The sequence below is a fragment of the Thalassobacillus hwangdonensis genome (genome assembly GCF_042675915.1).
GTDB classification, from domain to species: domain Bacteria; phylum Bacillota; class Bacilli; order Bacillales; family Halobacillaceae; genus Thalassobacillus_A; species Thalassobacillus_A hwangdonensis.
On the sequence record NZ_JBHTKL010000005.1, the window covers coordinates 737,124 to 794,794 of the forward strand.

The window sequence follows — 57,671 nt, forward strand, 5'->3', positions numbered from 1 at the left end:
GATCTCCAACTTGGCGAATATCCATTATATCCGTCAAAAAGAACCGAACGGACTTGGCCATGCCATTAGTGTTGCGGAGAGCTTCATCGGGAACGAGCCGTTCGCGGTCCTGTTAGGGGACGACATCGTCGAAGCGGATGAACCATGCCTGAAGCAGCTGATGGATGTGTATGACGAATACGGCCATTCTGTTGTAGGTGTACAGGATGTTCCTTGGGAGAATGTTTCGAAGTATGGCATCATCAATCCATCAGAGAAGAATGGGTACCGTGATTCCGTCCAGGAAATCCAATCCTTAGTAGAGAAGCCTGCCCTGGAAAACGCTCCTTCGAACTTGGCGATTATGGGCCGTTACGTGCTTTCTCCTGAAATCTTCAGTATCCTGAAGGATCAGAATCCTGGGAAAGATGGAGAAATCCAACTGACGGATGCGATTGAAACGCTTAATGACAGGGAAAAGGTATTGGCATATAACTTCACCGGAAAACGATACGATATCGGTGGGAAGCTTGGATTTGTCCAAGCGACGATCGATTTTGCATTGAACCGGGAAGATTTACATGAAGAAATCAAAGCGTACATGGAAAAGAAACTGGACAACCTAAGAAACAACTAGGAGTGAAATTCTTATGAACATAGCAGTAATCGGGACAGGATATGTGGGTCTCGTAACAGGTGTGTGCCTGTCAGATCTTGGCCACAATGTTACATGCATCGATATCGATGAAAAGAAAGTAGAAAAGCTGAATAATGGAAAGAGTCCGATTTATGAAGAAGGACTGGAAGAACTCCTCGAAAAGAACCTTCGACAGGAACGATTGACGTTTACGACAGATTACACAAGAGGGTTGGCACAAAAGCAGCTTGTCTACATCGCTGTCGGCACCCCGCAAGGAGATGATGGCTCCGCAGACTTGACGTATGTGAATGCAGCGTGTCGTGATATCGCTTCCCATCTTGAAAATGATGCAGTAATCGTAACGAAAAGTACCGTTCCAGTTGGTACGAACGAACATATAAAGGAAACGATTGAAGCCAACCTTGTTAACGACGTCTCTATTTCGGTCGCTTCCAACCCGGAGTTTCTCCGTCAGGGTTCAGCCGTACATGATACATTCCGCGGTGACAGGATTGTCATCGGTTCGAATGATGAAGAAGCGCTTGAACTCCTGGAGAAGGTCAATGCGGGCTTCCGATTGCCGATCGTCAAAACAGACTTGCGCAGTGCAGAGATGATCAAGTATGCATCCAACGCGTTCCTCGCGACGAAAATCAGCTTCATCAATGAGATGGCGAACCTCTCAGAGAAAATCGGCGCCAATATCGATCACGTAGCTAAAGGGATGGGTATGGATAAGCGGATCGGGGAAAGCTTTCTCAACGCTGGGATCGGCTTCGGTGGATCCTGTTTCCCGAAAGATACACGAGCGATCATCTCGATCGGCAGGAACGTTGAAAATGATATGCCGATTTTGGAAAATGTCGTTGACGTCAATGAGCGCCAGCGAAGCATCATCGTTGATAAGCTGCATAAACGGGTAACGGATCTGAGTAACAAGAAGGTAGCTGTCCTCGGTTTATCTTTCAAACCGAACACAGATGACATGCGCGAAGCACCGTCCATCGATGTCACGGAAAAGCTACTCGATAAAAACGCAGAAGTCGTTGCATACGACCCGGTCGCAACAGAGAATGCGAAGGAAGTCCTTTCGAATAAGGTCCACTACGCGACAAGTATCGAGAAAGCGGTACAGGATGCAGATGTTGCGATCATCCTGACAGAATGGAAAGAGATTAAGAACTTCCCGCTTCACGAATACAAAGCACGAATGAAAGAAGCGTTGGTCTTTGATGGAAGGAACTGCTTCACACTTGACCAGGTGAAGAATAGCGGAGTTGAATACCATTCAATCGGCCGTCCGGTCATTTATGGATAATAGAAAGAGTCTGGTGTTGTTGACACCGGACTTTTTTAATGGATTAATTATGACAAATTTCATCCTTATTGTAATCGTTCAGACAATTTATTTATAGAGTTTGCTATGGTATAATTCGTGAAGTATATTTGTGCTTTTTCGCGCAAGGAAGGCTGACATACAATGAAAAAGAAAAAAGTGCTTTTTTTCATTTATCAACTAGGTGCGGGCGGTGCAGCGCGCACAATTTTGAATATCGTCAACAACATGGATCGGGAAAAATTCACCCCGATTCTTGTCACATTGGATTATAATGGGAGTTATGAATCCTATTTGAATGAAGATGTGACCTTTTTCAAATTAAAAACAAAACGGCTCCGTTCTGCGATTCTTCCTTTGGCGAAAGTGATTCGCAGGCAGCGTCCGGATATAGTGTTCAGCACTATACCTAACTACAATACGATCGCGATCCTTGCGACGGTTCTTTCAGGAACAAGAGCGAAAAATGTCGTCCGCGAGGCAGCATACTTAGGTGGAACATTCACTTCCGATTTGAAGCTTCGTCTTTACGGGCTTCTTTATCGACGTGCCACAAGGGTTATCGCCCTTTCCCATGGGGTAAAGGATAATATCGTCAACCGTTATAAAGTGAAACGAGATAAAATCACGGTCATCTATAACCCTGTCGATCTCGACACGATCGAGGAGATGATCGATCGCGCACCACTTCCAGATGAGCATGAGCATATTTTCAATACAGAAGAAAAAGTGCTCATCACAGCAGGCCGGATGGTGAACGATAAAGACCACCATACATTATTAAGAGCATTCGCAAGAGTCAATGAAAAGATCAATGCTCGCCTCGTCATCCTTGGAGAAGGAGCACTCGAACAGGAGCTGAAGCAGCTTGCTGATCAACTCGGAATTGCAGATAAAGTATTTTTCCTAGGTTTCCAAACGAATCCTTATCTGTACTTCCATCATGCTGACGCCTTTGTCCTATCATCAAAACGAGAAGGGTTCGGTCATGTCCTTGCTGAAGCGCTAGCATCCGGTACTCCGGTCATTTCAACCAACTGTCGTCCCGGTGCTGTAGAAGTGCTAGATGATGGGGAATACGGTGAAATGTGTGAAGTTGGGAACGATAAGGATATGGCAGAAAAAATAACCAGTATCCTTACTCTACAAGAGGAAGATCGTGCTGCCATTGTCAGAAAAGGATACAAGCGAGCGAATGACTTTCATGCAGGCAAAATTGCCGGTGAATATGAAGCAATGTTCACAGAAACGATTGAACAGAAATAATAGAGGATGAGTATGTATGTCGATTCCAAAGCAGGTAGTGCACCTTACTACTGTCCATCACCCATTTGATCCAAGAATTTTCCATAAAGAATGCAAGTCTCTTCAACAGGCAGGCTATGATGTAACGCTGCTGGCACAACGGGACGAGAATGGCGGGGTGGCTGACAAGCCGATCCGTCATCTCCCTTTGAAAAAATACAAAAGCAAATGGAAGCGGATGATCTTCGGTACTTGGCAGGCATATCGCCAGGCCAAGCTGATCGATGCAGACGTGTACCACTTCCATGACCCGGAACTATTACCGGTAGGCTGGCTACTTAAAAAGAAAACAGACGCAGTCGTCATCTATGACGTGCACGAAGATTATTATACAAGTATTCTGCAGAAGGACTATATGAAACCAAACGTCAAGAAGGCGGTAGCCGCAGGCTATCGTTTGCTCGAAAAGCTTCTCTCGAAGAACATGGGAATTTGTCTGGCTGAGAAATACTATAAAGACACCCACCCGACTGGGACATGCGTCCTGAATTATCCTACTGTCAATGAGAAGTTTATCGAGCATACTCGCACAGGTGAAGCAGAAGATGCAGTCATCTATACCGGAAACGTGACAGAGGTGCGTGGAGCGCTCCTTCATGCCAAGCTTCCTGTCATCGATCCGTCATTATCGGTCCACTTTGTCGGCAAATGTCCAAGCCAACTCGCTGAAAAAATGTACGAGGTTGCCGGTCAGGAGAAAGACAGGCTGGATATCGAGGGGATCAATCGTTTCATCGAGAAAGAAGTGATCGAAGAGCGTTACCTCGGCAGGAATTGGCTGGCAGGAATTGCTTTGTTTCCGCCAACCGACCATTATATGAGAAAAGAATTGACCAAGTTCTTCGAATACATGAATGCCGGTCTTCCGGTCATTTGCTCAGACTTCCCGGTTTGGAAAGACTTTATCGAAAAGCACCAGTGCGGAATCGCGGTCGATCCATACGATGATCAGGCCGTCCGCGAAGCGATCGATTATCTGCGCACCCATCCGGAAGAAGCGAAGGTCATGGGCGAAAACGGCAAAAAGGCCGTCATGGAAGAATTGAATTGGAATACCCAGGAACAGATACTGCTTCGCTGGTATGAGTCATTGCTTGATGAAAAGCCGGCGGGGATGGAAGGTTAGGATAGGATGGTAGAAACTCAGGATCCACTTGTTTCTGTGATCACCCCAGCGTATAACGCAGAACGTTTCATCAAAGAAACGATGCAATCGGTCATCGATCAGACGTTCACCAATTGGGAGATGGTCATCGTCGACGATCGATCACAGGATCGGACAGTGGAATATGTAAAAGAATATCAGCAGCAAGATGAGCGCATCCGCCTGATCGTGCTGGAAGAGAATTCTGGCTCTGCGGTCGCACGTAACACGGCCATCCGTGAAGCACGAGGACGCTACTTGGCTTTTCTGGATAGCGACGACCTCTGGTTGCCGCAAAAATTGGAGCACCAACTGGCATTCATGCAGGAAAAGGACATCGCTTTTTCCTTCACGAAATACCGAAGAATGGAAGAAGACGGAACGGATACGAATGCCGTTACGAACGCTCCTTCGACAGTAGATTACAATTCCCTGATGAAACGTTGTGTCATTGGCTGCCTTACCGTCATGCTCGACACAGAAAAGACGGGGAACGTAGAGATGGTCAACATCCGCACGCGCCAGGATTATGCGCTGTGGCTCGACCTGACAAGACGTGGCTTCCTGGCGCATGGGCTTCCGGAAGTGCTCTCGAGATATCGTGTCGTCGGTGGATCGATTTCCAGTAACAAATGGAAAGCTGCCAAACAGAACTGGCGAGTATTCCGTCATGTCGAGAAGCAGAGCTTGCTCAAAAGCATCTGGTATTTTGCCCATTACGCGATACTTTCAATCAGAGATGTCATCAAATATAGATTTTCACAATAACTTGGTTGGATCCCTCAGATTCAATCGTATGAAATTGGACGGTGTCATGTTTAGTTATGAAAACATATTTGCAGGAAATGCTTAAACGTAAGGACTTATTGATTTATCTTGTCAAATCCGGACTGAAGGCGGAGCACCGGAACAGCTACCTCGGTTATTTCTGGTGGCTGCTGGACCCGCTTTTGAATGTTCTGGTCTACTACTTCCTTGTAGTAGTAATTCTTCAAAGAGGTGACGAAAACTATCCGCTGTTCCTCGTAATCGGTCTGGTTGCATGGCGTTGTATCAGTTCTACGATCAACTCATCTGCGAAGTCGATTACAAGGTACAGTTCCATCATTAATCAAGTTTACTTACCGAAGTCTTTATTTCCGTTGTCATTTACACTGACTCAGTTATTCAACTTCGCATTCGGTTTAGTAGTAGTTGCGATCTTCCTTGCTATATATGGAGTAATGCCTGATTGGCATGTCTTTTACCTTCCAGGGATAGTTATCGTACAGACTGCTTTCTTATTAGGCTTAGGTATGATATTAGGATATATAACGGTATTTGTAAGAGATATCGACAACCTGTTATCGTATGTCATCAGGATTTTCTTCTATGCATCACCAATCATTTGGCAAGGTGGCATGGCTCCAGAGGGATATGGTTGGGTAGTAGCCATCAATCCAATCGCAATCATCGTCGAATCATACCGGGATGTATTGATGCATGGTGCTAATCCTGATTTCATAGGATTGGGAATCATTTTCGTATTGTCACTGTTCGCGATCGTATTCATGCTTCGCTATTACAGCAATCATGAACATAAGATCATCAAGGCACTGTAAGCTATTTTGATTTACTGAAGCAATCATCAATAAAAAGAGGGTTTTTGAATTGCCTAACCAAAATGAACGAACATCATCGGATAAAGTAATCAGAGCGAAGAATGTCGGTGTATCTTTTTACACTGGCCATAAAGACGATATCAAATCCAGGGTATTCCGCATGTTCAAAGAGCGGGGTGTGAGCAAGAAGAAGAAATTCTGGCCACTGGAGGATATCGATTTCGACGGTATCCAAGGGGAAATCCTTGGCATCATCGGTTCGAATGGTGCAGGGAAAACGACGCTCAGCAAAATCATCGCAGGCATTCTCGAGGCAGACCGCGGGGATATCAAGGTGGACGGGAAAGTGACCGCCTTGTTTTCCTTTGGGATGGGGTTCAATAAGGAACTGACTGGTGAAGAGAACGTCTACCTGAACGGAATGATGCTCGGAATCGATAAGAAGTTGATCGATACGTATATCAAGGACATCCATGAATTTTCGGATATTGGAGAATTCTTCTATCAACCGATGAAATACTATTCTTCGGGTATGAAGGCACGTCTAGGCTTCAGTGTTGCTGCTCACTTGCAGCCGGAAATCCTGATCCTGGATGAAGCACTCAATACCGGAGATGCGAAGTTCAGTAAGAAAGCAGCCGAGAAGATGAAGGAACTTGTCGAGCAGGCGAAAATGGTCATCATCGTTACGCACAGTTTAAGATACGCTCAGCGCAACTGTGATCGGCTGATGTGGATTGACGGTGGAAAGGTCCGTGAAATCGGAGACCCTAAGCAGGTTGTCGAGAATTATAAAGCAACCGTACCAAAACGACCGCCACGTAAATTCCGTAACCTTCAACTTGAGAAGACTGAAACTGAAGTGAAAGATGAGGCCATCATCAAAGCGGATAACGTCGGTGTTTCTTTCAAACTGAAAGATAAAGATTTCTGGGCATTGAAAAATGTCAGTTTTGAAATCAAAGAAGGAGAAGTCGTCGGTATCATCGGTCATAACGGTGCCGGTAAAAGTACTTTATGTAAAGTACTAACAAAAATCCTCGCACCTGATGAAGGCGCCATCGAACTGAACGGTGAAACATCTGCCCTGCTCGGTTATGGGACAGGATTCAATGCACACCTTAGCGGAGAGGATAACATCTACCTCAATGCGATGCTGCTTGGAATTCCGAAGAAGAGAGTAGATGAAAAATATGATGAAATCGTTGAATTTTCCGGCTTAGGAGAAAAAATCAAAAAGCCGGTCAAAGATTTATCCAGTGGTATGAAAGCTCGACTTGGCTTTAGCATTGCAGCTATCCTGAAACCGGATATTTTCATTATTGATGAAGCTCTTTCCACAGGTGACATGGCTTTCAAACAGAAAGCAAGTGAACGGATCCAGGATATGATGGAGCGGGCGAAAGCGGTCATCATCGTATCGCACAGCCTCTCGTTCATCGAACAGATTTGTACGCGTGGCATCTGGATGGAAAAGGGTCAGGTGAAATTCGATGGCAGTGCAGAAGAAGCGGTTGCCAAATACCGTGAATCTCAAGGTGTAACAAACAAAAATCCTAAGGGTGCTATAAAGAAAAAGAATAACGCTAAAGGCACCGCTACTAAAAATCCTGGACAAGCAAAAGGTACGACCAATAGAGCAAAGGCTGCAAGCAAGCCCGCTCAGCCTGAGAAAGCGGCGAATAAGAATGAATAGGTTACTGGTGGTGAAGAAATGTTGCGAATCCTGAAAAAAGTGCTATCCGGTCCAATGGACTGGGTGCTCTACACTGTATTAAACGAAAAACAACGAAAAAAGCTTGGAGACCTTCTTTCTGATCGTCAAAAACAGCGACTGAAAGAAATTCTTCATGGAAAAAAAGCGTTGCAGCGAAAGCATTTGCGACAGTTGAAGCACCACCTGTATAACTTAGGCTTTACAGAACGCGCACTTGCAGAATTGGAGGCATTCCATCAGGAAACGGATGATGCTGATATCAAGCGCTTGGCTGCCTGGGAACTCGTCTTATGGCATGCCAATAAGTATTCAGATGAAGGAGCAGAGACAGCCCTAGTCTATTTAAAAGAAGCTGAAAAGAATGAAAGTGGTGCGGATCAACTGAGGCGCATCGCTATTCTTAAAGCAGAGTGTTACGACCAATTGAACCAAGAGAATCAAGGAAAGCAAGTACTCCAGGAAATGCTTGAGAAACAGCAGCACCCGGATCTATATTTAGCTATGGCAAACTTGGAAGCGAACATTGAAGACCGCTTGGATTGGATCAACAAGGCGATGGAAGCCTATGAGCTGCAGCCTATTTCGTTTGCAGCCAAACAGGACCCTGTCTATGACGATTTGATGACCATCCCTTCAGGAGAAAAAGTAGCGGATGGCCCCTTAGTAACAGTTATTTTACCTGCATTCAAAGCAGAAGATGGAATCAAGACAGCAATCGATTCGATTCTTTCTCAGACGTGGCAGAACCTGGAGTTGATTGTCGTAGACGACTGCAGTCCGGACGAAACAAGACAAGTGGCAGAAGCCTATACAGCGAAGGACAAACGAGTAAAACTTCTCGCTACTCCTCAGAATAGCGGTCCTTATGTCGCTCGTAACATTGCATTGCAGGCTGCAAAAGGGGAGTTCATCACGATCAATGACTCAGACGACTGGTCCCATGAGCAGAAGATTGAAAAACAGGCGCGTCACTTGATGGACAATCCATCGATCATTGCAAATACTTCAGAGCATGCAAGATTGACCGAAGACCTGAAGCTGTACCGCAGAGGCACACCAGGTAAATATATTTTCCCGAACATGTCGTCAATCATGTTCAGGAGAGAACCGGTCCTTGAAAAGGTTGGCTATTGGGACAGTGTACGTTTCGCGGCAGATGGTGAATTCAAGCGTCGCTTACTGAGAACGTTCGGGAAAGATAAATACGTCGATTTGAAAACAGGTCCGTTATCACTTCCACGCCAGTCTGTCACTTCCCTGACAGGAAGCTCTGCGTTCGGATACAACGGATTTTTCAAAGGTGTCAGAAAAGAGTACGTCGAAAGTCTGGAGCATCATCATAAACAGGCAGAAAGTCTCTTTTACCCTTACCCACAAGGGAATCGTCCATTCCCAGTACCTGAGCCGATGTGGCCAGAGCGGGAAGAGAAGCAAGATGGGAAACGTCTATTTGAACGAGTAATCGCAGCCGACTTCCGTATGCTGAATGAAGCAGACCTGCAGCAGGTAACAGAATTGATCAAGCATACGAGAGGGCGAGTAGGTCTTATTCAGATGTATGGCTATGACATAAGTATTACGAAACCGATTATGGAAGAAGTAAGAAGGCAGATGGATGGCAAGCAGGTTCAAATGCTTGTGTACGGGGAAAAGGTGCAAGCGAATGAACTCATCGTTCTTGATGCTACTGTGCTGGAGGACAAGCAGCAGTATATTCCTGAATTGACCGTCGATAGCATCCGCGTGCTTGCTCCTAATTCGAGCGAGAGGAAATTGAAAGAGTCTGCTCTTCATCTTCACCAGTATTTTGGTAGTAAAGGTACATGGTACGTAGATAATAATACTGAACTATCTAGTGACACACGTGAACTGCTAGGAGAAGTGATCCAACTGCAATCCTGGATGAAACAAGGGTTGAATCAACATGACTGAAGCCAGACAGCGCGATTATTCAGAGGAATACCGTCGACTTCAGGAAGACCTGCAAAAGGTGGAAGAAGATCGGATAGCAAGTGAGAAGAAACTGGAAGCCCGTAAACGGGAATGGAAGTCAGTGCAAACCAGTAACCTGTTCAAGCTTGTAACAGCAGCGAAGCAGTTGAAGCATTCCCTGCTATCACCTAAGGAAGAGCGCAATTATGAACAATCGGATCAGGAGTGCGAGCGAGCAATACTGACCCCGGAAGTAGTCCTTGCATCGGATTTCAGTCTTCAACCCGATCAGCTAGCGTCCGTCATCGAAGAAATCAACGTGAACCAGCAAATAGGGTTACGTACGGCTTTATTACATTTTTCAACCAGAGCCATCGATCCGACCATCGCTTCACTCCTTGATGAATATGAAGGCGTTGTAATCCTTCGCCCAAGAGATGAAGTGACTTGTCAGTTGTTACTTATCCATCATCCGAATGTGTTGGAGAAACCTATTGCAAAACTCCCTCATATCAAACCAGAGATTGTCAAAGTAGTGATGGAGACCGCTCCGAACGATCAAGCGGGGGGCTATTCCTTAAGGAAAGTCTCAAGAAACCTCCTGGATGTAGCAGATAAACGTGCCAGATGGTACCCATATGATGAGACAGTGAAAGCTGCCATCCATAATTGGGACCACCGCGATTTGAGATATATCAAGCTTTCTTACAATACCTGGGTAAATAACCAAGGAAAATCCAATTACAGCATGTATCTGGATGAATCCCTGATCACCAAAACGGAAGGAGCCGAGGGCATTGACTGAAAAAGAAAAAGAGCAGACGGACGCACAATCCCCTCTCTCCCATGAGACTCAGGAAATCATCGAAGACATGATGGAGACAGAAGCGAAGATTGCTAAGAAACAAGAGCAGATTAAGCAGAACAAGAAAGAAATGAAGCAGATCGAAAAAAGTAATCTATGGAAGAAGAGCACCCTCTTTCGAAAGTTGAAGCGGCTGTTCACCAATCAGACAAAACATGACCGAACGATGAAACTGGAGTTACTTAAGGAAGAATACGATACCCTTCGTAAGGAACTGGAAGAGACCAAAGAGAAGCTGCAGCAAACGCTTCTTGATGACCGAATACTTAAAACTACTGACTTACAAAAAGCAGTCAGGCATCAAAAGAAGGAAGGGAATCTCCCTGCATACGTCAGATCGATTACACAACAGAAGCGTCAGCACGACAGAAACTACAAGGACGCTCTCCAATTCGCAGCGAGAACATTCATGAACGAAAAGGAAGCATACCGGAACCTTGTTTACGCAGATGTGCTGGAATCTTTAAGAATCGAAGAGATTCCTGAGTTCATTGTTCGCGCAGGGCTGACAGACGATCCACTGCCGCTAACATCTGCAGCAACCTTTAGGGGGAGCCTGACGATGCGAATGCGAAAGCAGCAGCTAACTGGTCCCTTGCCCGAAATGCTGCTAGACCATAAACAGACGGCATATCGTTTTATGGAGCAATTGAACGTCCGAGCACCTTGGTCATCATCAGAGATCTACTCGATCGACAATCTGCCGATCCGGGAAGGAATTGTCATCAAACCGGAAGACGGTGCAGGGTCAAGAGGGGTTTATCTTGTATATGACTTAGATGATATAATAGATATCAAACACTCGAAGATGCTCGAAAACTGGCAGGCACTTATTGAAAGTATGCAGGCAGACCTGGAGTCTGGACGTGTAGAGAACGATCGTTGGTACATGGAAGAATTGATTTTAGAGAACATAGAAACCCGAGCACCAGCACGTGATGTGAAATTCTACTGCTTTTATGGAAAAGTTGGTCTTATTTTAGAAATTATCCGTTTTCCTGAAACGAGGTACAGCTGGTGGACAGCAGATGGAGATAGAATCCGCACAGGTAAATATGACGATGATCTGTTCATCGGAACAGGTGTCACACAAGCAGAAGTGGGAATGGCCGCTTCAATCAGCACCCACATCCCTGCTCCGTTCATGCGAATCGATTTTCTTAGAGAAGCGGAAGGGCTCGTGTTCGGCGAATTCACTCCAAAACCGGGGAACTATGATGAATTCGACGAAAAGACAGATCGGTGGATGGGAGAACTGTTTCTTGAAGCAGAAGAACGCCTGATGAAGGACCTTCTTGAAGGTAAGAAGTTTATGGAATATGACAAATTAAAGGGACATCTACTTCCATAAAGGAAGTGTGCTTAGAGTTTTAGGAGGAAAAACTGATGGACGAGAATAACACAGAATGGCTGCCGCACTTATCCAATGAAATCGTTTCGGCAGCGCACGGCAATCTGCTTGATGCGTATGCAGTTTCATTAGAAGGCTGGCGACGTGGCCTTAAGTTGAGATGGCATGTAAAGGACTCTGAGAAATTCAGTGAGATGCGGACATGGTTTGTCGATCGACCAGGTCAACTATTCTCTTTGAGTTCAGAAGAGAAGACCCATTACTTCTTCAGGACCAGAGGCGACTTGGTGGCCAATGACGCAGTCGATATTGGTAAAGATAAAGAACGTACGAAGGCTGTATTGAAAGACGCTGGGGTTTCAGTCCCGGAAGGAAAACAGTTCCAAGAACACGTTCAGGATGAAGAAATCATCCAGTACGCCAACAAGCTTGGTTACCCAGTTGTGCTTAAGCCTACAGATGGAAGCTTCGGACGAGGTGTAATTTCCAATGTCACGAGTGAAGGAGAACTTCGTTACTCATTGGAGTATGTCCGGAAAGAGCTCGATTTTCCAGATGTAATCGTTGAACGTTATATACCAGGACCTGAGTATCGGTTGTATGTAGTCGGTGATGAAGTTGTCGGAGCTATGAACCGTGTACCGGCGAATGTAGTCGGTGATGGTGTGAATTCCGTTCAGGCATTGATTGAAATGAAGAATGAAGAACGTGCCTTGAACCCCAGACTTGTCAGCTGTCCCATCGAAATGACTCAGGACGTTGTAGATTACATGGGAAGAAAAGGGTACACCCTTGATATGGTCCCTGATAAAGGCCAGCAAATCTTCCTGAGTGATAAAAGTAATATTTCTTTAGGCGGCGATCCAGTGGATGTACTAGAGGAACTCCCTGCTAACATCAAACAATTGGCAGTAGATGCCATCAAAGCTGTACCTGGACTGGTTCATGGAGCTGTCGATCTTATTACTCATGAAGAAGAGAAGAAAGGCTACATCATCGAGTTGAACCCTACTGCACAAATCGGTGGGCTTCTGTACCCGATAAAAGGGACACCGAGAGACATACCTGCTGCCATCATCGATTACTACTTCCCTGAGACGAAAGGGAAAGATCGGAATGATACGTTCTTCGATTTTCATGATGTGCTCGATCCTTTGCAATCAAGAGATGCTATTTCAACGACAGTTACTCCTTCCCCACAAGGCAAAGTTTTTGCCAAAAAATATATTGTTAGTGGCAATGTCGGAGATATCGGTTATCATCGAGGACTTCGGAAACAAGCCTTTGAGCGTGAACTTCACGGATTCGTAATGTCGATGGAGAATGGTGATATCGAGGTTGTCGTTGCAGGTACGGATCCTGCCATGGTGGATGATTTCAAGAACGGCCTTTTTGAAGATGAAGAAAGAGCACAGGTCATCGAGTTGCAGGAAGAAGATTATCCTGAGCCGATAAAGGTAGGCTTTGAAATAAAAGCAGATTTGAAGACTCAGATTGAAGAACTGAAGATCCTTCGCAATGAACTAGAGGTTACGGAACGGGAAATGATGAAAGCCGAAGTGCAACGTAGGAAGTTTTATGAAAGCATGTCCTGGAAAGCTACCAAGCCGATACGAGTGGCTGGAGCAATCTTCAAGAAAGTCAGGTCATGACACGCACACAGGAATGGAACGGTGTAGGAGGAATAGATAATGAGTGAGCAGCAGGGAATCAGTCTTCCCCAACTTACGAATGATATTGTAAAGAATGCGAGAAAGACAAGGTTGGATGCGTTTGCCGTAGCTTTGGAAGGGTGGCGCAGAGGCCTGAAGCTTAAATGGTACACGAAGGATTCAGAGTATTATAAGGATATGATCATCTTCGGGGTCAACCCACCGGGAAGACTCTTTTCTCTAAGCTCAGATCAACAGACGCACTTTTTCTTCCGTACTCGTGGAGATATCGTTGCAAATGAAGCGGTGGAAGTAGCGTCAGAAAAAGATGATACAAAGGTAGTTCTGGAGAACGCAGGTGTGCCTGTTCCGAAAGGAAAAGGATTTGAGCCAGATGCGACAGACGAAGAAATCATCGCATTCAGTAAGACATTGGACTACCCTTTGGTTTTGAAACCGACGAATGCCAGTCTTGGTAACGGTGTAGTGACCAATATCCGAAGTGACGAACAATTTCTGAAAGCGATAAATTATGTCAGACATGAACTCAATTATGACGAAGTGATCGTCGAACAACATGTAGATGGCAAAGAGTACCGTGTCTATGTGGTAGATGATAATGTAATCGCTGCATACAACCGTGTTCCTGCCAACATCATCGGTGATGGCGAGCACACAATTGAAGAACTTATCGCTCTGAATAACCAGCAGAGGAAGAAAAACGCACGTCTTAACAGCTGTCTCATCCATATCGACACGGAAATCCTTGAGTTCATACAATCGGCAGGCTATACATTGGAAAGTGTCCCTGAGAAAGGGGAGCAGATTTTCCTTAGAGAGAAGACGAACGTATCTTCCGGTGGTGACCCGATTGATGTGACTGATACCATCGATCCCGAACTGAAGCAAATTGCCATCGACGCAATCAAGGCAGTACCAGGTTTACATCACGGTGGTGTAGATATCATCGTCAATGAAAATCGTTCCATGGAAGCAGCTGGTGTGGTCATCGAGCTCAATCCTACTGCACAAATCGGTGGTGCACTATTCCCCATTAAAGGGAAAGCACGTGATATTCCGGCTGCCATCATCGATTATTACTTCCCTGAAACGAAGGGAATGGATACGAGCAAATCAAAGATATACTTTGATCTGATCAACATCCTTGAACCATTGGAGAACAGGGCAGCATTGGAAGTCGAAGTATCACCTGCACCAATGGGGAAATTGTACGCTAAGAAATTCACCGTGCATGGAACGGTTCAACGTAATAGCTATCATCGCTGGCTGAAGCAGAAAGCGATCGAAAGAAACCTGCACGGATACGTAAAGAACAATGTATTTGATGAAATAGAAATTGTCGTTGCCGGAACTGATCGAAGCACGATTTCTGAATTCAAATCATTGATTTCTCAATATCCTCAGAACTCGAAAGTAAGAAAGATTGAGGAAGAGAATTATGATGAACCGGTGACGATCGGGTTCGAAATCGCTGAGCAATATAATACTACCAATATCAAATCTGTCCAATATGCGTTAAGAAAGATGGATAAAGATTTGAAACACCTGACGAAAATGAAGAACAGGATCCAGAAAGATAACCAGCATATCCTGAACAGTACATCATGGAAATTCACCAAACCACTTCGCAGTGCTGGAGCAGTATTGAAAAACAGAAAATGAGTTTTCATAAGTAAGAAATAAATGCAAAGTGGGGATTGATTTGTCTCAAATAAGTTTGGCAGCTACTGGCGATGTATTACTACATTCCAGAGTGTACCGGTTATGTAAAACAAAAAAAGGGTATGAGTTCAAAGGTAAAATGAGTGCTGCGAAAGAATTGCTGAGTTCTGCTGATCTTTCGATTGTTAATCTGGAAGCAATTGTGGCAGGGGAAGAGATAGGATTAAGCTCTTTCCCGACTTTCAACAACCCGGTCGAACTGGCACAGACGTTGAAGGACTTCGGTACGGATATTGTCACGAATTCGAATAATCACGCATTGGACTTTGGGGAAGAGGGAGCACTTCGTTCCATTCAGAACCTTGAAGCGATCGGACTGGATTATGTCGGCTCACATAAGTCTAAAAAAGACCGCAGTACCTTTAGGGTCATCGAGCGCAAGGGTATCAAATGTGCTCTGTTATCCTTCAGTGCTGTCAGTTTAGGGAACCAGCCACCAAAAGGCAAAGAGTTTCTGTTGAACAGAATTAAGAGTTCGACGAAAAGTTTGCGTCTGGAAATCGAAAAGCTGAAAAAAGAGCACAAGCCAGATGTCATTATCGTTTCCCTGCATTTTGGGAAAGAGTATGCACTTTATCCAGGTGGTGCACAACAAGAGTTGGCCTCTTCCGTCTCGGATTGTGGTGCAGATATCATCATTGGCCACCATCCTCATGTACTTCAGCCAGCAGAGTGGATTACCAATTCCAGAGGTAAAAGAACATTTGTCATCTACTCACTTGGAAACTTCTACTCTGGCCAAAAGGGGTTGTACCGTCAAATTGGAGGCTCTCTTCATCTGGATATCAAAAAGCATTCGAAAAATCCCGGTGACATAAGCATTGAAAAGCCAAGGCTGCATCTTACGTATGTAGATGCAAGTAAAGAGAGTGGCTTCCAAATGCATTCTTTTCTCGAATATATCAAACGAAATCCTTATATAAAGACAGATCATGACGTATTCGACTCGATCGAGGTTTATAGTGAACTTTCCAATCGTTTTAAAAAGTGGATGCCTGAAATAGAGTTGAAATAATCAAATGGAAAAGCCGTCTTCCTTATGAAGACGGCTTTATTTGTATTCATGATTTTCTTTTTATCGATCCAGCAAGCTTCCGAAGTGGTTTTGTAAGTACCCAGGAAGAGCTCTCTTCCATCGATTTCAATTGCTTCTTTAAATGTTTGTTTTGTTTTGCGGTTAATTCTCTGATGCTTTCTTTGCTCTCATAGTCGGCTAGCTTTTTAACGAGCTCTTGGTAATCATTTTTCAGCTCACTGAACTTATTCAGTAAATGTTCATTTGTTTTATTGGCTGGTGCTTTCATAGATTTGTAATCGACTATATGGAAACCTTGTGCAATGGGGGTTTGTCTGGACTTTGCCTTTATAGTTGCCCCTGGATACTGATCCATGACTACCTCTTTCATTTTTGTTGAGAAATTAGCAATAGTTGCCTCATTCCCTCCAACCACGATTGCGGTATCACCACTTTTCAACGCCTTGATATAGCCATTGATATTACAACTATATGCAAGCTGCCTCACTTGCTCAGCCAGATCTTGGCTGTAGTTGATATTTGTAAGCAGATAGCGTTTTAAAAGGACAGGTGATTCAGGAAAGCTGGCAAGTTCAATTCCAACTGCAGTCTGGTTAATTAAAGTTTCGTAAAGGGAATGGAAGTCAATATAAAGCTTCTTTCCCTCTTCCATTGAATGGTCTTTATAATCAGGAAAATAGAAATCAATCAGTTGCGAAGGGGTATTCCAGTCATTTCCCTGGGGTGACAGAAGGTTGTTGGTGGAGAACGGTTGAGTATTCGTCCCATCACTTAGTGTGAAATTGAGTTCACCAACATCATTCAAATATATATAGATGTCGAGGCCTCTTCTCCACGCTTCCAGAATAACGCCGGGAGCATTGAGGATCTTTTCATCAATGCTATCAGAGTGGACATTTTTCAACAGGTCCAATGAGTTGTTCTTCATAATTTTTTCCTTTCTATTAGGAGAATCTATCCATGAACTCATTCTATCATACTAGCTTTATTAAAACGTATAGATTATACACGTAATCGATAGATAAAGAGGATTAGTTGCTTTCAAAATCAAGCTACATGTATACTGATTACAACTATGACGGTGATTTAGTTCCACACATTGATTTCATTTAGTAAAGGGAGTAGTTGTATGAATAGTTATCCGGACTGGTTGACGGAACAAATGATCAACGGGGTGAATGGATTCAATATCGATTCCTTTCTGCTGGCTCTAGAGGGGTGGCGAAGGGGACTGAATTTGAAATTCTACCAAAACCCTGAGGAGCATTCAGATTTAGGGATTATAGGATATGATCCTGCAGGGAAGTTCTTTTCATTATCTGATCAAAATAATACGCATTACTTTTATCGTTCCAGAGGAGACAAAGTGAAGAACGAAACGGTGGATATAGGTACCAATAAAGGAGAAACGAAAAAACGGATGCAGAGCGCAGGTTTGCCGGTACCTCAAGGGTTCGAATTCACTTCGGGATCATCGACTGATGAGGTGTTGGAGGAGGCTTCTGCTCTTGGGTTCCCTCTTGTATTAAAACCTACTTTCGGAAGCTTGGGAAAAGGTGTCATAACAAATATCCAATCAACCGAAGAATTGCAAGAAAGCATTGCGGATGTAAAGAAAGCATTTCCATATTATAGAGACTTCATCGTGGAAGAACATGCAGAGGGCGTCGATGTCCGAGTATATGTGATAGAAGATGAAATCGCTGGTGCTACGAAACGCGTGCGCCCCAATGTAACCGGAGATGGTAAAAGTACAATTGAAGCGCTCATCCATCTGAAAAATGAGACAAGAAAAGCAAACCCACATACAGCTACCAGACTGATAAAACTGGATGAACATCTGCAAAATTATTTAGCAAGGCAGAATAAGGGCTTACAGACCATTCCCGACGAAGGTGAACTCATTTATGTGAAAGGGAACAGTAACATTTCATCAGGAGGAGATTCTGTCGACATAACCGAAGATCTTCCAGCACACGTGAAAAAAATTGCAGTCGATGCAGTGAAGGCTGTTGACGGATTAGTTCATGCCGGGGTGGATTTGCTGATGAAAGAGGATGAAGCAACGACCATCGAAATCAATCCGACAGCAGGTATTGCACTTCATACTTTCCCTCTATACGGAGAGAAACAGAATATCGCAGAAAAAATCATCGATTACTATTTCCCTTCCACAAAGGCAGGAAGCGGATCGGTAAGTAAGTTGATTTATTTCGATTATAAAAACGTGCTGCGCATGATAAGGAGTAATTTCTTCAAGATGGTGGAAATCCCTGATGCACCTCGTGGACCGATCTGTGCGAAACGATATGTCGTTTCAGGCAAGGTGCAGAAGGTCGGGTACAGGAACTGGATAAGGAAACATGCGATCGAAAATGGTCTGCATGGGTACACACGAAACTTGAACAATGGAAATGTCGTTGTTGTAGTGGCAGGAGATGACGAGGATAAAGTAGAAGGCTTCAAGGACTTTTGCTGGCAGGGACCTTCAGGAGCGAAGGTAGAGAAAATCTTGGAGTATGAATGGAATACCCAAGTAAAGGTCGGATTTGAAATAAGAAATACAAAAAAGAAATAAACAAAAAAGCAGTTCCTTACAAAAAGGAACTGCTTTTCTATATTCAGCTTACTTTATTAGCAGCTAATTGCTTTAATATATACGTGTAGAAATCGGGTTTGATATATGCGATTTCCCCTTCTCCGAATTCATTACCTGGTGATGCATTCACCTCAAACAAATAAGGCTTCCCTGTAGAATCGATCCCTAAGTCGATGCCCATATTCGAATTTCGGATCCCATACAATTGTTCCATTTTATATGGAAGGGTTTTGCCGATTTCCACGATGGTGTCTTTGACCTCCTGCCAATTTTCATAATTGGCCTTTAAAAATGAGTGAAGCTTACAAACACTTCCACCCTGGGATACATTGGCGACCACTTTTTGATTGGAACCGATCCGGATAAGATAATTCGTGACTGTCCATTCACCTTTCCCGTCCTTTTCCAATCGTAGCCTGCAATCAAAGGGTTCGCCATTTTTTGTTTTTGAATCAATATATTTCTGGCAAACATACTTATCTAGCTGAATCTCATTTTCGAGGATGGATTGTAATTCCTCCTCTGTACATTTCTTTTCTTCATTTTCGAAACTCAGATAGAAGTTGGCCTCGCCTTTTTCTACTTTATAGATGCCTCTGCCTTTTTGGCCATGTCTAGGCTTGAGGATCACAGCTTCATGTTTTTTGAGGTAATCAATGAATACATCGAAGGTGGAGGTTCGCTTGGACGGAATCAACAAATCGGCAAACTCACCATCATTTTTAAGCATTGTGTACACTTTTTCTTTTCCTCCAAAACTTCCATTGCAGGAAATATAACTCCGTTCATTCAAAAACTTGATGACTTCTTTATAACGGAAGCAATACGTATTTAAATCGATATATGGCGGAATCGGTATTTCTTTGTCGATCCATCTATCATCTACCAGAACCTTGCCATGGATCGTCTCTGTTTCCATATCCACATCTTCCGGATGCGCGTAAACAAGTTCAATTCCATGGAACTTACTGGACTTTGCTAGTAGTTTTGCGAATTTCATGGGCTTTTTGAAGATACGCATGAAACATATGTGCATGATCATGTCTCCTTTAATGGTCATGGTTTTTATACCTTTCGCTCCGCTTTCTGAGTTTGTGGGGAGGGAGCGAGAGGCCGACCTACTAAGATATACCCGATATCCATAGTGAAATAAGCATATTTTATGTAGAAAAATGTTGAATAATATTGTAAAAATGTGGCACTACACTTATACTGTGTTACGTACCATCCCAATAACATAAGGAGGTGAGGAACTAAAGTGAAAGGCTTGAAATCATTTTTATTTCTGGCAACGATATTTTTAACATTCCACTTTAGTGCTCAGGTTATACTTGCTTCTACTGACTCGGCTGACCAGATGAAAGAAGAAGCAACTGAAGAAAACCAGTCCGAATCGATTGAGAAGAACGAATCAGATGAAAATGAACCTGAAGAAACTGAGGAAGGTTCAGAGAGCATATCTGATAAGGAAGAAATTGAAGAAGAGGAAGAAGTGCTTTCCCCTCTCCCGACAGAGGACATAGAAGACGCTCCAGCAAAAACTGCAGAAGAAAATGAAAGTGAATCTAGTAATCTACCTACATATGAAGAAAAAGAAAGTACAGAAGAAGTAGTAGTAGAACCGAAAGAGGAAAAAGCCGCCGAACCTGCATCGGAAACTGTCAACACCACTATGTTTTCCATGCAAAGCTCTACTAGCTTTCGGATAGGGGACCGTAATGAAGCAATTTCATCCTTTAAGGAAAAGCTGAATGCGATTGGTTTTGGCGGAATCATCATTTCTGATTACTTCGGAGATTTTACTGCTAGGCGAGTGAAGGAGTTTCAGTCCAACTATGGCCTGACGGTGGACGGAATCGCTGGACCTGCTACCCTGAGTAAACTCGATACAGTTTATAACAGTCCTTACCAGCAAGGTAACCGGGCCACTGGAATCATTCAGTTGAAAAACCAGCTGAACGAGACATCATTTGGAGGCATTATTGTTTCGGACTTTTACGGGTCTTTTACCGAACAGCGTGTAATGGAACTGCAGTCGCATTTAGGCATGGAGCCTAACGGCATTGCAGATACAGTTACAAGAAACGAACTGAATCAGTTGGTTGAACAAATCAATGCGTCCCCTTCAGGCTTTGAGCAAGGCGATCATCACGAAGATATCAGTGATATGAAAAGAAAGCTTAATGCTATCGGCTTCGATGGGATCATCGTTTCCGACTACTTTGGAGGATTTACTGCAAAGCAAGTTGAAGCTTTCCAGGAGAATTACAGGCTTGAGGGAACAGGCGTTGCAAATGAGGCGACTTTGGCAAAACTGAATGAAATTTATAACAGTCCCTATCAGCAAGGGAATCGGGATTCAGGAATTTCGCAGATGAAAGAGTCGCTCAACCGCACAGAATTCGGAGGAATCATTGTCAGTGATCTATATGGATCTTTTACAGCTAAGCGTGTCAAACAACTGCAGAACTATTTTGGGATGGAAGCGAATGGTATTGCAGACGAACTGACAAGAGAACGATTAGAACAATTAGTGATCGAACTAGGTCACCAGCAGGGAGATCATCACAACGACATCAGTGAGATGAAAGTGATGTTGAATCATATAGGGTTCGGCGGAATTCTCGTCACAGACTATTTTGGTGGGTTCACAGAAAAGCGTGTGAAGCAGTTCCAGAGTTACTATGGGCTTCCTGTGAATGGAAGAGCTGACCAATCTACCATGGATTATCTCGAGGAAGTCTACAACAGCAATTCTCAAGCAGGGAAAAGTCACAGCGATAACCTTGCTCTTAAAGAAAAGCTTAATGCGATTGGCTTCGGGGGAATCCTTGTAACGAAATATTTTGGAGCTTTTACAGAACAACGTGTTCAGGAATTCCAGCGTTTCTATGGATTGAAAGTTAATGGGATTGCAGACCATCCTACATTGACGAAGATGAATGAAATCTACTATTCTCCTTTACAAAAGGGGAAGAGTCATAAATCAATCAGTAGCATCAAAGAAGACTTGAATGCAATCAAGTATGATGGAATTCTTGTGACAGACTACTTCGGTTCGTTTACAGAGAAAAGGCTGAAAGAGTTCCAAAGGGATCACGAACTACCTGTCAGCGGCATTGCAGACAGTAGAACAATTGCTGAACTAAAAGAAGCAGTAGAAAATTACAAAGTGAGAATCTTCCTTGACCCGGGCCACGGTGCTCACGATCCAGGTGGACAAGGGTATGGCTTGAATGAGAAGGATGTAGTGCTCGACATTGCTTTACATACAGCAGATATCCTCAGGGAACGGTACACAGGTCATGAAGTCATGCTTTCAAGAACAAACGATACGTTCGTAGAATTGGAAGAGCGTTCGGTCATAGCAAATGATTGGAAAGCAGATTATTTTGTCAGTATCCATACAAATGCCTGGTTGGGTAAAGGGCGTGGATATGAAACTTACATCCATGATGAAAGTGCTGGGAAAGAGGCAATCGAACGACGAGATGACATTCATGATTATATGATTGATCGGATGGATGTGATCGATCGAGGTAAACATGAAGCAGATTTCAATGTGTTGAGGAATACAGATATGCCAGCCATTCTTCTTGAATACATGTTCATCGATAACTATGAAGAAAATGCTAAATTAAGAAGCAGCAGTTATCGTAGATATCTTGGAGAAATTACAGCTGAAGCAATAGCCAGATCGTTTAATCTGGAGAGAAAATAAGTGAATGTACCCAAAAAAGAGATGAGAAGTGAACTCATCTCTTTTTTTTTCGACAAGTATGCAGAAATTCCCACAAAAAGCGGACTTTTGATACGAAATACATGTTGAAAAATGAACGCACTTATTTGATACTAGACTAGTAGAATTTTATTAAATTTTTCCAAGGAGGTGAAACTAAAGTGAGAGTAAGAAAATCATACCTACTATCTATCATCCTAATACTTTCTGTTTTCCACTTTAGTCCACAAATCACTGAGGCTGCTACAGGGCAGACGAACGGTGAAGAAGGTGCACAAGAAGAAGTGAGCAGTTCGGAGGAAACAATACAGACGGAAGAAAGTGAAGCCGCAACGTCTGAAAGTGATTCCACCGGAGAGGTTCCAACTGATGAGACTGAAGCGGATGGAGAAGCTTCACAACCAACCGATTCAGAGCAGACAACAGATGAACCAAGTCAGGAAACAGAGGAACAACAGGAACCAGACACATCCCAAGAAACAGATGAAGATAATGACATAGAAAACAACGAAGCATCAACTGACGAACAAACCGAAGCAACCGATGAAGAAAAGCAGACTGAAACAGTTGAAGAAGAACAACCAGATTCATCGGCAGCTGATATGGAAAGTGAAGAGGTACAAGAGAAACAAGCTCCTAAAGAAGACATAACGTTGGAAAAAGAAGCGAAAGAAAAGTCATCTGAAGAATCCACAATGACTACATTCTCTGTACATAACAGCAACTCCTTCCAAGAAGGCGATCGCCATGAAGACATAAGCAGAATGAAAGAAAAACTGAATGCAATCGGCTTTGACGGCATTCTCGTCACCGACTATTATGGCGGCTTTACGAAACAACGTGTAGAAGACTTCCAGGCGAACTATGCACTTCCGGTTACAGGGATTGCAGATCAAGCTACACTTTCCAAGCTGGATGAAGTTTACACAAGCCCTTTTCAAGTGGGGGGCAGCCATCAGAACATTAGTGATATGAAAGTCAAGCTGAACGCGATGGGCTTCGGCGGAATTTTGGTCACTGACAACTACGGCAACTACACTGCAAAGCGTGTAGCTGATTTCCAGCAGTTTTACGGAATGCTGCCAAATGGAATTGCAGATGACCTGACACGTACTAGAATCAAGCAACTCTATGAAGTCGGGTATCAGCCAGGACATCGAGCTTCCGAAATTTCCAATATGAAAGAGAAATTGAATGCGATTGGATTTGGTGGAATCCTTGTCACCGATTACTATGGTTCATATACCTCCCAGCGTGTGAAAGACTTCCAGGCTTATTACGGCCTGAACGCGACAGGAAAAGCCAACGCAGTGACATTAGCAAAAATTGATGAAGTCTATCAGAGTCCGATGCAGGAGGGCAAACGCCATGACGGTACGATAGAACTGAAGGAAAATCTCAATAGATTAGGTTTTGGAGATATTTTGGTGACCACTTATTACGGTTCATTTACAGAAAGCCGAGTGAAGAAATTCCAGAGCTACTATGGCTTGAATCCTAATGGGATTGCCGATGAAGTAACTTTAGCTAAAATTGACGAAATTCTTTCCAGTCCACATATGGAAGGAAAGCGTTCCGAAGCCAATATTTCCTTGAAAAAGAACCTTAATGACCTCGGGTATGGACAGATTCTGGTCACAGATCTATATGGTTCGTACACCGCAAAGAAGGTACGGGACTTCCAAGAAGATTACGGACTAGTCGTCAATGGCATCGCCGATGAAGTGACACTAGCTAAAATTGACGCCGTTTTTAATATTGGTTTTCGCCAAGGTGATTCCCACCCGGCAATGATCGGTTTGAAACAGGATCTTAACCGGCTCGGTTTCGGTGATATTCTAGTAACGGAATTCTATGGCAGCTTTTCTGAAAAGAAAGTGAAAGAATTCCAGAGATATTACGGATTGGAAGCGGATGGAGTCGTAGATCGAACTACTTTCGAGAAAATTGATCAAATTCTATCAACCCCTTTCCAGGAAGGTGGTTCCCATCCTGACCTGATTACGATGAAGCAGAAGTTGAACTGGTTGGATTACGGTCATATTCTGGTCACCGATTATTTTGGAGGATTTACTGAAACGAAAATCAAGGATTTTCAAGAAGATCATGGTCTTCCAGTAAGCGGTATAGCAGAAAGTAAAACGCGGGCGGAGATCGATCAAGTATTCGCATCTACATTCCAGGAAGGATCTTCCCATGAAAAGGTCAAGGAAATGAAGCGCCTGCTCAATAAAACTGGCTTCGGCGGAATTCTGATCACCGACTATTACGGTTCATTCACCGCACAAAGAGTGAGAGAATTCCAAAGCTATTATGGTTTGGATGCTACCGGTAAAGCGGATTTGAACACGTTGAATAAGATGGAAGAGATCGCTTCGATTCCTTTCCAGGAAGGGGAGCGTCATGAAGATACGGTCGTATTGCATCAGAACCTTAACGAATTAGGGTTCGGTCCGCTTCCTGAATCCACGCTCTATGACTCTTTGACTGCAGATAAAGTAAGCGAATTCCAGGCTTATTATGGTTTGCATGTCAGCGGAATTGCAGATGACTATACGTGGAATAAAATGACGGAAGTGCTTTCAAGTCCATTCCAGGAAGGACAGCGACATGAGGACACAGTAGTCATGAAGGAAAAGTTGAATGCACTTGACTTCGGTCCGATCATCGTTTCCACCTTTTACGGAGCTTATACAGCCCAACAGGTGGAGAAGTTCCAGGAATATTATGGTCTTAAAGTGAATGGAATTACAGATCAGCCTACATGGGAGAAGCTGAATGAAATTCATGCAAGCCCTTATCAGGAAGGTAACACTTCCAGCGGTACAGTTGAGCTGAAGAGAAACTTGAATCGTCTCGGATTTGGGGACATTTTAGTGACTGAGCTATATGGTTCTTTCACAGCTCAAAAAGTTACAGAATTCCAGGAGTATTATGGACTCCGTGCTCACGGAATTGCAGATGCTCCTACATTCGAAAAGATTGAAGAACTGTTGGCAAGTCCGTTGCAGAAAGGCAACAGTCATGAAGATGTCATCACATTGAAAGAAGCTTTGATCAAGCTGGGCTATAACGGCATTATGGTGACAGATTACTTCGGTGACTGGACGGAGCAACGTTTGAAAGAGTTCCAAGCGGATTACGGGCTACCTGTCAGTGGCATCGGCGATGAGAAGACGATGATCGAGCTTCAAAAGGCTGCTGCTGCTTCCAGGGAAGTGTACACGTATTCCGAGTCTTCCTATACATTCAAAGAAGCATTGGATATTCAAATGAACAACTTCCCTCAGACGGATAAATATCGCAATGACCCTGCGTATGTCCATGGAAGTTATCTGGAAATAACCCAATCAGGTGCAATTGCCGGAACCGGTGTAAATGTGCGTACAGCTCCAGTGTTTGGAGACAATATATTCGCGACTTTATCATTCGGTACTGCCATAACTATTCTCGCTGAAGTAGAAGGCGATGAATATAAAGAAAGTACGAAATGGTACAAGTTCAAATACAATGATCGCATATTGTACGCTCACTCATCACTGGTCGACCCTGATGTAATGACAGCAACAACGACTGGAAACTTGAATGTACGCTCTGGTCCAGGAAGCGATTACCATAAATATGGTCTCTTGCCTAAAGGGTCAAAGGTTTCCATTTTCAGCAAGACAGGTAACTGGTATGAAATAAGCTACTCTACATGGAGGCTACCTACCAGAGATGATGTTATTCCGTATCTGAACCCTAACAACAATGATCAGTTCCAACACTTGGATCTTTCTGCGAGTGTTGATGTTAATGCGTTAGAACTGAGTGCAGTATTAAATGGTAAAGGTGTGCTGGATGGAATGGCGCAATCGTTCATTGATGGCGGGCAAACCCATGGGGTAAACGAACTTTACCTTATCTCTCATGCTTTGCTGGAAACTGCTCATGGTACCTCAGCTCTTGCTTCAGGAATCGAGGTAGGACTGAATGATTCAGGAAATCCAGTTCTCGTTACTGAAAACAACCGTGATAAACTGACAGCGATAGAAACTGTCTTCAATATGTTCGGTATTGGAGCTATAGATCGTGATGCACATCGCGCAGGAGCCGTCCGTGCTTACAATGAAGAGTGGTTCTCTCCAGAAGCAGCAATTATCGGAGGAGCGCAGTTCATTGGCAACAGGTATGTTCATAGTGATTATGGTCAGAATACACTGTACAAAATGCGATGGAATCCAATGAATCCATCCGTCCATCAGTATGCTACCGATATCGGCTGGGCCGTTAAGCAAGTAGCTAATATGAGATCAATGTATGAACTATTGAATAATCCGTTGCTGAAATTCAATATCGTCAAGTATAAATAAGAGAAATAATCCAGCCCTGACAGGGCTGGATTATTTTTCATAGAATGGACTGGATTCCTACTATTGACTTCCATACATGGTTCTTTTAGACTATCAATAGGTAATATCGACAAATTATGATAAAAAAGGAAGGCAGGAAACAATGAGATGGCAAGCGATACTATACTAGCAAGTGTGAAAGGTGATCCAGAAAACCATGCTTTAAGTTCAGTCCTTTTGGAAGAGGGAATGACTGATTGGAAGATTATCGAATTGAAAATGAAGTTGAATTGGCTTGGATTTGGTCGAAGTAAACTCACATCTAAGTTTGGTGAGTACTTCCGAGCACAGGTGGAACATTTTCAAGATCAGTACAAGCTTCCCATTAGTGGAGTTATTGATGAAACTACACATCAGAAGATCACCAATGAATTTTTCAACACCTATCGTGATGCCGCCCAATCGGACCATATCAAAGAATTGCTAAAAGCATTGAAGAAGCTGGGGTTCATTGATAAGTTCGAGGATCCATCACCTGCCGAGTTAAAGAACCACCTGATTGACTTTCAATTACACTATGGTCTGGAAGCTTCCGGAGTGTTTAATGAAGCAACGTTCAAGACTATGGCTGAGATCCTTTCCAGTCCCTTGCAGGAAGGGAAGAAAGGGCAAGAGATCTTAAGACTGAAGAAGCTTTTGAATGACGTAGGCTATGGACGTATAAAATTGACTACCAAATTCGGGAAACTTGCTGAACAAAAATTGACAAAGTTTCAAGAAGACTATGGTTTGCCTATAAGTGGAATTGCAGATGAGCTGACATTAGCGAAATTGGAAAAAGCTCTTAAGGTGAAAGAACGATTGATTTATAAGAATTATCCAATGACTTTGCAAGAGGTAATGGATAGCCGGCAGAGTAAAGGAATAATTGACAAAGATGCTTTACTTATTGATCCGAATAAATCCATTAACGACACTAAGAAGAAGTATTTATTTCTAGATTTGTCTCAAACCAATGCTACAACAGCCCATTCCTTGAACAAGCTTCTTGAAAGTAACGACATCCTTGCTCGTTCAGGTAAGAAATTGCTTGAGGTAGCAAACAGCCATAATCTAAATGTCATCTTCTTATTAATGAATGTCTATGAGGCTCTGGAAGCGAACGAAGTAGAAAACTCGTCACTGGATCGTGTGATCAATAAAATAGCGGAAGAATTGAAGCAACGATCCAATTCCGATAATAATACGCTATACAAGCTATATTGTCATCCTGAACAGGGGCAAGAAGGTACATTCGATTCAGAGTGGATCCTTAATCAAGTTGAAGTCCTGTACCACCTTTATAACGAGTTGGGAGAATATATACTGGGACTTGAAATACCAGTCTATAAAAACCTAGAGATTGATAAATATATCAGAGGATAGCCAGAAAACCTATCTCCCAATTTTGGGAAGATAGGTTTCTTATTAAGTAAACGATACAAATCATTTACAGGATATCATGAACACTGAAACTGGTGATATAATATAGATACTCCATAGGAGAATACTTAATATGAAGAGGTAGGAAGCATGCTAGTCGGATTCATGAGACTTTTCAAAAAACCACCACATATTGCAAAGCTTACAGCGATGATGTGCAGTTATTACGGGATGGAACTGATCTATCTCAGACCAAGAGATGTCGATATTGAAAATCATAAAGTTAAGGGTAAGATCTATCGAAATGGTAAGTGGGTCACAGAGGAAAGAGAAATCCCACCGCTGGTCGATATCTATGCATATTGCTATAGAACAAAGTATAAAGAAATCGCCGACTATTTAAAGAAAAATACCCTTGTTACCTATGATCGAAAGAATATTCTCAGTAAAGATAAGCTGCAGGATAAATTGGTGGAGGATGAAGCATTTGCTCATCTCGTCATTCCTACCATGAAGGCTGGCGCGTATGATGACGTGAAACAGTTCCTAAAGGATCATGGACAGATCGTTCTGAAGCCAGTCCATGGTGAGCGAGGAAAAGGAGTGTACATCCTTCATCAGGACGAAGGGGAGTATGTACTCGGCTATCAGAAAGAGGAGACCCGTCTTTCCGAGGAAGAGCTCAATGCTTTCTTTGAGGAGAAAATAGAAAACAAAAATTACATTCTGCAAAAGTATATTTCCTCAAGGTCCGTCCACGGAGATCCATTCGATTGCAGAATCCATATCCAGAAAAACCGAAATGGAAAGTGGCAAATCGCGAAAAAATACATCCGCATCGGCATCGGGCAGAAAGTCATGTCCAATGTCAATCAGGGTGGCGGAATCAGTGATACCGAACCATTCCTGAAGGCTAACTTCGGTGATGACTGGGAGGAAATCGAACAGAAGTTGAATGAGCTTGGAACGACACTGCCTTATAAAATCGAACAGTTAAAGAAAACGCCTACCATGTCTCTAGGACTTGATGTAGCAATTGATCGCGATGGATCATTGTACTTGTTCGAAGCAAATAACGCACCAGCTACAACTTCACTGCTAGGCGAAAGCGCCATGTTGAATGTAGAGTATTACCGTTACCTTCAACGGAAAGTTTTGAATTGGAAAGCGCCTGTAAAGGAACAACTAGAAGAAAAGGCCGCTGAGGCGACAGATGATCTCCACCAAGAGAAAGCAACGCTCGAAACGGAATTGAAACAGCTTCAAGAAACTAACAGGCAATTACAAAAGAGGCAAAAACAAATGGAACAAAGCACCTCCTGGCGATTGACCGCACCAATCCGCAAAATAGGAACGCTGTTGAAAAAATAGCCCTATATAAAAACAGCTCATCTACAAATAGTAGATGAGCTGTTTTTCAGTTTACTAGCTTCCTGACGAAGTCGAGTCCTGCGTTGTGCCTACTGTCGATTGAGCAGCACCAGCTTCCAAATCAAGATGACGCTTCAGCAATCCTTTCGTCTCTTCAAGCGAAGTCTGATCCAACGCCCAGTAATACGTGCCGGAGGGCTGGTAGTCATAGCCTTCGAGCGTATGGGAGTTAATTTCGATGTTCGTGCCTTTCGTTCCATACTGGATGAATGCCTTCATTTCGTTAAAGGTCATGTTCGTCGTCATGTTGTCACCGACGGCCTGCATCAAGTCATCGTATTTCAACAGTGAGTTGACGGATGTCGATTTCTTGATGACTGCGCTGAGGATTTCCTGCTGGCGCTTGCCGCGTTCGATATCGTTATCGAGCTTCCGTGTCCGAGCAAGAGCAAGTGCTTCCTCACCGTCGACGGTCTGTTCACCTGGCATCAGGTGGATCGAGCCTTTCTTGTCCATCGAATTCGATTCGGTGAATTCATATGGGACATCAACGGAAATTCCATTCAATGCGTCAACAACATCGACGAATGCGTGGAAGTTCAATTTGACGTAATAATCCACCGGGATGTCGAGCAGATTCTCGACGGTTTCGATCGTCGCTTTCGGTCCACCAAATGCGTGGGCGTGGTTGATTTTATCTTCATATCCGACTTCAGGAATGTAGACGAGCGAGTCACGCGGGATGCTGACGAGGTTCACACTCTTTTCATCCTTATTGAACGTTGCCAGCATCAATGCATCCGTACGTGCGCTGGAAGCGTTGTTCCGGTGTTCATTGGAATCGACACCCATGATCAGCACGGACACATGGTCCTTGCCGGGATCGACCACTTGTTCACGCAAGTTCGATTTTTCCCGTTCATCTTCTACATATGAGTCAGAGAATACTTTATCAGCTTTGAAATAAAGATAACCTGCATAGCTCCCCGCAGCCAATAAAAGCATCATAGGAAGAAAAACAAAAAAAGCCCGCTTTCTAAGCTTGCGCTTTCTTCTTCTGACGATGCGAGGTCCATTCGTTTTTGCCATCATCATTACTCCTTTATATAGACAATCAGCATGTGCTGCTGCATTTCCTTTTGAAAAATCACTCTTTAGTGTACTACGGTTCGTCCGTTTAGTAAATCATACTTTTGGCAGTTTGTCAGAAAAAGTTGGAAATTGCAGACACATAAAAAGAACCAACCGATTGAACGGGTGGTCCTTGTCAATTATGAGCCTTGTGCTTCTTCAACATCCTGGCCTTCATCAGCCATGGTGCTGCTGATTCCCAAGTGATTCTGGATACGTGTTTTTGCTTCTTCAAGTGCCTGTTGATCAAGTGCCCAGTAGTAGGTGTTGCCTGGCTGGTAATCGGTTCCCTCCAGGGTGTACGTGTTGATTTCGATATCCTTGCCGCTCGTTCCGTACGAAAAGAACGAACGCATTTCGCTGAACGACATGTTCGTTTTCATATTATCACCGACTGCTTCGATCATATTATCATACTTGAAAACGGAACTTGCGGAAGTCGCTTTTTTCATGATCGCTTTCAATACATCCTGTTGACGTTTCCCGCGCTGGATATCGTTATCCATTTTACGAGTACGGGCAAAAGCGAGTGCTTCTTCACCGTTTACTTTCTGTTCACCAGGATATAGGTGAATCGCATCACGTTTATCCATTGAGTTGGATTCTTTGAATTCGTAAGGGACATCGACTGTCACGCCACCGATCGCATCGACGACATCGACAAATGCATGGAAGTTGAGCTTCACATAGTAATCGACAGGAACGTTAAGCAGGTTCTCGACTGTTTCTACTGTCGCCTGTGGACCACCGAATGCGTGGGCGTGGGTGATTTTATCCTCATAGCCGACTTCCGGGATATAGACGAGTGAATCACGGGGGATACTCGTCAGGTCGACACTTTTATCTTCCTTATTGAAGGTCGCAAGCATCAGTGAATCGGTCAGTGCACTGTCTGCATTATCGCGGTGTTCATTGGAATCGACACCCATGATAAGGATTGAAACATTGTCGACACTTGGATCGACCTTTTCCTCACGTAAATCCGATTTCTCACGATTGTCTTCTACATAAGTGTCCGACATCTCGGCACTTGCTTTCATATAGAGGTAACCCGCATACCCGCCGATGGCGAGAAGCAGCACTAATGGGACGATGACGAAATACGCACGTTTCCTCAGCTTGCGCTTCTTCCTGCGGACCACTCTTGATTTATTATTTTTATTATCCATATGATTGCTCCTTTTATCTGGACCGGTATAGGAACCACCGACCCGATTGTCCTGAAGACTTCTCTTCATTTTACTATGACGGAATGGAATAGTAAATCGCTTCACCAACCATATATTAACAGTATTCTATAGATATGATACGGAAGTAGCCTTCATTACCGCGATACCCATTCCTTTCACTAACAAAACAATTAAAAAAGAGAACTTTGCCAAACGGTGTCATTTTAACATGAATAGGTGGGGATTAGAAGACGTAGAAGGTAGTAAAAGAGGGAGAAGTAGGAAAAGGGACAAGCCGTTTGCTGGCTCATCCCTTTAATTATTGATCGTTGAATACTACTTTCCAGTCAGTGAGCGAATCGAACACGAATTTCACTGGTTCGATCGCTACGGCAAGGAAATCTTTCCACCATATATGTACGGATTGTTCCAATGTTTCGGGGCGTTTCTCCTTAGTTTCCTCTTCCTCAGTATTCTCTACTACGATGACAGCTTCCGGTCCAGGCGGATCATCGCTGTCTTCTTGAAGTTCCTCTTTATTATCAGTAGCTTCTGATGAAATGACTGATGTAAAAGAAACGCTCTCTTCTTCGGGTGCTGATGCCTCGCTGATTTCGTTAGTCTCAACAGGTTCAGCTTCAGGTTGTTCTGTCACCACTTCTCCTGCTGGCAGACCAAGCGTAACCGCACGTTTCCCCATCGAAGCCCAGTTCCGCTCGAATAACGAACGATTGTAATGCTCGACACTTCCGGTATAAGGGTCATGGACAATGACATGCTCCCCTTCAATACCAGTAAGGACAACTGCATGTTCATAACGGTACCAGTTCACTGTACTGCCGGCTTCGTCTTCCCATGATGCACTCAAGTAGGTCTGTTTCTGATCGATCGTAGTCCAGACCATAACCGGTTTGCCGTTCTCCACGATAGAAAGAAGCGAGTCGAAGCTCTGACCGGTCATGTTGATGCCTTTTCCAGGCAAGTATGTATTAATTGTCTGCAAAATCGGTCCTTCAAACACACCGAAGCTGCCATCTTTCTCTGAATAAGGATCTCCGACAAATGCGACATTCGGATTGCCTCCGGTCCAGTTGCCATCGACTTCATTCACTTTCGGTCCTTTCGGCAGGCTGTCTGCCACATCGAACTTCGACACGCTAACGCCACCCCAATTCAACAGCATCGCAAGGGAAGTCGCTTCGCAGCCGGTTGGTAATTCCGGATATTGATCGAACACGGGAACACCTTTCACCTTCACACTTGCTGCTTTCAGTTCTTTAGGAATAAAAATAATCAATAATACGATAAGTGCCACAATAAACTTCTTCATTTATTCACCCAACATCTATAAAACTTGCTCTGTCCTGCCGATACTTATAAAAGGAAGCTCCTTTCTTCGATAGAATTGCAGAATAGACACGGGGTCCATACTACCATAATCAGGCCATATTTCATAGATTAGGTAAAAAGAATGATAAAAGTTTTATTCTATTTTCAATTGGTAAGTAGAATAGGCGAAGTAGATAGTGAATGCGAGAATTGTCGAATAATGCAAAAGTCATGGTTTGTGTTATTTCTCTTAAATTTAACAAATTTTCCAAGAGTATTATGCTATAATGTGACTAGTTTTTTAAATCGCAACCAGAATAGAAAGATGGAGGGACATGAATGGAAGAGACGATTTCACTGAAAGAGATATTCCAGGTGCTGAAGAAACGTTTTTGGCTGATTTTCACGCTGACGGTCGGAGCGGTAATCATCGCGGCGGTAGTGAGCTACTTCGTTTTGACACCAACTTACCAGGCTACGTCAGAATTCATCGTGAATTCAAATAACCAGCAAGCAGAAGAAGTCGACGTCAATGATATACGAACAAACTTAGAACTTATCAATACATATAAGAAAGTAATCGAAAGTCCACGTATATTGAATCAGGTCGCAGATGAAATGGGTATCAACATGTCAGCTGGAACGATGCAGAGCAAATTGAATGTTTCCAGTGAGCAGAACACACAGGTTGTAACAGTAACGGTGACTGATCCGGATCAAGCATTCGCTGCTGATTTGGCAAACACAGTGTTCCAAGTGTTCAAAGATGAGATTCCTAGTCTTATGAACGTCAATAATGTCAATATTCTATCCGAAGCGGTAGCTGTTACAAATCCATCTCCGGTCAATCCGAAGCCACTATTGAACATGGCAATCGCAGCAGTGCTCGGTTTGATGATCGGTGTCGGAATCGCATTCCTGCTTGAATACTTAGATACTTCAATCAAAACTGAGGATGATCTCGAAAAGCAGCTTGGGATCCCGGTAATGGGTATCGTCACACATATAGGAGAAGACGAAGTGCAAAAAACGCTCGAGCAGCGGAATATCGCAAGCATTACAGAGAAAGGGGGGCGTCGTGCTTATGGCGAGAAAGCGAAGGAAACTATCTAATACGAAAGCACGTACGTTGATCACGAAACTGAATCCACGTTCCCCAATTTCTGAGCAGTACCGTACCATCCGCACAAACCTGCAGTTCGCTTCTGTAGATAAGGAATTGCAGACAATGATGGTGACATCCGCCGGACCATCAGAAGGAAAGTCCCTGACCGTATCGAACCTAAGTGTCACGTTCGCCCAGCAGGGGAAAAAGGTGCTCCTTATTGATGCAGATATGCGGAAGCCGACACTTCACTACACGTTCCGTCTAGATAACAGCCTTGGACTGAGCAGTGTGCTGATCGGTGAACGGAGTCTTGAACAGGTGGCTAGAGAAAGTGATGTCCCTGGACTTGATCTGATTCCATCTGGCCCGATTCCACCGAATCCATCTGAATTGCTGAGCTCAAAAGCAATGAAGAACTTCATGGAATTGTGCAAAGGTCAATACGACATGGTCATTTTCGATATGGCACCGGTGCTTGCAGTAACCGATGCACAGATCATGGCGGCAGAGTGTGACGGCGTCCTGCTTGTGACACGAAGCAAACAGACGGACATTGAAGCTGGTAAGAAAGCAGTCGAGCTTCTAAAACAGGTGAAGGCAAATATTCTAGGTGGCGTTCTGAACGATGTGGAAGCGAAGCGCTCCAATTACTATTATTACTATGGTTCATAAGATTCAACTTCATATTTCCTAAAAAATTTTAAGATGCTGTGCATATGTCATGCGCGGCATCTTTTTTATGATGAAACGTATTACCAATCATTGTAAAGACAATGAATAGGTCTTTGTTACTGTTTTTACTGTGAAAATATGGTTAGAGAAAGTTCGACAAAATACCCCCCTTTGCATGAATGTGTAAAATGGTATACTGAAAATACATCAAAAAATACCAATTGATAGATATAAAGAATTATACTTAGGTATTAAGTAGGAAGTAGGGGAACTATGATTGATATTCATTGCCACATCCTCCCTGGGGTGGATGATGGAGCACAGACATTGGAAGACAGTCTCGCAATGGCGAGAGAAGCATCGAAGCAGGGGGTCGATACGATTGTTGCTACGCCGCATCACCGCAACGGACAATTCGATAATCCTAGATTGCAAATCTTTCATCAAGTCCAGGACTTGAACGAAGAATTGGAACGCGCAGGCATTCCGGTGAAGATTTTGTCCGGCCAGGAAACACGTATCAACGGGGAAATGGTTGAAGATTTGGAGTCTGAGGAACTCTTGCCGCTTAACGTCACCAGCAAATATGTATTCGTAGAGCTGCCTTCAGACCAGGTACCGCATTATACGAAGCAGGTATTATATGATATGCAGATGGCGGGCTATAAACCGGTTATCGTTCATCCGGAGCGGAACAAGAAAATCGTCGAGCAACCGGATTTGCTCTATCAATTCGTAAAGAACGGTGCATTTGCTCAGGTGACTGCAGCTAGTGTGGCAGGTAAGTTCGGCAAGAACATTCAGAAGTTCAGCCATCAGCTGATCGAGAACAACCTTGTCCACCTTGTAGCATCCGATGCGCACAATACGAAACGTCGCGGCTTCTATATGAAAGAAGCTTTCGATGAAATCCGTAAGAAACATGGAACAGGAATGGTGTACCAGCTTTCAGAGAACGCGCATTTTGTCATCAATGGGGAAGTGGTGTCAACTGACATCCCTGCACGTGTCAAGACAAAGAAGATTCTTGGAATATTTTGAGGAATTTACACGAAATTTACTAAATTCTCCCTTCAATTCCATCGATACTATGCTATAATAGTTACCGATGTAAAGGAATTGTAATCTATCTGAAAATTCACCTGTTGAAGGGAGATTCATAACTTGATTGATTTACATTCTCACATACTCCCTGGGGTTGATGATGGAGCGAAGACGCTTGAAGACAGTCTGGCAATGGCGGAAGCAGCTGTTCAGGATGGCATAGACACAATCATCGCAACTCCCCACCACCAGAATGGGAAATACATAAACGAAGCACCTACCATACTTAACGCAGTACATAATTTAAACGAAGCACTCCAATCCAATCAGATTCCGCTCAAAGTTCTACCTGGACAAGAAACAAGAATCCACGGTTCGATGGTCGAAGCACTTGAGGAGGGTACGATCCTTCCACTCAATGAAGACACAGGTTATGTTTTTGTCGAGCTGCCATCCGACCAGGTCCCGAGATATACGAAGCAAGTGTTATTCGATATCCAGATGAAAGGCTACAAGCCGATCATCGTCCATCCCGAACGCAATGCAAAACTGATCCAGGAACCAGACCTACTCTATCAATTCGTCCAAAACGGAGCCTACACACAAATCACTGCAGCAAGCCTTTGCGGCCGATTCGGTAAAAACATACAGACATTCACACATCAGTTGATCGAGGCAAACCTTACGCACCTGATTGCATCTGACGCGCACAACACCACATCAAGAGGATTTTGTGTACGCGAAGCATATCAGGAAGTACAGGAAAACTATGGAGCCTCCATGGTTTATTTTTTTGATGAAAATGCGAAATTTGTAGCCGGGGGTCAGAACCTGGCAGCAGACCCACCAGAACAAATCAGGAAAAAGAAGAAATTTCTCGGTATTTTTTAACCGGGACAAGAAACCGAAAGAAAGGAGCGTGAGAAGTTGAGCTATAGTAAGCGGTTAGCATTATTGATCCTGATCGATTCGATGATCGTGTCGTTTTCCGTGTTCATGTCGCACTTCTTTTTGAATCCTTATGTACAAGTATTTGACACAGCGATGCTCGTCGCGTCACTGACGCTGTTATTATCCCATCATTTATTTTCTCATTATTTAGGGTTGTATAAGAAGGTGTGGCGCTATGCCAGCTTGGAAGAATTGCGCGGGATTCTGCTTGTCATCACGTTATCAATCATCATCACTGCAGGAGTGCAGGGCATCTTCTTCGGACAAGTATATGAACGAGCACTGATTGTCACGTGGATGATGCATATCATTCTAATTGGAGGAGTACGATTCGCCTGGCGCTATTACAATACATATGAATTTACGCTATTCAATCTTAAACAAAAAAGCCAGGAAGTTGCTCAGCAGGATAAGAAACGCACATTGATTATCGGCGCTGGTGCCGCAGGACAGATGCTTGCCAAGCAGATGTGTGGAAAGAATCAGACAGACAGCAAAGTTGTCGGCTTCATCGATGACAATTTCACATTACATAAATTGTCTGTCGTAAATCTTCCAATCATGGGAAGCGTCAAAGATCTACCTGAGGTTGTCGCCCATCATCAGATCAACCATATCGTGATTGCGATGCCTTCGGTGGGGCGGACGCGGGTAAAAGAAATTATAACAGAAGCGAGCAAAGTAGTGAAAAATGTGCAAACGTTACCTATGATCGAGGACATCGCACTTGGTAAGATATCCGTCAGTCAGATTCGTGATGTCGAAATCCAGGATCTGCTTGGCAGAGAGCCTGTTGAACTCGATATCGATTCGATTTCATCCGAAATTGAAGGGCAGACAATCATGGTCACCGGTGCAGGTGGTTCCATAGGTTCGGAAATCTGCCGTCAACTTGTGAAGTTCGCACCTGAACGATTAATTATGCTCGGTCATGGTGAAAACAGCATTTATACGATTCATATGGAATTACGGACTTATAACATCAAAACGGAGCTCATCCCGGCCATTGCAGATGTTCAGGACCGAGACCGAATTTTCCAAGTAATGCAGGAGTTCCAGCCGACCTATGTCTACCATGCTGCTGCCCATAAACACGTACCTCTTATGGAAGCGAACCCTAAAGAGGCTGTGAAGAACAATGTGTTTGGAACTAAAAATGTCGCTGAAGCTGCTGATGCTGCATCTGTAAAAACATTCGTACTCGTTTCAACCGATAAGGCGGTAAATCCAACAAATGTGATGGGATCGACGAAAAGAATTGCCGAAATGGTTATCCAACAGCTGGCACAGACGAGCCGAACGAAGTATGTTGCCGTACGATTCGGTAATGTCCTTGGAAGCCGTGGTAGTGTCATTCCATTGTTTAAAAAACAAATTGAGAACGGTGGACCGGTGACGGTCACCCATCCGGAAATGACCCGTTATTTCATGACGATTCCAGAAGCAAGCAGGCTGGTTCTTCAGGCAGGGACACTTGCACGCGGAGGGGAAATCTTCGTGCTCGATATGGGTGAACCAGTCAAAATCGTTGACCTGGCTAAGAACCTTATTCATCTTTCCGGATTTACTGAAAATGAGATCCCTATCCACTTCACAGGAATCCGCCCTGGTGAAAAAATGTATGAAGAGTTGCTGAATGAAAACGAAGTTCATCCTAAGCCGGTTTTCCCGAAGATTTTCATTGGAAATACAGTGGAGAATGACTACAGCAAAGTCAGAATTTTGCTTGATACGCATGCAGAACTGACAGAGCATCAATTAAGTGACTATGTATTGTCGCTTGCGAATGATAAAGAATCGGAGCTATTCAGCTTAGTGAAATAAACTGAACTAAGTGCTAACGGTATGAATGAAGTGAATTAAGCTATTAGACCGGCAAATGGGACTCAGAAACCATTTCCCCCGAGGAATGAGTAAGATGATTACCGAGTTCATTTAGTAGGATCAGGTGCTCGGAAGTAAATCTTTCTTGTTGATTTGTTGACATAAAAGTAGAAAGTTAAGCCATCTGGTTTAACTTTCTATTTATGAGTTCGTCTGAAAGATATGTTGTTGTATCCTGTAAACTATTAACGGAGGCATTCGACTGTTTTGTGGGTGTGCGTATAGCAGACACCTTAGGCGCACTTGTTGTCAAGGGAATGGCGTGAGGATGAGTTAGACGCCCGTTTTATTTTTATTCTATTAGTGGGTTAGTAGTTGATTTGAAATATTCAAGGTAAGTCCTAAACTACTAATATTTAATCTATACATAAGAGAGGTAATTAAGATGTCATATTTAGTTGTAATTGCACATCCTGATGATGAAGTTTTAGGAGCAGGAGCTACAATGTACAAACTTGCACAAGAAGGGCATTCAGTTAATGTATGTATTCTATCTGGAGATGTAAATGCGCGAAATTTCCGCCCAAGTACTGATGAATTAAATGAAGATGTGCACAATTCAATGAATATTATAGGTGTTGATCGAGTGATTACTGGCAACTTCCCTAATATTGAATTTAATAAGGTACCGCATTTAAAGCTTGTTCAGTTTATTGAAAAAGCAATTATAGAGACAAATGCTGATGTTATTTTTACACACCATCCAGCGGATTTAAATAACGATCACCTCCACACTTCTCTGGCTTGCCAAGCAGCTTCGAGGCTATTCCAACGAAGAAGTGATGTTAAACCTTTAAAAGAACTACTCTTCATGGAAGTTCCATCATCTACAGAATGGGGACTAAACAAAACGATGAATCAATTCTCACCTAACACATTTATAGAAGTTGGTGAAAAGAGTGTTGATAAAAAGATAGAGGCTCTTGCTCAGTATCGTGGTGTAATGAGAGATTATCCTCATCCTAGAAGTAATGAGGCAATCAAAGGTTTAGCAGCCTATCGTGGTGGCCAAGCTGGCATGGTTTATGCTGAAGCCTTTGAAAGTGTATTTAGACGTGGATTCTAAATGAAGAGAGGATGAGATAAGGTGAAGAAAAAAATAGCTTTTGCTACTTGTGTACAATTAGGTCTGAGCTGTATTGAAGAAATATATCGCATTGGTGGGAGTCTTGATTTACTCATAACTCTTAAAGATGCAAAAGCGAAGAATAAGTCTGGAAGAGTTTATTTAGATGAGATTGCAAATGAACATAATGCACCCCTCTTGAAAATTGATAACATCAACGATCAAGATGTTCTTAGTACTTTAAAAGAACACCAAATTGATTGGTTGTTTATTATTGGTTGGTCCCAAATAGCTAAGAAAGATGTTCTTGAGGCACCAACTCATGGTTGCATCGGTATGCATCCTACCTTATTACCAGTCGGTAGAGGAAGAGCAGCAATACCGTGGGCAATTATTAAAGGGTTAAAAGAAACTGGTGTAACTATGTTTAAGTTGGATGAAGGTGTAGATACAGGAGATATTATTGGTCAAGGCGTTATTAAGCTAGATCAGAATACAACAGCAACAGAACTTTATCAAAAAGTGGACAATATGCACATTACCCTTATTGCAAAATATTGGGACGAAATCGTTAATAACAATATTACACTTACAAAGCAAAACGATGCGGCTGCTACAGAGTGGCTGGGAAGAAAGCCAGAAGATGGCGAGATATTAAGTAGTATGACTATGGATGAAGTTGATAAATTGGTCAGAGCCGTTACACATCCGTATCCAGGAGCTTTCTATAAAGATAGAGATAAAACAATAAGAGTATGGTCAGCTAAAACAAATAAAAACGATGGTGGAATAAAACTTAGTGATGGGTATTTAATTCCTATTGATTATGAAGTTGAGGGATTGTAATGGAAGGTAAAAAGTTTCAAAGGTTTATAAAACGTATAATTGATATTGTGGTCTCCTTAATAGTACTTTTATTATTTTTGCCACTGTGGATTATAGTAGCTACTTTGATAAAGGCGACTTCTAAAGGACCTGTATTTTTCTTACAAGAAAGGCCAGGATTAAACAAACAAATCTTTAAAGTTTATAAATTTCGTACGATGAAGCTCGGGTCAGACAAAATGGTTAAGGGTCAAGAAGTAATGAAAGACGATGATCGTGTAACTGGTATTGGAAAACTGCTTAGAAGAACTAAGATAGATGAAATTCCTCAAGTGTTAAATGTATTAAAGGGTGAAATGAGTCTAGTTGGGCCAAGGCCTGAAAGAATTTCATCCCTTTCGGATTACGATGATGAAATCTCAAAAAGACTTAACATGAGCCCAGGAATGACTGGGTTAGCACAAGTAAGTGGCAATATTTATCTTTCCTTAGAAGGTAGATACAAGTTTGATGTTTATTATGTAGAGAATTTTAGTGTATGGCTAGATTTAAAGATAATTTTAAGAACTGTTGGTGTCGTTTTATTTGGTGAAGATAGATATGTTAACAGATGTTTAGTTGACATTAAACTAGGAGCTAAAGAGGTAGCTGCCACTAAAGAGGAGACTGTTTCTAAATGAAAAAGATACTCGTAACAGGTGCTAATAGTTATGTAGGTACTTCATTCATTAAGTGGTTATCCCAATATCCCGATAAGTACTCCATCGATACAATTAGCTTGAGAGAGGATAGTTGGAAACAAAGTTCATTCTCGAATTATGATGTAGTACTTCATACAGTTGGGATAGCGCATGTAGATTCAAATCCTGACCCTAAGATGGAAAAGGAATATTATAGGGTGAATAGGGATTTAACGATTGAAGCAGCTAATAAAGCAAAAAGAGATTGTGTCAAACAATTTATATTTTTAAGCAGTATTATTGTTTACGGTGATAGTGGATATATAAACAATCCTAAAGTTATAAAAAAAAATACAATCCCAAGCCCTGCTAATTTTTATGGGAATAGTAAGCTCCAGGCAGAGGAAGGTATTAGACCGTTAGATAGTAATGATTTTAAAGTTGCAATAATAAGACCACCTATGATTTATGGGAAATGGTCTAAAGGGAATTATCCTAAACTAGCAAAACTTGCTCGGTTTTTACCTATATTTCCTGATATGGAAAATCAGCGAAGTATGCTTCATATTGATAATCTTTGTGAATTCATACGGCTTTTAATTAATAATAATGAAAGTGGACTATTTTTCCCTCAGAATTCTGAATACGTTAATACCAGTGAAATGGTTAAATTAATTGCTGATGCTCATGGAAAAAAGGTTAGGCTAACTAAGATATTTAATCCCGCTTTAGTTGCTATGGGTAATAAGATTGGGACTGTGAATAAAGTGTTTGGTAATTTAGTTTATGACCAGTGTTTAAGTGAGTATAAGTGCAACTATAGAGTTAATAACTTGAGGAACTCAATTATAGAAACTGAAAAATGATCAGGAAGGGTGGATATAAATTTGAAAAAGCATATATTAGTAATATCACAATATTTCTACCCCGAACAATTTCGAATAAATGATATATGTACTGAGTGGGTAAAAAAAGGTTATAAAGTAACTGTCATAACGGGAATTCCAAATTATCCACAAGGTAAGTATTTTAAGGGATATGGACTATTAAAAGCTAGGAAAGAAACCTATAATGATATCGAAATCGTCAGAATCCCATTAATCCCAAGAGGAAACAGCTCTATAATGTTGGCATTGAATTATGTGTCATTTGTAGCATCTGGGTTCTTTTGGAATTTATTCACTCAGATAAAAGCCGATTATGTATTTATATTTGAGGTCTCTCCTATGACACAAGCTTTACCTGGAGTTTGGTATGCAAAAAAAAGGAGAGTCCCATGCTATTTATATGTGCAAGATTTATGGCCTGAAAACTTTGAAACATTGTCTGGGATAAAAAATAATTGGATTATTAATATAATAGGTAAAATGGTTAATTACATATATAACCGCTGTACTAAAATATTTACTACATCAAGGAGCTTTATTACATCTATTAATCATAGAGGAGTGCCAACGGAAAAAATAGAGTATTGGCCACAGTATGCTGAGGACTTCTATCAACCAATAGATAAAACAAGTATTGATGAAATTCCTAATGATAATGCGTTTAATATTATATTTGCGGGGAATATTGGGACTTCTCAAGGGTTAGACATATTACCTGAAGTTGCTGCGAAACTAAAAAATGCAAATCTCAAAAAAAGGGTTAGATTTAATATTGTAGGAGATGGTAGATATAAAAATAACTTAATTGAGTTAGTAAATTCTAAAAATATCTCTGATATGTTTAATTTTATCCCAAAACAGCCTGCAACTCGAATTCCTGAACTAATGGCTGCAAACGATGCTGCATTCCTATGTTTAACTGATAGCCCTTTATTTTCAATGACAATTCCAGCTAAACTTCAGTCTTATATGGCGTGTGGTATACCAATAATAGCATCCGCACAAGGGGAGACTAGACAAATCATCAATGAGTCTAGTGCAGGTGAATGCAGTCCTCCTGGTGATGTGGACAAATTAAAAGAAAAAATAATTGAACTATTAAGTAAATCACCAATAGAATTGCATGAAATAGGAAGGAACGCAAGGGATTACTATGATAAAAACTTTAATAAAACTGATCTTCTTAATAAATTTGACAGTTATTTTAATGACAGAGCTATAATGGAGGATAAGCAACATGTTCAAAAATAAAACACTGCTAATTACAGGTGGCACAGGTTCCTTTGGGAATGCTGTTATGAAAAGGTTTCTGAATACGGATGTAAAAGAAATAAGAATTTTTTCTCGGGATGAAAAAAAGCAAGATGACATGCGAAAGCTTTATAGAAATGAAAAAATAAAATTTTACATAGGCGATGTGAGAGATAAAAATAGTGTGAAAGACGCTATGTATGGAGTGGATTATGTATTTCATGCAGCAGCACTAAAGCAGGTTCCATCATGCGAATTCTTCCCTATGGAGGCTGTTAAGACTAATATTATGGGAACTGAAAATGTTCTTACTGCTGCAATTGAAAGAGGAGTAAAGAAAGTGATTTGTTTGTCTACTGATAAGGCAGCTTATCCTATTAATGCAATGGGTATCTCTAAAGCTATGATGGAAAAAGTCTTTGTAGCAAAATCCAAAACTGTTGACCCTGAAAGAACATTAATTTGTGGTACACGCTACGGAAATGTTATGGCTTCTAGAGGTTCCGTAATACCTTTATTTATAGAGCAAATTAAAAGTGGTCAGCCATTAACAGTTACTGATCCAAATATGACAAGGTTTCTTATGAGCTTGGAAGATGCTGTAGAACTAGTAGCCTTTGCCTTTGAAAATGCTAAAGCAGGTGATATTATGGTTCAAAAATCACCTGGTACAACTATTGGAGATTTAGCTGAAGCTATTAAGGATTTATTTAATGTAGATAATGAAATTAGAATCATAGGTACTCGTCATGGTGAAAAATTATATGAAACTTTACTTACTAAAGAAGAACATGTAGTTGCTCAAGATTTAGGTGGCTTTTATCAAGTACCAGCAGATAAAAGGGATCTTAACTACGATAAATATTTTGTGGAAGGTGACGAAAAATTATCTACTGATGAGGAATACAACTCTCACAATACTGATAGATTAAATATGGACCAAATAAAAGATAAATTATTAAGCCTCGATTATGTTAGAGAAGAATTGAAAGGTTGGAATAATTAATGAATGTATTAATTACTGGTGCTAAAGGGTTTATTGGGAGAAATTTAGTAGCAGAGTTAAGAAATCATAACAATATAAAAACCTTGGAATATAGCAGGGAAACAGAACCTGCTTTACTGGATCAATATTGTAAGGAAGCAAATTTTGTTTTTCATCTTGCTGGAGTAAACCGCCCGAAGTCGGACTCTGAATTTATGGAGGGAAATTATGATTTTACTTCAACTTTACTTAATACATTAAAAGAACACAAAAATACTTGTCCAATAATGATTTCCTCTTCAATTCAAGCTGAAAGAGATAATCCATACGGAAGAAGTAAAAAGGCAGGAGAAGATCTACTTATTGAATATAAAAAGGAAACTGGAGCAAAGATACTTATATATAGGTTTCCTAACGTATTCGGAAAATGGGCAAAGCCGAATTATAACAGTGCTATAGCTACATTCTGTCACAATATTGCTCATGGTAAAGAAATCACTGTGCATGACCCCGAGGTGGTTATGAATTTAGTTTATATTGATGATGTAGTAGAAGAATTAATTACGAATTTACATAAAAATGTTTACCCAAATGGAGAATTTTATGAAGTTCCATTTATCCATTCTAAGCAGTTAGGTGAAATTGTTAATTTAATTTACTCCTTTAAAAAAAGTCGTACAGAACGTTCGATACCTAATATGTCTGACCCGTTTATTAAAAAGTTATATAGTACCTATCTTAGTTATTTGCCCCAAGACCAATTCAACTATGATCTTAAGATGAATGTTGATCAAAGGGGTTCATTTACTGAATTTATTAAGACGGAAGATAGAGGACAAGTTTCAATAAATATCTCGAAGCCTGGTATTACTAAGGGAAACCATTGGCATCATTCAAAGAATGAAAAGTTTCTAGTTGTAAGAGGAAAAGGAGTAATTCGCTTCAGAAAAATTGATTCTGATGAAGTAATAGAATACTACGTTAGTGAAGACAAAATGGAAGTAGTAGATATCCCTACAGGCTATACCCATAATATTGAAAATTTGGGACAGACAGATATGGTTACAATTATGTGGGCTAATGAGTTGTTTGATCCAAATAATCCTGACACGTATTACTTGGAGGTTTAATAATGAAAAAAATGAAAGTTATGACAGTGGTTGGAACAAGGCCAGAAATTATCAGGTTATCGGCTGTGATAAATAAATTAGAGAAATCAAATGCTATTGAACATATTCTTGTACATACAGGCCAAAATTATGATTATGAGTTAAACGAAGTCTTTTTTGAAGATTTCAATATAAAAAAACCAGATTATTTTTTAAATGCCGCTACTGGAACTGCTGTCGAGACCATAGGGAACATTTTGGTAAAAATTGATCCCATTATGGAGGAAGTTAATCCTGAAGCTTTCTTAGTTCTTGGTGATACAAATAGTTGTTTATGTGCCATTGCAGCCAAAAGAAGACAAATCCCTATCTTTCATATGGAAGCAGGAAATAGATGCTTTGATCAAAGGGTACCTGAAGAAACCAATAGAAAAATTGTTGACCATACTGCAGACATAAATTTAACTTATAGTGACATTGCAAGAGAATACTTATTAAGAGAAGGGTTACCTTCTGATAGAATTATAAAAACAGGAAGTCCAATGTTTGAAGTTCTTAATTCAAGGAAGAAAGATATTGAGAAATCAGATGTACTTGAAAGATTAGGACTTAATGAAGGGGAATACTTTGTAGTATCTGCTCACAGAGAAGAAAATATTAGTTCTGAAATTAACTTTAAAGATTTAGTAGATAGCCTCAATGCAATAGCGGAAAGATATAACCTACCAATCATTGTAAGTACGCATCCTAGAACTAGAAATATGATTGAAGCTAAAGGGGTAAAATTTAATCCTTTAATTAAAACAATGAAACCTTTAGGATTTAACGATTATGTTAAGCTTCAACTTAAAGCTAATACTGTTCTGAGTGATAGTGGAACAATAAGTGAGGAGTCTTCCATTCTTGGCCTTAGAGCTCTTAATATTAGACAAGCTCATGAAAGACCAGAAGCAATGGAAGAAGCGTCAGTTATGATGGTGGGACTGAAGAAAGAAAGAATCTTACAAGGTTTGGATGTTTTAGAAAAACAAGAAAGAGATACTCTAAGAATTGTTAGTGATTATAGCATGCCTAATGTATCTGACAAGGTAGTTAGAATTATCTTGTCTTATACTGATTATGTGCAAAGGGTTGTTTGGAGGAAATAACTGTGAAGGTTTTACAGATCAATTCAGTATGTGGAGTTGGCAGTACTGGTAGAATAGCGACAGATATCCATAAAATATTAGTTGAGCAAGGCCATGATAGTTACATTGCATATGGTAGAGGAGATGCAGTTAATTGTGAAAATGCAATTAGAATTGGTTCAAAGTTAGATAATTATTATCATGTTGCAAAGACAAGAATTCTTGATAGACATGGATTTGCTTCGCGAAAGGCAACTGAGGAATTTATTAAAAAGGTGAAAATGTTAGATCCTGATGTTATACATTTACATAACCTTCATGGGTATTATATAGATATTGAATTATTATTTAAATATTTAAAAGAAGCTAACAAAAAAGTTGTTTGGACTTTACATGACTGTTGGACCTTTACAGGACACTGTAGTCATTTTGAATTTGTTGGCTGTGAACGCTGGAAGTATCAATGTTATAATTGTCCTCAAAAAAATCAATATCCTAAAAGTATTGGGTTAGATAACTCCACCAAGAATTATGATGATAAGAAAAAAATATTTACTGGTGTAAAAGATTTAACTATTGTTACACCTTCAGAGTGGTTAGCTAATTTAGTTAATGATTCATTCTTAAAGGATTATCCTGTGAAAGTAATAAATAACGGTATAGATACTGAGATATTTAAGCCAAGAAAATCACATTTCAAAAGTAAGTTAGGAATTGAAGAAGAATATGTTTACCTAGGGGTAGCTGGAAACTGGAATGATAGAAAAGGGTTTAATTATTTTATTGAAATGGCTCAAAAATTAAATGAAAATGAAGTTATTGTGCTTGTTGGCGTAACTAATGCACAAAAAAGCCAGCTACCTAGAAACATAATTGGAATTACTCATACGAATGATGTTTATGAATTAGCAAAGTTATACTCCTGTGCTGATGTATTTGTAAATCCTACTCTAGAAGATACATTTCCCACTACTAATCTTGAAGCCTTGGCTTGTGGTACACCCGTAGTAACGTTTGATACCGGAGGAAGTGGTGAGTCTCTTACTTCAGGTACTGGTATAGTAGTAAAATCAAAGGATACAATGGATTTAATTTATAACGTTAGAAAAGCTCATGGAATTAGTAGTCAATACTGTTTGCAAACTGCCCGTAAGAATTATAATAAAGTAGAAAAATTCATGGGTTATCTTCGACATTATGGTTTATTTTTTTCTGAACACAAACAATTAAAGTGAAAAAAATTCTTTACTATAATAGAAATGAGAGTCGGTTATCGCATGTCTCGAACAAGAGTTTTTTTATCAATTTTATATTTTATTCTTTTTATATCTACCTTATCTATATTTAGAATTGAAGGATATTATCATAATTCAGGAGTAATGCTATCCTTTTTGATAATTTTATTACTGAGTTTCACTTTAATGTATTTCGGTGACCCATACCCCTTTAGTCTAAATAAAATGTTTATGTTATTTTCAATTTTCTTCTTTGGGATCAGCCCTTATGTGCAATATAAATATGGGGTTTCCTTATGGGGCGGAACTGGGTTTACTAGTGATGATTACATTAAACAAAATGGAATAATAATAATAATTATATTAACATATTACTTCCTATATATTTTAAATAGTAAAATAGATTTTACTAGGAGGAAATTAAAAAAAGAGAATTATAAAACTTATACAAAAAAAACATTGGAGTACTCATCACTATTTTTATTAATAGTTGCAGTGTGTGCATCTATTATCATTGTAGACTTTAATAATTATGAATGGAAAAACTTATTCATGAGAACCAACTTGGCAGAAAGTGAGGATGTTAGTAAACCTTTAACTCTGATAATTACTAAATTCATTTATCCTATACCTATAATATGTCTTATATTCTTTAAGTTATATATTGACAAGAATAAATTTATTGAAATTCTATTGATTACTTTAGTTTTGTTAACTAATTTCCCTACAGCAAATGCTAGGTTTTATATCGCTGCAACATATTTACCATTATTAATCGTTTATTTTAAAACCTTAAGAACTTCCTATATGAAATTGAATCATATTGTTTTAGCTGGTTTTTTAATTGTTTTTCCATTTCTACATCAATTTAGAAGGATTTCTAATATTAATGAAATTAAGTTTAGACTTGATTTTGAAATGTTTACTCAAGGACATTTTGATACCTATCAAATGTTTATGCGAGTAACAAAGTACAATATAATAACAATGGGGGACCAATTATGGACAACTCTACTTTTTTTTGTTCCACGATCAATGTGGGACCAAAAATCAGTAGCGAGCGGTGCATTTGTTTCAGATTATTTAGGTCTTAATTACAATAATATATCAATGAATTATTTCGGTGAAGGTTATATAAATTTTGGGTTCTTAGGGATTTTAACTTTTATAATTTTCCTTGCAATTATTAATGCAAGATTAGATAAACATTTTTGGAGTAATCATTATAGAAATTGGTCTCTTGTTAAAGTCTTCTATTTATTTTTACTAGGTTTACAATTTTTTATTTTAAGAGGATCTTTGTTAAGTGCATTTGCATACACTATAGGGATTTTTTCAAGTATATGTTTTATTTATCTATTATTAAATTTATTCGGAAAGAGGGTGTCTTAAATGAATAAAAAGCAATTATTAAATTATAGAAATAATTTATTGAACTATATTAAAAAGAGGCCTTTTCTATATTCGAAAATGAAATATGTTTTTGAGAAAGAAAATTACTATAAAAATGTGACAAACAAAAATACCGAGTTATGTGTAGAAGCTTATCCCTCAAGTGGAAATACCTTATTAATGTTTATGATTCAAAATTATAAAGAAGATATTAATATGTCTCATCACACACATACTTTAGCTAATATCAAATTAGCAAAAAATAAGAATATACCATGTATTGTTATTATTAGAGATCCTATTAATGCTATATCTTCATATGTGTATCGTTTTACAGAGATTCATTTAATTAATGAAAAAAAAATAAATCAAGAAATGTTGAAGTATAAAGATTTTTATACTTATGTACTTAATAACAGGGATTCCTTTTTAATCATTGATTTTAATGATCTCATTACTAAACCCGAGCAAACCCTAAAAACAGTAGTCATAAACAATAAACTTTTCAATACTAGTAAAGAAAAAAATTGGAGAAAGTTAATCGAACAAGCAAATGATGATGTGAAAAATAAGGCGATAAAAAAGGGAAGATTAACTAAAGGTTCTTTTCCAAGTGAAGAAAAAGAAAAAGGGAAAAATAAAATCAAAAAAATTATAATCGAAAATAGACATTATGATGAAATAGAGGACCTTTACTCCAAAATAGTGGCGGGTGGTATTAAATGACTAAAGTGAATTTATTTATCGCCGGAATGTCAAAGTGTGGAACAACTTCTCTACATAATTACTTGAATTTACATGAGAATATTTATATGTCTAACTTTAAAGAGCCGCAATATTTCATAAGAAACCAGCTCAAATTTCCTCATCAAGGACCTGGGGATAGAAATATAGATGATATAATCATACATTCTACTGATTATGAAGCTTTATTTGAAGGGTCTGAGGAATATCAAATAAGGGGAGAATCATCTTCAGATTATCTTTATTTTGAAAAAAGTGCAGAGGAAATTAAGGAATATAATCCTGATGCTAAAATAATTTTAATGTTAAGAAATCCTGTTGATAGAGCATATTCTGCTTATACACATTTAACCCGTGATGGAAGAGAAACAAAAACCTTTGAATTTGCTTTAGAACACGAGGAAGAAAGAATTAATTTAAATTATGGTTGCATGTGGCATTTGAAAAGTATGAGCTTGTACTATGATAAAGTAAAACATTTTATAGATGTTTTTGGAGTAGATCAGGTTAAAGTTGTAATTTTTGATGATTTTAAGGAGGATTCTGTTATTGTATTAAACTCCATTTGTGACTTCCTTGAAATTCCTAAATCTAATTTTAAGGATGAGGATTTGATTAATTACAATATATCCGGAGTTCCAAAGAATAAAAAAATAATGTCTCTCGTTCAAAACAAGTGGCTTAAACAGATTATTAAGAATATGATTCCTAGTGCAAAAGCAAAAGAAAAGGTTAAAGGTGTTATTTTTAGTAAATTACTAACTAAGGAAAAAATGCAGTTTGAAACCCGAATTAGACTTATTGATTATTTTTCAAATGATATAAACAAGCTTGAAGAACTACTCAATATAAATTTATCGAAGTGGAAAAAATAAATTGAAGGTGAAATACAATGAATTTAATTACGAAAAAAATTATAGAGTTCTCAAGTAAATTTATACCGGTGTCAAAACCTGTTCATATCTATTATCATGACGTTACGTTAGATAGTGGGATGAGCTTTATGAGAATAAATTATAAAAAAATTGAAGAACAATTTATGTATTTAAGTAAAAACAATTATCAAACTTTATTATTCTCAGAACAAGAGAATGATAAACTGATTTCACAGGAAACTATAGTAATTAGCTTCGACGATGGATTTGTTTCAAACTATGAGTTTGTTTTTCCTTTGGCATTAAAGTATAAAATAAAGTTCAATATTTTTTTAACGTTAGATTACATTGGGACTCAAAATTATCTAACCTGGGATATGATAAACGAAATGTATCAATCAGGTTATGTAGAATTTGGTGCACATACAAAATCACATATTGATTCAAGAAAGATAAATGATGCTAATTTTGCAAGTGAAATAATAAATGTTAATGATTCCATCCATAAAAACAGTAAAATTAAAGTGGATGATTTTTGCTTTCCTTTTGGAATGTATAACGAAAATATATTACAGTATCTAGATAATAAAAAAGTTTATCGTAGATTGTACACTTCAGATATGGTCAACAGAGGGAGTATGAACTATAGTAAGATAGTAGGTAGGATCGGTATCAGAGATGAAGATACACTAAAAGATTTTGAGCGAAAAGTTAAAGGGCATTACTCAAGTATTTACTATTTTAAGAGATTGCGTTCATTTGGTAATTACCATGGAATCTAAATGTTGAGGATAGGAGTATTATATGGGAACAGAAACACCTAATTTATTTATAGTTGGAGCTGCAAAGTCAGCAACAACGACAATATACATTCATTTACAGAAACATGAAGATATATTTTTTTCTGAAGTTAAGGAACCAAAATATTTGTCAAGACCTTACAAAGAATTTCCTATGAGAGGGCCTGGTGATGATGTAAGCGAGAAAGAAGAAATATCCTCAAAGGAAGTCTATTTTGACTTATTTTCAAATAGAAAAGAAAAATATTTAGGAGAGGCTTCTGTTGATTATCTATATTACTATCATACAGCAAAAGAGATTCACAATTTAAACCCCAAAGCAAAAATAATTATTTGTATAAGAAATCCAGTGGATCGAGCCTATTCAGCATATTGGCACTTAAAAAATGACGAAAGAGAAGCATTAAGTTTTGAGGATGCTTTGAAAGAGGAAGAAAACAGGATTAAAAACAATTACGAATTTATATGGCACTATAAGAATGCTGGATTGTATTATGAACAGGTAAAAGCTTACATTGAAACTTTTGGTAAAGAAAATGTACACATTTTAATGCAAGAAGAAATTTCACAGGATATAAAAGGTTCAATTAATAATATATTGGAGTTTTTAGGGTTAGGGAAAATAACCTTTGAAATTGATAATATTAAAAATAATCCTAGTGGTATTCCAAAATCAAAAATCATTAATAAATTCGTACGAAACCAAAATCAGTTTAAAAACTTACTTAAATTTATAGTTCCAAAAAGCTTTCGTCAAAAAGTAAAAGCTAAAATACTCAGTAAAAATTACACTAAGACGACAATGGATCAGAAGATAAGGTCACAACTCACTAGGTATTACACAGATGATATAAAAGAACTTGAACATTTGATTAATAAAGATTTAAGCAAATGGTATCAACTATAATTTGGTGATGATGATCTAAAACTCTGAAAACGAGGACTTAAATGCATAATGAGACAAGTTGAAAAACATTTGAATAAAATGGCAAAGAATCATTTTCTGAAAAAAATAACTGAGTCATTTTTTGGAAGAATGTCCTACATGATTTTCAGTTTAGTATTTACATTGATTTGTGCCAGACTGTATGGACCGGAGTTATTTGGTGAATTTACATTTGCATTCACATTGATGCAAGTTTTGATGGTTATAGCAACTCTTGGATTCAACAATGGGGTTATTTATTCAATTCCCAAAGATGGAAGTAAATATATCAGTTTAAGTTTATTTATGAACGCATTAGCTTCTATAGCTTTGATGTTAATTGTTTCTTTCTTTTTAGAAGATTCAACGATTTTATTGGCATTACCATTAATATGGCTACTTTCGATGGAGCAAATATTTTTTGGGATTTATAAAAGTGAAGAAAAAATCAAGCAATACTATTCAATTAACGGCTTATATCACATGGTATTGAGAATTGGGTTGCTAGTATTTTTTTATTTTTTAATTGGTAAAGACATACTAAGTATATTATTAAGTGTGGTGCTGGCGTATATATTTTCAAATATGTTATACATTAAAAGGTTTCTTCACCTTATTAAGGAAGTAAATTATAACAGTATTTATGTCAGATATTCTATAACTCTAATATTAGCTTCAATTATGGCAACCTTACTTAATAGGACGGATATATTGATGTTACAATGGCTACGAGATAGTCGAAGTGTAGGTATTTATCAGGTAACCGTACAGGTCACTAATCTTCTATCCTCGTTGTTATTAATTTTTAATACTGTATTTGCTCCAGAGATTTCAAGATTATTTCATTCTAATAGATTAGAGGAAATGAAAGATTTATATATAAAAGCAACAAGAATACTTGCTCTTGTATCATTTAGTGCTACATTGTTGATTATTGTAAGTAGTAATTTCTTATTAATGATTTTTGGTGAAGAGTTTCAGTCTGGACAGGGGGCATTAATATTACGCTCACTGGGATATTTCATTAATCTTTCAGTCGGAGGAGTATGGTTAATGCTCTCAATGACTGGAGCACCAAGATTTCAAATGTACACAAATATTTTTGCTTTTCTGCTAAATGTAATATTGAATATAGTATTAATTCCGCCATTGGGGCTATTAGGAGCTGCAATAGCTACAATGGTCACTATGGCGATAGCAAATATTATTGGCTATTATATTGTAAGTCGTCGCTTTAATATAAAAGTATTTAAATATTTTTAATCAGCAGTGAATTTTCTGGATTTTTGTTTAGATAATTATGCATATTTGTTTTAAAGTTAAATTTAAAAAAGAAATATCAAAATAAAACACATTTTGTTATCTATCTATTAGTTCTTTTTATTAATAGAATAGAACAGATAATTTAGTTTATGGGATTTTGTTTAAAACCGTTTGTTCTTTTAAAGAATCTAAAACTAAATTGGAGGAATATGTCTCTGAATTTACATAAATAAATTATTAAAGGGGGGAGTTTCTATGGTGATATTAGTAACTGGTGGTGCAGGATACATAGGGTCACACACTTGTGTTACTCTACTGGAAGCTGGCCACAAAATAGTAGTTGTTGATAACTTTTGTAATAGTAAAGCAGATACACTAGATAGAATAAAACAAATAGCCAATAAGAATTTTGAGTTTTATCAAGTTGATGTTACTAACAAATACGATGTTGAAGAAATATTCAAAAAACATTCCTTCGATGGGGTGATTCATTTTGCAGGACTAAAAGCTGTAGGAGAATCTGTTGAAGTACCACTGACCTACTATTATAATAATATTGTTAGCACTATGGTGCTTATTAATGCCTGTCAACAGTATGGTGTGAAACGTTTTGTCTTTAGTTCATCTGCAACAGTGTATGGGGATAACGATGTTCCTTTTTTTGAAGGTATGGACCTTTTACCAACAACAAACCCTTATGGTGAAACAAAGTCAATGAGTGAGAGGATACTTACAGATATTGTTAAGGCTAATCCCGAAATCTCAGTTGCTCTACTTCGATATTTTAATCCAGTAGGTGCTCATGAAAGTGGTTTAATAGGTGAAGTACCTAATGGCATTCCAAATAACCTTATGCCTTATATTACTCAGGTTGCTCAAGGGAAAATTGATAAGCTTCAGGTGTTTGGAAATGACTACCCAACAAAAGATGGTACTGGTGTACGGGATTACATTCACGTAGTAGATTTGGCAGAAGGCCATGTAGCAGCATTTGATAATCTTAAAGAAGGTGCTCATGTCTATAACTTGGGAACTGGTAAAGGAACAAGTGTGCTAGAGCTAGTAAATGCATTCGAGGAAGCAAATGGGTTAAGGGTTCCTTATGAAATAGTAGATCGTAGGCCTGGCGATATTGCATTATGTTTTGCCGATGTTTCAAAGGCCGAACGAGAACTGGGGTGGATAGCTAAACGTGGAATAGTTACAATGTGTCGGGATGCTTGGGGATTTGAAAATTCTTTAAGAAGTGTTGAGTAAGAAGAGAGAAGTTTGATGTCTTAGTTTACTATTGTAAAGTAATAATAAATTTTTTGTATAAATAATTGGAGGTTTTTGTATGTCTATTTCAGCACACGGTGGAATTTTAATTAACAGAGAACTACAGAAAAGGGATAGAGAGAATACTTTATCTAAAGCGAAATCTTTAAAATCACTAACTATTTCAGCTTGGGCACTTTCCGACCTTGAACTGATCGGTATAGGTGGGTTCAGTCCCCTAGCAGGATTTATGGGGCAAAAAGATTATGAAAGTGTTGTACATAATACGCGTCTTGCTGACGGTACCGTGTGGAGTGTACCAATTACTCTATCAGTTTCTCATGAAGAAGCGGAAAACTACCAGATTGGTGATGAAATTGCTCTTAAAGGGGAAGATGGTGTCATTTATGGTACGCTTCACCTCGAAGATAAATACGATTACGACAAAAAGGTAGAAGCTGAAAAGGTTTACGGTACGACTGAAGAAGCTCATGCTGGTGTAAAGAAATTGTATGAACGTGGGGATATTTATCTTGGTGGACCAATCACGCTATTGAATCGTCCAGACCATGGTGATTTCAATGATTTCTATATGGATCCAAGTGAAACGCGTGAAATGTTTGCGAATTTAGGGTGGAAAACAGTAGTTGGGTTCCAAACGCGTAATCCGGTTCACCGTGCACACGAATACATTCAGAAATGTGCACTTGAAGCTGTTGATGGTTTACTGCTTAATCCTCTTGTTGGGGAAACGAAATCGGATGATATTCCTGCGGATGTACGTATGGAAAGCTATCAAGTCATTTTGAAGAACTACTATCCTGAAGATCGTACACGTCTTGTAATTTATCCAGCTGCTATGCGTTATGCAGGTCCAAAAGAAGCGATTTTGCATGCAATTGTTCGCAAAAACTACGGATGTACACACTTTATCGTTGGCCGTGATCATGCAGGTGTAGGTGACTATTATGGAACGTATGAGGCACAAGACTTCATCACTCAATTTGAAGACGAACTAGGTATTCAAATCTTCAAGTTTGAGCATGCCTTCTACTGTAAGAAGTGTGGAAATATGGCTTCAGCGAAAACATGCCCGCATGATAAGTCTGAACATGTCCACCTAAGTGGAACTAAAGTACGTGAACTCCTTCGTAACGGAGAACGTCCACCGAAAGAATTTTCTCGTCCAGAAGTTGCTGATGTACTAATTAAAGGAATGCAGCCGGTATAAGGATCGTGGTTTAAATGACGATGGATATGATCCTTGTGATCATTGGAATTATATTAATGCTGGTCGGGTTATTTTTCGAAATAGCCCGACCAGATTTGCTTGTATTTTTCACTTTGTTTTTCTTTATGCTCACAGGCGTTGTGACGACAAGTGAAGCATTGGTAGGGTTTTCGAATGAAGGAATGCTTACGATTGGACTACTGTTTATCATTGCGGGTGTTTTTGAACGCAGTGGATTGGTAGAGCGGTTAGTATCTTCCTTGTTAAAGGATGCTTCAACTCGAGAAAGTGCTTTGTTTCGCTTACTGGTTCCGATCTCGGCTTTTTCAGCTTTTCTGAATAATACTCCTATCGTGGTAACGTTGACACCGATTGTCCGTAAATGGGCTTCTGATCATGACATTTCACCATCCAAGTTTTTAATACCGATTTCCTACGCTTCTATATTAGGTGGAACGATTACTCTGATGGGGACGTCAACGAATCTAGTCGTACATGGTTTATTACTGGATTTTGGAGAAAGTGGATTCTCTTTCTTTACATTAGCATGGATTGGTCTCCCTATTACGATCCTGGGTCTCTTATATATGATTTTCATTGGCCATCATCTTTTACCCAATCATAAAAGCTTAATTGAAAAGGTCAGAGAGAACACGAAAGACTATTTAAGTGAAATGGTTGTTACGGAAGAATTTCCATACATAGGTCAATCAATTGAAGAAGCACAGTTGCGTAACCTGAAAGGGTTATATTTGATTGAAATCATTCGTGGTAAGGAGCGTATCTCACCTGTAACCAGTAAGACAATCGTTCAAGGTGGTGACCGGCTGATTTTCTCAGGAATGATTTCTACCATCGCCGATCTTCAGAAACGAAAAGGTCTTCAACTGGATACAGGTACTGATCTGACATTGGATGATATTAAGAATGGCAGCAGTCAATTAGTCGAAATCGTCGTATCCCACCAA

The 57,671-nt window shown here is 40.1% G+C and carries 46 protein-coding genes (2 of these 46 cut by a window edge); 41 read left to right on the forward strand and 5 right to left on the reverse strand.

The window, feature by feature from the left end:
- The 13 genes from galU to ACFQ2J_RS13255 form a co-directional block, all read left to right on the forward strand.
- Window positions 1–616: the 3' portion of a UTP--glucose-1-phosphate uridylyltransferase GalU gene (gene galU / locus ACFQ2J_RS13195; protein ID WP_386061212.1), read on the forward strand. It extends 272 nt beyond the left edge of the window; the window shows 616 of its 888 coding nt (coding positions 273–888); the start codon falls outside the window, past its left edge; its stop codon occupies window positions 614–616.
- A gap of 13 nt (window positions 617–629) precedes the next feature.
- On the forward strand, window positions 630–1,937 hold the full coding sequence (locus ACFQ2J_RS13200; protein WP_386061215.1) for a UDP-glucose dehydrogenase family protein: 1,308 nt from the start codon (window positions 630–632) through the stop codon (window positions 1,935–1,937).
- A gap of 162 nt (window positions 1,938–2,099) precedes the next feature.
- Complete coding sequence (locus ACFQ2J_RS13205) at window positions 2,100–3,221, forward strand: glycosyltransferase (RefSeq protein ID WP_386061217.1); 1,122 nt, start codon at window positions 2,100–2,102, stop codon at window positions 3,219–3,221.
- A 16-nt stretch (window positions 3,222–3,237) separates the two neighbouring features.
- Window positions 3,238–4,386 carry a glycosyltransferase gene (locus ACFQ2J_RS13210; protein WP_386061220.1) on the forward strand — a complete coding sequence of 383 codons (1,149 nt, stop codon included), beginning with the start codon at window positions 3,238–3,240 and terminating at the stop codon, window positions 4,384–4,386.
- A 6-nt stretch (window positions 4,387–4,392) separates the two neighbouring features.
- On the forward strand, window positions 4,393–5,172 hold the full coding sequence (locus ACFQ2J_RS13215) for a glycosyltransferase family 2 protein (RefSeq protein ID WP_386061222.1): 780 nt from the start codon (window positions 4,393–4,395) through the stop codon (window positions 5,170–5,172).
- A gap of 56 nt (window positions 5,173–5,228) precedes the next feature.
- On the forward strand, window positions 5,229–6,005 hold the full coding sequence (locus ACFQ2J_RS13220) for an ABC transporter permease (protein ID WP_386061225.1): 777 nt from the start codon (window positions 5,229–5,231) through the stop codon (window positions 6,003–6,005).
- Between the two features lie 49 nt (window positions 6,006–6,054).
- The gene (locus tag ACFQ2J_RS13225) at window positions 6,055–7,701 is read left to right on the forward strand and encodes an ABC transporter ATP-binding protein (protein ID WP_386061228.1); all 1,647 of its coding nucleotides are present in this window, start codon (window positions 6,055–6,057) and stop codon (window positions 7,699–7,701) included.
- An 18-nt stretch (window positions 7,702–7,719) separates the two neighbouring features.
- The gene (locus ACFQ2J_RS13230; RefSeq protein WP_386061231.1) at window positions 7,720–9,654 is read left to right on the forward strand and encodes a glycosyltransferase; all 1,935 of its coding nucleotides are present in this window, start codon (window positions 7,720–7,722) and stop codon (window positions 9,652–9,654) included.
- The gene (locus ACFQ2J_RS13235) at window positions 9,647–10,459 is read left to right on the forward strand and encodes a hypothetical protein (protein ID WP_386061233.1); all 813 of its coding nucleotides are present in this window, start codon (window positions 9,647–9,649) and stop codon (window positions 10,457–10,459) included. Before ACFQ2J_RS13230 ends, ACFQ2J_RS13235 begins: the two co-directional genes overlap by 8 nt.
- Window positions 10,452–11,870 carry an ATP-grasp fold amidoligase family protein gene (locus ACFQ2J_RS13240; protein WP_386061236.1) on the forward strand — a complete coding sequence of 473 codons (1,419 nt, stop codon included), beginning with the start codon at window positions 10,452–10,454 and terminating at the stop codon, window positions 11,868–11,870. The genes ACFQ2J_RS13235 and ACFQ2J_RS13240 overlap by 8 nt, the downstream gene beginning before the upstream one ends.
- Window positions 11,871–11,905: 35 nt before the next feature.
- On the forward strand, window positions 11,906–13,522 hold the full coding sequence (locus tag ACFQ2J_RS13245) for an acylphosphatase (protein WP_386061239.1): 1,617 nt from the start codon (window positions 11,906–11,908) through the stop codon (window positions 13,520–13,522).
- A 39-nt stretch (window positions 13,523–13,561) separates the two neighbouring features.
- Window positions 13,562–15,205, forward strand: coding sequence for an acylphosphatase (locus ACFQ2J_RS13250; RefSeq protein ID WP_386061240.1), 1,644 nt, complete (start codon window positions 13,562–13,564; stop codon window positions 15,203–15,205).
- A gap of 40 nt (window positions 15,206–15,245) precedes the next feature.
- Complete coding sequence (locus tag ACFQ2J_RS13255) at window positions 15,246–16,280, forward strand: CapA family protein (RefSeq protein WP_386061243.1); 1,035 nt, start codon at window positions 15,246–15,248, stop codon at window positions 16,278–16,280.
- A gap of 46 nt (window positions 16,281–16,326) precedes the next feature.
- Here ACFQ2J_RS13255 and ACFQ2J_RS13260 read toward each other — a convergent pair whose 3' ends face one another.
- Complete coding sequence (locus ACFQ2J_RS13260) at window positions 16,327–17,214, reverse strand: hypothetical protein (RefSeq protein WP_386061245.1); 888 nt, start codon at window positions 17,212–17,214, stop codon at window positions 16,327–16,329.
- Between the two features lie 216 nt (window positions 17,215–17,430).
- Between ACFQ2J_RS13260 and ACFQ2J_RS13265 the strand changes: the two genes are divergently transcribed.
- Entirely contained in the window at window positions 17,431–18,879 is a 1,449-nt protein-coding gene (locus tag ACFQ2J_RS13265) for an acylphosphatase (RefSeq protein WP_386061248.1), read from the forward strand.
- A gap of 43 nt (window positions 18,880–18,922) precedes the next feature.
- Here the strand turns inward: ACFQ2J_RS13265 and ACFQ2J_RS13270 are convergent, their stop codons facing one another.
- The gene (locus ACFQ2J_RS13270) at window positions 18,923–19,936 is read right to left on the reverse strand and encodes a YheC/YheD family protein (RefSeq protein ID WP_386061251.1); all 1,014 of its coding nucleotides are present in this window, start codon (window positions 19,934–19,936) and stop codon (window positions 18,923–18,925) included.
- 222 nt (window positions 19,937–20,158) lie between these two features.
- Here ACFQ2J_RS13270 and ACFQ2J_RS13275 point away from each other — a divergent pair, with 222 nt between their 5' ends.
- From ACFQ2J_RS13275 to ACFQ2J_RS13290, 4 genes are all read left to right on the forward strand, one after another.
- The gene (locus ACFQ2J_RS13275; RefSeq protein ID WP_386061254.1) at window positions 20,159–22,621 is read left to right on the forward strand and encodes a peptidoglycan-binding protein; all 2,463 of its coding nucleotides are present in this window, start codon (window positions 20,159–20,161) and stop codon (window positions 22,619–22,621) included.
- A 179-nt stretch (window positions 22,622–22,800) separates the two neighbouring features.
- Window positions 22,801–26,991 (forward strand): peptidoglycan-binding protein, encoded by a 4,191-nt coding sequence (locus ACFQ2J_RS13280; protein WP_386061256.1) that lies wholly within the window; start codon window positions 22,801–22,803, stop codon window positions 26,989–26,991.
- 147 nt (window positions 26,992–27,138) lie between these two features.
- Entirely contained in the window at window positions 27,139–28,395 is a 1,257-nt protein-coding gene (locus tag ACFQ2J_RS13285; protein WP_386061259.1) for a peptidoglycan-binding domain-containing protein, read from the forward strand.
- Between the two features lie 147 nt (window positions 28,396–28,542).
- Window positions 28,543–29,763 (forward strand): YheC/YheD family protein, encoded by a 1,221-nt coding sequence (locus ACFQ2J_RS13290; protein ID WP_386061261.1) that lies wholly within the window; start codon window positions 28,543–28,545, stop codon window positions 29,761–29,763.
- A gap of 54 nt (window positions 29,764–29,817) precedes the next feature.
- On the opposite strand, the gene ACFQ2J_RS13295 is transcribed toward ACFQ2J_RS13290, so the two are convergent.
- From ACFQ2J_RS13295 to ACFQ2J_RS13305, 3 genes are all read right to left on the reverse strand, one after another.
- Complete coding sequence (locus ACFQ2J_RS13295; protein ID WP_386061264.1) at window positions 29,818–30,852, reverse strand: LCP family protein; 1,035 nt, start codon at window positions 30,850–30,852, stop codon at window positions 29,818–29,820.
- Between the two features lie 182 nt (window positions 30,853–31,034).
- The gene (locus tag ACFQ2J_RS13300; RefSeq protein WP_386061266.1) at window positions 31,035–32,063 is read right to left on the reverse strand and encodes an LCP family protein; all 1,029 of its coding nucleotides are present in this window, start codon (window positions 32,061–32,063) and stop codon (window positions 31,035–31,037) included.
- Between the two features lie 319 nt (window positions 32,064–32,382).
- Window positions 32,383–33,393, reverse strand: a complete 1,011-nt coding sequence (locus ACFQ2J_RS13305; RefSeq protein ID WP_386061269.1) for a C39 family peptidase — start codon at window positions 33,391–33,393, stop codon at window positions 32,383–32,385.
- Between the two features lie 338 nt (window positions 33,394–33,731).
- Here ACFQ2J_RS13305 and ACFQ2J_RS13310 point away from each other — a divergent pair, with 338 nt between their 5' ends.
- The 23 genes from ACFQ2J_RS13310 to ACFQ2J_RS13420 all read left to right on the forward strand — a co-directional run.
- Complete coding sequence (locus ACFQ2J_RS13310) at window positions 33,732–34,505, forward strand: YveK family protein (RefSeq protein ID WP_386061272.1); 774 nt, start codon at window positions 33,732–33,734, stop codon at window positions 34,503–34,505.
- Window positions 34,477–35,172, forward strand: coding sequence for a CpsD/CapB family tyrosine-protein kinase (locus ACFQ2J_RS13315; RefSeq protein ID WP_386061275.1), 696 nt, complete (start codon window positions 34,477–34,479; stop codon window positions 35,170–35,172). Before ACFQ2J_RS13310 ends, ACFQ2J_RS13315 begins: the two co-directional genes overlap by 29 nt.
- A 273-nt stretch (window positions 35,173–35,445) precedes the next feature.
- Window positions 35,446–36,213: a tyrosine-protein phosphatase gene (locus ACFQ2J_RS13320; protein ID WP_386061277.1), complete on the forward strand. Its 768-nt coding sequence runs from the start codon at window positions 35,446–35,448 to the stop codon at window positions 36,211–36,213.
- A 123-nt stretch (window positions 36,214–36,336) separates the two neighbouring features.
- Window positions 36,337–37,107 carry a tyrosine-protein phosphatase gene (locus ACFQ2J_RS13325; protein WP_386061279.1) on the forward strand — a complete coding sequence of 257 codons (771 nt, stop codon included), beginning with the start codon at window positions 36,337–36,339 and terminating at the stop codon, window positions 37,105–37,107.
- Between the two features lie 36 nt (window positions 37,108–37,143).
- Window positions 37,144–38,991, forward strand: coding sequence for a polysaccharide biosynthesis protein (locus ACFQ2J_RS13330; protein ID WP_386061282.1), 1,848 nt, complete (start codon window positions 37,144–37,146; stop codon window positions 38,989–38,991).
- A 445-nt stretch (window positions 38,992–39,436) separates the two neighbouring features.
- A complete protein-coding gene (locus ACFQ2J_RS13335; protein WP_386061285.1) occupies window positions 39,437–40,117 on the forward strand; it encodes a PIG-L deacetylase family protein in 681 nt (226 codons plus the stop codon).
- Window positions 40,118–40,138: 21 nt separating this feature from the next.
- On the forward strand, window positions 40,139–40,963 hold the full coding sequence (locus ACFQ2J_RS13340) for a formyltransferase family protein (protein WP_386061287.1): 825 nt from the start codon (window positions 40,139–40,141) through the stop codon (window positions 40,961–40,963).
- Window positions 40,963–41,622 (forward strand): sugar transferase, encoded by a 660-nt coding sequence (locus tag ACFQ2J_RS13345; protein WP_386061290.1) that lies wholly within the window; start codon window positions 40,963–40,965, stop codon window positions 41,620–41,622. The genes ACFQ2J_RS13340 and ACFQ2J_RS13345 overlap by 1 nt, the downstream gene beginning before the upstream one ends.
- Entirely contained in the window at window positions 41,619–42,488 is an 870-nt protein-coding gene (locus tag ACFQ2J_RS13350) for an NAD-dependent epimerase/dehydratase family protein (RefSeq protein ID WP_386061293.1), read from the forward strand. Before ACFQ2J_RS13345 ends, ACFQ2J_RS13350 begins: the two co-directional genes overlap by 4 nt.
- 21 nt (window positions 42,489–42,509) lie before the next feature.
- The gene (locus ACFQ2J_RS13355; RefSeq protein ID WP_386061296.1) at window positions 42,510–43,760 is read left to right on the forward strand and encodes a glycosyltransferase family 4 protein; all 1,251 of its coding nucleotides are present in this window, start codon (window positions 42,510–42,512) and stop codon (window positions 43,758–43,760) included.
- Window positions 43,747–44,766, forward strand: coding sequence for a polysaccharide biosynthesis protein (locus ACFQ2J_RS13360; RefSeq protein ID WP_386061299.1), 1,020 nt, complete (start codon window positions 43,747–43,749; stop codon window positions 44,764–44,766). The genes ACFQ2J_RS13355 and ACFQ2J_RS13360 overlap by 14 nt, the downstream gene beginning before the upstream one ends.
- The gene (locus ACFQ2J_RS13365; protein WP_386061302.1) at window positions 44,766–45,875 is read left to right on the forward strand and encodes a capsular polysaccharide biosynthesis protein CapF; all 1,110 of its coding nucleotides are present in this window, start codon (window positions 44,766–44,768) and stop codon (window positions 45,873–45,875) included. Before ACFQ2J_RS13360 ends, ACFQ2J_RS13365 begins: the two co-directional genes overlap by 1 nt.
- A 2-nt stretch (window positions 45,876–45,877) precedes the next feature.
- A complete protein-coding gene (wecB, locus tag ACFQ2J_RS13370) occupies window positions 45,878–47,002 on the forward strand; it encodes a non-hydrolyzing UDP-N-acetylglucosamine 2-epimerase (protein ID WP_386061304.1) in 1,125 nt (374 codons plus the stop codon).
- 2 nt (window positions 47,003–47,004) lie between these two features.
- A complete protein-coding gene (locus ACFQ2J_RS13375) occupies window positions 47,005–48,216 on the forward strand; it encodes a glycosyltransferase (RefSeq protein ID WP_386061306.1) in 1,212 nt (403 codons plus the stop codon).
- A gap of 42 nt (window positions 48,217–48,258) precedes the next feature.
- A complete protein-coding gene (locus ACFQ2J_RS13380; RefSeq protein WP_386061309.1) occupies window positions 48,259–49,608 on the forward strand; it encodes a hypothetical protein in 1,350 nt (449 codons plus the stop codon).
- Window positions 49,609–50,334: a hypothetical protein gene (locus ACFQ2J_RS13385; protein WP_386061312.1), complete on the forward strand. Its 726-nt coding sequence runs from the start codon at window positions 49,609–49,611 to the stop codon at window positions 50,332–50,334. It abuts the gene before it with no gap.
- Complete coding sequence (locus ACFQ2J_RS13390; RefSeq protein WP_386061314.1) at window positions 50,331–51,227, forward strand: sulfotransferase family protein; 897 nt, start codon at window positions 50,331–50,333, stop codon at window positions 51,225–51,227. Before ACFQ2J_RS13385 ends, ACFQ2J_RS13390 begins: the two co-directional genes overlap by 4 nt.
- Before the next feature lie 17 nt (window positions 51,228–51,244).
- A complete protein-coding gene (locus ACFQ2J_RS13395; protein ID WP_386061317.1) occupies window positions 51,245–52,009 on the forward strand; it encodes a polysaccharide deacetylase family protein in 765 nt (254 codons plus the stop codon).
- A gap of 22 nt (window positions 52,010–52,031) precedes the next feature.
- On the forward strand, window positions 52,032–52,934 hold the full coding sequence (locus ACFQ2J_RS13400) for a sulfotransferase domain-containing protein (protein ID WP_386061320.1): 903 nt from the start codon (window positions 52,032–52,034) through the stop codon (window positions 52,932–52,934).
- 48 nt (window positions 52,935–52,982) lie between these two features.
- A complete protein-coding gene (locus tag ACFQ2J_RS13405) occupies window positions 52,983–54,215 on the forward strand; it encodes a flippase (RefSeq protein ID WP_386061323.1) in 1,233 nt (410 codons plus the stop codon).
- Window positions 54,216–54,470: 255 nt separating this feature from the next.
- Entirely contained in the window at window positions 54,471–55,472 is a 1,002-nt protein-coding gene (galE, locus tag ACFQ2J_RS13410) for a UDP-glucose 4-epimerase GalE (RefSeq protein ID WP_386061326.1), read from the forward strand.
- Between the two features lie 79 nt (window positions 55,473–55,551).
- Window positions 55,552–56,703, forward strand: a complete 1,152-nt coding sequence (sat, locus tag ACFQ2J_RS13415; protein ID WP_386061329.1) for a sulfate adenylyltransferase — start codon at window positions 55,552–55,554, stop codon at window positions 56,701–56,703.
- Between the two features lie 14 nt (window positions 56,704–56,717).
- Window positions 56,718–57,671, forward strand: the 5' portion of a protein-coding gene (locus ACFQ2J_RS13420) for an SLC13 family permease (protein ID WP_386061332.1). The gene runs 822 nt beyond the window's last position; 954 of the gene's 1,776 nt are visible here — the first part of the coding sequence; its start codon is at window positions 56,718–56,720; the stop codon falls past the right edge of the window.

Bases quoted from the DNA above. Each gene is read 5' to 3' on its own strand.
- ACFQ2J_RS13345 (WP_386061290.1), top strand. From the start codon at position 40,963: ATGGAAGGTAAAAAGTTTCAAAGGTTTATAAAACGTATAATTGATATT.
- ACFQ2J_RS13215 (WP_386061222.1), top strand. From the start codon at position 4,393: ATGGTAGAAACTCAGGATCCACTTGTTTCTGTGATCACCCCAGCGTAT.
- ACFQ2J_RS13295 (WP_386061264.1), bottom strand. From the start codon at position 30,852: ATGGCAAAAACGAATGGACCTCGCATCGTCAGAAGAAGAAAGCGCAAG.
- ACFQ2J_RS13405 (WP_386061323.1), top strand. From the start codon at position 52,983: ATGAGACAAGTTGAAAAACATTTGAATAAAATGGCAAAGAATCATTTT.
- ACFQ2J_RS13335 (WP_386061285.1), top strand. From the start codon at position 39,437: ATGTCATATTTAGTTGTAATTGCACATCCTGATGATGAAGTTTTAGGA.
- ACFQ2J_RS13210 (WP_386061220.1), top strand. From the start codon at position 3,238: ATGTCGATTCCAAAGCAGGTAGTGCACCTTACTACTGTCCATCACCCA.
- ACFQ2J_RS13390 (WP_386061314.1), top strand. From the start codon at position 50,331: ATGACTAAAGTGAATTTATTTATCGCCGGAATGTCAAAGTGTGGAACA.
- ACFQ2J_RS13305 (WP_386061269.1), bottom strand. From the start codon at position 33,393: ATGAAGAAGTTTATTGTGGCACTTATCGTATTATTGATTATTTTTATT.
- ACFQ2J_RS13270 (WP_386061251.1), bottom strand. From the start codon at position 19,936: ATGCACATATGTTTCATGCGTATCTTCAAAAAGCCCATGAAATTCGCA.
- ACFQ2J_RS13320 (WP_386061277.1), top strand. From the start codon at position 35,446: ATGATTGATATTCATTGCCACATCCTCCCTGGGGTGGATGATGGAGCA.
- ACFQ2J_RS13285 (WP_386061259.1), top strand. From the start codon at position 27,139: ATGGCAAGCGATACTATACTAGCAAGTGTGAAAGGTGATCCAGAAAAC.
- ACFQ2J_RS13310 (WP_386061272.1), top strand. From the start codon at position 33,732: ATGGAAGAGACGATTTCACTGAAAGAGATATTCCAGGTGCTGAAGAAA.
- ACFQ2J_RS13300 (WP_386061266.1), bottom strand. From the start codon at position 32,063: ATGGATAATAAAAATAATAAATCAAGAGTGGTCCGCAGGAAGAAGCGC.
- ACFQ2J_RS13380 (WP_386061309.1), top strand. From the start codon at position 48,259: ATGTCTCGAACAAGAGTTTTTTTATCAATTTTATATTTTATTCTTTTT.
- ACFQ2J_RS13400 (WP_386061320.1), top strand. From the start codon at position 52,032: ATGGGAACAGAAACACCTAATTTATTTATAGTTGGAGCTGCAAAGTCA.
- ACFQ2J_RS13365 (WP_386061302.1), top strand. From the start codon at position 44,766: ATGAATGTATTAATTACTGGTGCTAAAGGGTTTATTGGGAGAAATTTA.
- ACFQ2J_RS13315 (WP_386061275.1), top strand. From the start codon at position 34,477: ATGGCGAGAAAGCGAAGGAAACTATCTAATACGAAAGCACGTACGTTG.
- ACFQ2J_RS13220 (WP_386061225.1), top strand. From the start codon at position 5,229: ATGAAAACATATTTGCAGGAAATGCTTAAACGTAAGGACTTATTGATT.
- ACFQ2J_RS13230 (WP_386061231.1), top strand. From the start codon at position 7,720: ATGTTGCGAATCCTGAAAAAAGTGCTATCCGGTCCAATGGACTGGGTG.
- sat (WP_386061329.1), top strand. From the start codon at position 55,552: ATGTCTATTTCAGCACACGGTGGAATTTTAATTAACAGAGAACTACAG.
- ACFQ2J_RS13250 (WP_386061240.1), top strand. From the start codon at position 13,562: ATGAGTGAGCAGCAGGGAATCAGTCTTCCCCAACTTACGAATGATATT.
- ACFQ2J_RS13360 (WP_386061299.1), top strand. From the start codon at position 43,747: ATGTTCAAAAATAAAACACTGCTAATTACAGGTGGCACAGGTTCCTTT.
- ACFQ2J_RS13385 (WP_386061312.1), top strand. From the start codon at position 49,609: ATGAATAAAAAGCAATTATTAAATTATAGAAATAATTTATTGAACTAT.
- ACFQ2J_RS13395 (WP_386061317.1), top strand. From the start codon at position 51,245: ATGAATTTAATTACGAAAAAAATTATAGAGTTCTCAAGTAAATTTATA.
- ACFQ2J_RS13265 (WP_386061248.1), top strand. From the start codon at position 17,431: ATGAATAGTTATCCGGACTGGTTGACGGAACAAATGATCAACGGGGTG.
- galE (WP_386061326.1), top strand. From the start codon at position 54,471: ATGGTGATATTAGTAACTGGTGGTGCAGGATACATAGGGTCACACACT.
- ACFQ2J_RS13205 (WP_386061217.1), top strand. From the start codon at position 2,100: ATGAAAAAGAAAAAAGTGCTTTTTTTCATTTATCAACTAGGTGCGGGC.
- wecB (WP_386061304.1), top strand. From the start codon at position 45,878: ATGAAAAAAATGAAAGTTATGACAGTGGTTGGAACAAGGCCAGAAATT.
- ACFQ2J_RS13235 (WP_386061233.1), top strand. From the start codon at position 9,647: ATGACTGAAGCCAGACAGCGCGATTATTCAGAGGAATACCGTCGACTT.
- ACFQ2J_RS13290 (WP_386061261.1), top strand. From the start codon at position 28,543: ATGCTAGTCGGATTCATGAGACTTTTCAAAAAACCACCACATATTGCA.
- ACFQ2J_RS13350 (WP_386061293.1), top strand. From the start codon at position 41,619: ATGAAAAAGATACTCGTAACAGGTGCTAATAGTTATGTAGGTACTTCA.
- ACFQ2J_RS13245 (WP_386061239.1), top strand. From the start codon at position 11,906: ATGGACGAGAATAACACAGAATGGCTGCCGCACTTATCCAATGAAATC.
- ACFQ2J_RS13200 (WP_386061215.1), top strand. From the start codon at position 630: ATGAACATAGCAGTAATCGGGACAGGATATGTGGGTCTCGTAACAGGT.